Genomic DNA, 57,671 nt, shown 5'->3' with positions numbered 1-57,671 from the left:
TTACCATCAAGTAGTTGGCATCAACAGCCGCCTCGATTCGCTGCAGGCGGCGGTGCTCAACGTCAAGCTGCCACATCTCGATGCCTGGACCGAATTGCGCGCCGGGAACGCCCGTCGTTATGAGCAACTGTTCACGGCTCACGGTCTAGAGCGATTTCTCTCACTCCCCACAGTCGCGCCGGCACGGCGTCACGTTTGGAATCAATATGTGGTTCGCGTGGCGGGTGGCAAACGCGACGCGCTCCGCAAGCACCTGACCGATCGCAAGATCGGCACGGAAATCTATTATCCGTTGCCGCTGCATCAGCAGGCCTGCTTCGCCAGCCTGCAAGCAACGACCGGGCCGCTACCAGAAACCGAGCGCGCCGCTCGCGAGACTTTGGCGCTGCCAATCTTTCCCGAGTTGCAATCGGTCGAGCAGGACGCGGTGGTCGTCGCCATCGCCGATTTCTTCGGCGCTGCCCGACCCGCCGGCGGCCACTCGATCCCCCGGCCCAAGCATCTCGCGCCCTCGCCGGTGCGGCAGAATCATCCGGAACGCCGCTAAGAACAGTGGTATTTAGCAGCGGTGTCAGGCAATAGTGGGCGCACCAAGAAGTTGCGCCGCGGTTCGAAGGATCGCTTGGTGCGTGAGTGCGTTCATTTCTAGTTCAGCAGAATACGTAGCAAGGGCGATTCTTGTTGCGTCCGTTCGGCGCAGATCGGGAATTGGTCGCCAGCTAAACTAGCGCTTGGTGGCGGGAACTCGTCGCTGACCGACTGGCGCCAGCGCCTGAACACGGCGCACGCCCGATTCTTGCCGCGCGGAACGTTGCTGCTGCGCCACGTTGGGCCCCGCGGCCTGCGCGTCGCGGATGCAGTACACCGCCTGATCGGTGCGTAGATAAATGGCCCCCTCCGCCACCGCTGGGGAAGCCAACGAACGTCCTTCCAAGTCGCTGACAGCGAGTTCTTGATACTTGGGGCCAGCGGCCAGCACCGTCGTTGTTCCCTCTTCGTTCAACAGATAAATCCGTCCAGCAACTTGGATCGGCGATGCCGAGTATTCCCCCATCAGGCGATGTCGCCACACCTCGCGGCCAGTTTTCGCCTGAATGCAGGTGGCAATGCCGCGGTCGCTCACCAGCAAAAGCATGTCGTCGAATAGCAGCGGCGAAGGCGTGAAGGGCACGCCGCGCCGAAAGGTGCTCGCCACGTGTGTGTCGGTCACGTCGCCAGCGCCGTCGATGCGGATGGAATACAATGTTGGATTCCAGTAGCCCGAACAGATATGGACCAGGCCATCGGCGAATACGGGACGCGGGATGACCGAATGTCCCTCGTATCGGCAGCGCCACAGTTCAGCGCCCGTCCGAGGGTCATAGGCAAAAACACCGTCGCCACCGCTGGAGATGATCTGCTCGCCTGCCTCCCAGCGCACCGCAAGGGGCGTGGAATAAGCGTTCTTGCCTTGTCGCGGTGAACGCCACACCTCGCGACCGGTGCGCTTGTCTAGCGCCACTACGGCCTGTGTATCGAGTCCGTCGCAATTCAGAATCAGCAAATCGCGCCACACGATCGGCGATCCGCCGGGACCGTGATGCTGGTCGTAGTTGAGTTGCGTGCGCCAAACCACTTCGCCCGACCGGTTGAGGCACGCCGTGCCTTGCGCCCCAAAATGAACGTACACCTGATCGCCGTCGATCACCGGCGTCGGCGAGGCATGGCTGTTCTTGGCGTTGATCCGCCCCAGGTCGGGCTTGTGAAACACCTCCACGTCGCGCAAAAGTTCGCCGTTTCGCGCATCGAGCGCGATCGCCCGCAACGAACCCTCGTCTTCAATCGCCGTAGTGATCCACACCATCCCGCGCGAGACCACGGGCGACGACCAGCCGAGACCGGCAATTTCGGCCCGCCAGGCAATGTTTTGCGATTCGCTCCACTGCACCGGCGCTTGCGGCCCGGCGGAATGTCCTTGCCCATCCGGTCCGCGAAATTGAGTCCAATCATCCGCCACTGCTGGCGCTGGCCAACCAACGGCCGCCGCGCAGAGCCAGCAAAACACAGGCGCCGCAATCGATCGCATTCGCGAAGTCGTCTTCACCGCATAATCTCCATTTCAGGCCGGGCCGACGCCAACCGCCCGACTGCCTCGGGTGTGGTATGCGTGCCGCGTAGATCAAGCACCGCCAGGTGGCGAACATTTGCCAGTTCGCCGAGCGCGGCGTCGGTGATCTCGGTTTCCTTGAGCGACAACCGCGACAACCTTGGCATCCGCGCGATTTGTCGCACGCCTGCGTCGCTAATTCTTGTGCCGCGCAGACTCAATGCCATGAGTTGTGGCGCACGGGCTAGATATTCCATGCTTTCATCCGTCACATCGGTGCCATCGAGCACCAGCCATGCCAGCCGTCGACAGGTCGCCAATCGGGCCGCTCCGGCATCGGTCACACGCAAATTCGTCAGGTCTAGCCGATCGAGCAGCGGCATGCGGCAGAGGATTTCGACGCCAGCATCGGTCACTTGCGTATCGGAGATCTTGAGGCCCGCCAACCTCGGCAAACGAGCCAGTTGCGCCATGCCGGCATCGCTCAGATCGGTCTGCTCGATTTGCAACTCGTTCAGTTCCTTCAGTGAGGCAAGCGCCCCAAGGCCGGCATCGCTGATCGCGTTGTAACCAAGTCGCAGATTCTGTAACTCGCGCAGTGACGACAAGGCTGCAAGTCCTTCGTCAGTCAGGCCGGCGTCGCTGGCGTGCAGCACCTCAAGATGCGGCAGCGCGGAGAGCCTTGCCAGCCCCTCGTTTCCGATCGTGGTCCAAGACACGTTCAGATATCGCAAATCGGATAGTCGCGCCAGCGCGTTCATGCCTTCGGCCGTTACCCGAGTGTCGTGCAGCGTTAGCGCCGTGAGACCAGGCAACTTGAGCAGCGACAGCAGGCCGGCGTCGCCGATTCGCGTTTGCTGGAGTTTGAGGACTTCCAGTTCGTTCAGCCCGGCAAGTTGCTCCAGTCCGACGTCGGTGACGTTGGTCAGTCCCAATTCGAGCCATCGCAAGCGTGGAATTCGGCGTAATTCGGCCAGTCCTTCGTCGCCGCCGTTCCAATGCGCCACGCTGAACTTTCGCCCCAACGCGTCGCGCTGGGTCGATAGGTCCGCCGGCGCGGCGAGTGGACCTTTCGTCCCATCTGCGGGGCCAAGTCCTTCACGCTCGGTCGCCCAAAATTCCAGTGCGGTTTGCCCCCCGCCATTGCCAGGACGCAGTAGCGCCGAGGCCCCTTCCAAAGCGTCCTTCCAGCCTGCGGAAACTCGCATCAGAGCGGATGGCCGCTGCTCGACCGTCGCTGGCCGCTCAAAGGTTGCTCGCCGCCCAGGATAAGCGCGCGGCGCGTTGTGCGCCGCGGCGCGCTGCGAGGCGCCTTGCGCTCGGCAATCGCTGCCACCAATGCACGTCAGCGTAAATAGCGCCGCCGCGGCGGCGATTCTGTGGAACCAGCGTCCTTGCATGGTCTTGGCCCTCCATCAGTCGGTCTGGGCCTCGGCGGCGAAGCCGCCGGGGGCGGCCCAGAGTAGCCAATGCTCGGCGCCAAAGTCCAGGCGAGTACGATGGCGCGCGGCGTGCTAGCGCGCGCTTGCTGGCTGACGTCGCTTTGCTCGAAAACGCGCCGCGATCAGCAGCGCGGCCAGCGTGCCCAGCACGCCACAGCTCGGCTCAGGCACAGGCAGCGCGCCGGCCGCCGCCGAGTTGAAGTGATCTGCCCACAAAGTATAGTCGGCGCCGTCGACGATGCCGTCGCAATTGAAGTCGCCATCGCGAAACTTGCCCGCCTGCTGTAAGTGGTCGGCCCACGCGGTGTAGTCGGCGCCATCGACGACGCCATCCAGATTGGCATCGCCTACATAAGCCTGTGCAACGCCGCGCGCCATTCGCTCGGCTAGCCAATCGTAGCCCGGCCGACTCCCATCAGGCGCTCGCCAATACAGATGCACATATCCCGGCGTTTGGCCATTGTCGCTATACCAAGATTGCCAATTAGCCTGTTGCTGAATGGCCGAGTAGTTGTCCAGATAGACATAGCCGCGCTGCGCCGCCTGCGCCTGAAGCCACGGATGGTAGAGCGTGCGCAGCCGTTCGTCCCCTACGGCGTAGCGCGGATAACCATCGTAAGGCAGGATCGGCAAGTTGGAACCAATCACCACTCGCACTCCCGCTGCGTCCAGGCGATCAAAAGCTCCGGAGATCAAAGTTTGATATTGCGGAAACCAATCGTCCGATTGCAAAGCGTCGTTCGTCCCGAGCATGAACAACACCAAATCGGCCTGCAGTTCAATCGCGTCGGTGGCAAAGTCGTGTGCCCGCGGTGGAGTCGTCGCAAGATCAACATCGACGCCTGCGTATACTTTGCTCGTCGCGCCGCCGCTGGCTAACTTCAATGCCGAGGCATCGACACCTAACCGAGTCAACATCGCCTGCAAGCGGTCGCCATAGGCCGCTGATTGCGAATCACCGGTGGCGACCACGGTCGCCGCGCGCGCGGAGGCGGCCATAGCGCAATACGCGATCACAGTGAACCATCTGTTCCGACAAGACATTACTTCATCGTAACAACTGCGATGCAGTAAAGTGCCGAATGAATAGCACCCAGTTTGGCGAACTGGTTTTGCCATTTTGGTCGCGTGAATCACCCACAAAACCGCTTGAAATCACCGCAAAAATGCCCTGCAAGTTCGATTTGTGGATTTTATCAAAAAAGTGCTTGCATTCTGGAACGACCGATTTACTCTGTTACCAGTGCCCCCCAATTTGCGGGGGCGCCCGACAGGCCCTGGTAACGCTAATGACGGTGAGTTGAGAGCCGAAATTCGAATGGATAGGTCGTACTGTTGGCGACCTGACCGCCTGTCCTGATCCATTCGCTTCTTCATCGGCTCGGTCCGGCAACTATTGCTCGGGCATTGACCTCACCCCCCGCAGTTCGCGCAACGATGAGTTGCTGTGACATAGCGGTTCGGTCATGGCGCCTGCGATCTTGTTGATTGCACAGTTCCTGCTTGGGCAATTCGTTTCGGTCACGCAACTCTCCGTCTGCACGTGAACAGGTCACTGCCAGACTCGACTGGAAGCGGTCGAGGGGTCAGTCAACCAAATTTTGCCGCGATCGACATGCGATCGCGGTTCACGCACAGAAGGGAGAGATGCCAGTGATGACGAACAAGTTGAATGCTCTTGCAGGTCGCTGCGCGACCGTTGCTCTATCCGCGATTGCGCTGCTTGCGCTCGCGCAACCGACTCAAGCCGCCCGCATGGCGCTGGGAGTCGACTCCGCTCAAAGCAACTTCACCGCGAAGCTGACTTTCTTTGCGGACATTCCTTTGCTCGGTCACTACGATCTGAGCACTCCGGCGGTAAACGCCACACCTCAGGGCGCGGCGCCGGCGATCAACGCGGTTCCGCCCGCAACCCTTGGCTTCTTGGGCGACTTGCTCACCAGCGGCCCGCAACCCGGCACGCCAGGGCAACTCACCAGCCTCGGCGGCGGATTCACGTTTATCGACATTGTGCAGACCCTCAATGGTCCCAACATTCCGTTTGTCGGCGGCGGCAGCGTCACCCTCGGATTGGTGGCCCCACATATCACCATTGCCGATGGCGACAGCTACCTGCCCGTCGCCGCGGGAGTTGGCACGGGCACATATGATTTCAGTGGACTCGACCTGACGCTCAGCGGCGGCAATTTCAGCTACAGCTCGTCGGGCTACCTGAACTTCATTGGCAGTGACTCGATTAACTTTTTGACAAACGCGGCCACGGTTACGTTGCCCAACGGGTCGCTCGGCTCGATCGCGCTTGGCAATGGCCCGCCGGGCGCTCAACCAGTCACCCTCACGCTGCCGCTCAATGTGACGGTGCCGCTCTTTAGCGTAGGCGACACCACCCTCGGCGCCGGCATCAACGCTGTGTTTGGCGGCACTGTGGTCTTCACCGGCATTTTGGTCCCCGAGCCGGGATCGATCGTACTGCTCGGCGTCGGCCTGTTTGCGGCATTGCCCTTGGTACGCCGTATGAAGCGCCGCTCCGCCTAGCGCCGCTTACTGCTTCGCTGGAATCTCTGGCACTGGTTCAAGAATCTCAAGGTTCTTGAACCAGTGCTTTTTTGTTGCGTGGGCGTCGGCACTTGCGGCCATTGCGCATACGGCCGATACGCGCGAATGCTTGTTACTGAGGTTGTCAGCCGAGTATCCTGACGGTTTCGGTCCGACAGATACGAATCGTGACTGCGACGATGAATATTCGCGCCATGGCGATGTTGACGCTAGTCGTACTCGTCGCGCCGCGCGCTGGGGCCGTAGGCGCCGACTCAGTCGATTTTGTGCGCGATGTGCGCCCCATCCTGGCGCGGAACTGCCTACAGTGCCACGGTCAGGACGAAACCACTCGCCAGGCTGGGCTGCGACTCGATACCGCCGCCAGCGCCACGCTCGAGCTGGAAAGCGGGCAACGCGCGATTGTGCCCGGCAAGCCGGACGAAAGCGAGCTTTTGGCCCGTGTGTCGGCGAGCGATACATCGCTGGTCATGCCCCCCGCCGATCTTGGCAAGCGGCTCACGGCGGCCGAGATCGAAACTTTGCGCGCCTGGATCGCCAGCGGCGCGCCGTTCACCAAGCACTGGGCCTACGTCAAACCAGAGCGACCACCACTACCGGTGGTGCGCGACACCCAATGGCCGGGTAACCCAATCGACCAATTAGTGCTTGCCAGATTGGAACGCGATGGACTAGCGCCATCGCCCCCCGCCGATCGGGCGACGCTGCTCCGACGCTTGTCGCTCGATCTGACCGGCTTGCCGCCATCGCCAGAGGAGACCGAGACCTTCGTCAACGATACCCGCCCAGCAGCCTATGCCGAGCAGGTCGATCGTTTGCTCGCAAGCCCTGCCTTCGGCGAGCGCTGGGCGGCGGTGTGGCTCGATTTGGCGCGCTACGCCGATTCGCAGGGATACGCGCCCGACGGACCGCGCACGATCTGGCGCTGGCGCGATTGGGTCATTGGCGCCTTGAACGAAAACATGCCGTACGACGACTTCACCATTGCCCAATTGGCGGGCGACCTGCTGCCAGATGCCACGCCCCAACAAATATTGGCCACCGGCTTTCATCGCAACACGCAGGTTAATACCGAAGGGGGAGTTAATCCCGAGGAGTTCCGCCACGCCGCCGTCGTCGATCGCGTGAACACCACCTTCGCTGTTTGGATGGGAACAACTTTTGCTTGTGCCCAATGCCATTCGCACAAGTACGATCCCTTCACGCAGCGCGAATATTACCAGATTTTTTCGATCTTCAACCAAACCGACGACTTCAAGACCGACGATCCCGTGATGGAACTGGCCCATGTCGGTCGCGAGGCCGACTATGCGCGATTGAAGGCGGAAGTGGCTGCGGCGCAGGCCCTGTGGGACGAAGCGACCGGCCAGCGCGACGCCAAACAAGCCGAATGGGAAGAAACGATCCAGCCGGCGACGCTCCCCCCCGAAATTGTCGCGTTGTTCGCCATGCCCGCGGAAAAGCGCGACCAAAAGCAGCAAGATCAACTGCGCGACTTCCATCGCGCTCTTTCTAGCGAGTGGAAAGCGCTCGATCAGCGATTGAAATCGCGCCAGGCCGAGTTGGCGCCAATCAGCACCACCGTGCCGATCCTGCGCGACGGCACTCCCCGCGACACCTTTGTTTACATCCGCGGAGAGTTTCAAAGTCCCGGTGAGCCGGTCGTGCCAGGCGTACCCGCCGCCCTCCATCCCGCGCCCTCCGGCGTCAAGCTCGACCGGTTGGGCCTAGCCCGCTGGATAGTCGACGCCGAAAATCCGCTCACCTCTCGCGTGGCCGTGAATCGACTCTGGCAAGAGTTGTTTGGCATCGGGCTGGTGGAAACCGCCGAGGAGTTTGGCACGCAAGGCGATCCGCCGTCGCACCCCGACTTGCTGGATTGGCTGGCTGTGGAGTATCGCGAGAGCGGCTGGGACACCAAGCAGATGCTCAAGCTGCTGGTCACCTCCGCGACCTATCGCCAGTCTTCGCGAGCAAACCATGATGCGATCCAGCGCGACCCGCACAATCGACTGCTGTCGCGCGGTCCGCGCGTGCGCCTCTCCGCCGAGATGATTCGCGATCAAGCGCTTGCCGCAAGTGGCTTGCTCAGCGCCAAAATGTACGGACCACCGGTCCAGCCGCCGCAGCCATCGCTTGGATTGGCGGCTGCCTTCGGCGCCAGCACCGATTGGCAAACCAGCGCGGGCGACGAGCGCCACCGCCGCGCCATTTACACTCGGTGGCGGCGCAACCTGCCGTATCCGTCGATGGTGGCCTTCGACGCGCCGGAGCGCAACGTGTGCTCCCTGCGGCGGATTCCCACCAATACCCCACTGCAAGCGCTCGTCACGCTCAATGACCCGGTATTTGTTGAATGCGCGCAAGCGCTGGCGCGCCGCGTGATGGCCGAGGCTGATGTCCCTGCGGCCCGTGCTCGCCGCGCTTTTGCCCTGGCGGTTGGCCGCCCGGCGACTCCCCAAGAGGCCGCGCAACTGGTCGCGCTTTACGAGCGATCGCATACTCAACTCGCCAACGAACCCGCCAAGGCAAATGCGCTAGCGACCGATCCATTAGGGCCACTGCCTGCCGAGATTGCCCCAGCGGAGGCGGCGTCGTGGACCGTGGTGTCGAATGTGGTGTTGAATCTCGACGAGACCTTAACCAAGCCGTAATGCGATGGAACTAGCGTCTGCGGAAAACGTGTTGCTGCATCGAACCCGGCGCCACTTTTTGCGCGACTCGGCGCTGGGTCTAGGGAGCGTGGCGCTCGCCTTGATGGACGGTGTGCCAGCGCCAGCGGCCTCGCCGTCCGCGGCGCACGATAACAATCCCTTTCTTCCCAAGCCGGGACATTTTCCGGCCCGCGCCAAGAGCGTCATCTTCTTGTCCATGTCGGGCGGCCCGCCGCATCTGGATCTCTTCGACTACAAGCCCGAACTGGTCAAACGCGACGGCCAGGATTGCCCCGAGTCGCTCACCAAAGGCAAACAGTTCGCGTTCACCAGCGGCACTCCAAAACTCTTGGGCACGCGGCAGAAGTTTGCGCAGCATGGCGATAGCGGCGCGTGGCTGTCGCAAGCATTGCCTCGGCTGGCCAGTGTCGTGGATGAATTGACGATTGTCCGTTCGGTGTGGACCGAACAATTCAATCATGGTCCGGCCGAGTTGCTCTTCTACACCGGCTTCCCTCGCGCGCAAAACCGCGCGTCGATCGGTTCGTGGGTCACCTACGGACTTGGTTCCGAAAGTCGCGACCTGCCGGGTTACATCGTCTTTGTCTCCGGCAATTCGCTGCCCAGCGCCGGTAAGGCTGCCTGGGGAAGCGGCTTTCTGCCATCGGTGCATCAAGGCGTGCAATGCCGCACCGGCGGCGATCCCGTGTTGTATCTTTCCGATCCGCCCGGCATGGATCGCGCGCTCCGCCGCGCGAGTCTCGATACGCTGCGCGATCTCAACACCATCGCCGCAGAAGAGACGGGGCACCCCGAAACCGCCACGCGCATCGCGCAATATGAGTTGGCGTTTCGCATGCAGTCGGTCGTGCCCGAAACAATGGACATCGCTCAAGAATCGGCTCAGGTGCTCGCGGCGTACGGCGCGCAGCCGGGCGCGGCCAGCTTCGCCAACAATTGCCTGCTAGCGCGGCGACTTGTCGAGCGCGGCGTTCGCTTCGTGCAACTGTTCGATTGGGGCTGGGACTTCCATGGCACCAATCGAGAGCAGGAAATTGAAGCCGGTCTCATTGAACGCTGTAAATCGATGGAGCAAGCCGTCGCCGCGTTGATCCTAGACCTCAAGCAGCGCGGGCTATTGGACGAGACGTTGGTGGTATGGACTGGCGAGTTTGGACGCACTCCATTTCGCGAGGGACGCACCAAAGACGGCAAGCTGCTGGGCCGCGATCATCATCCGTACTCGAACAGCATGTTCATGGCCGGGGGCGGTTTGCGACGCGGAATCACGTATGGCGCGACCGATGAACTGGGTTGGGCGCCGGTGGAGAATCCGGTCCATCCGCACGACCTGCAAGCGACGATGCTCCATCTGCTCGGACTCGATCACACCCGGCTAACCTATCGCTTTCAGGGTCGCGACTACCGCTTGACCGACGTTCGTGGCGAGGTAATTCACGACCTCATCGCTTAAGCTGCGGGTAATGATTTGTGCGACAACTGCGACAAGATCGTCAGTGCGGAAATAGAAAAGGCCGAATTCTCTGCGAATTTGCGCCGGATGCTGTTTCCCCCGGCGCTGCGGACGTCTTAAAATCTCGGTGCGATGGCATTCCGTAACCGTGGATTTTCGTTGATCGAATTGCTGGTGGTGCTTGCTATCATCGGCGTTTTGATCGCATTGCTGTTGCCAGCGGTTCAGGCGGCGCGCGAATCGGCCCGATTAACAGAGTGTCGCAACCATCTCAGGCAGTTGGCGCTCGGAATGCTTAACCATCACCAGCGACAAGGGCATTTTCCCACCGGCGGGTGGGGAATGGCGTGGCCGGGCATGCCCGAGCGAGGGTTTGACCAGCGCCAACCCGGCGGCTGGGTCTACAACCTGCTACCCGATATCGAAGCGCAAGACCTGCACGACCTGGGGCGTGGCGCGAATGCCGGCGAGCAATGCCAGCTTAGCGCCAAGCGATTGGCCACGCCGCACGGTCTGTTGAACTGCCCCTCGCGACGCTCCGCAGAAACGTGGCCCACCACCGAAAGACGCGCCCACTTGCGCCAACCCCGTGGAACCGACCCGGTGTTCGAAGTCGCCCGAGCCGACTATGCGGGCAATGGCGGCGACGTGTATCCGTCGGCGATTGATGGCCCGCTGACGCTTGAGGAGGGAGACAGCGCTTTCCACTGGCCCAACACGCGCGCCATCACGGGGTTGTTTTGCGTGCGCAGCCAATACAGCCTGAACCACGTCGCCGATGGCGCGTCGACGACTTACCTGCTCGGCGAGAAGTACTTGCCGCCAGACGAGTACTTCACCGGCGCCGATCCCGGCGACGACGAAAGCATGTACAACGGGTTTTGCGTCGACACGAATCGCTTTGGATTCGAACCTCCGCTGCAAGACACGTTGGCGTTGCGAAAACCTCAGGCGTTCGGCAGCGCGCATCCGGCCACGTGCAACTTCGCCTTGTGCGACGGCTCGGTTCAGGCCGTCGACTATCAAATTGACGCTGACATTCATCGCGCCTTCTGCAACCGCACCGATTCGGACCCGCTGGAACCTTAGTTTCCGCTGCGCCCTTCCGCTAGCCTAATGAGCAATCATGCCGACACCGTCGCCCGCCGCCGAATTCATTGAACACGACGAGTTCCGCGAACTCCTGGAGCAAGTCCGCGCCGGTTCGCAGGAAGCGGGCTGGACCATTGTCGAGCTTTACGGGCATCACATTTTGCGCGTCGTGCGCCGCACAATGACCCGCGAAATGCGCGTGGCGTTCGATTCTGGCGATTTCGTGCAAGCCGTTTGGGCGTCGTTCTTCGAGGCGGCCCCGCGTCTGGAAAGTTTTCAATCGCCGGAGAACTTCATTTCGTTCCTCACCACCATCGCCAAACGGCGCGTGATCGACGCCTTCCGCCGCCGACATGTGTACCAAAAACAAGCGGCGAAAAATGAGGTGCGCATCGATTCGGCGGAAGACCTGGTCATCGCCCGCGCCGTGCGGCGTCAGCCCACGCCCAGCGACTTCGCTATTGCCCGCGAGCGATGGACGCAATTGCTGTCGAGCCATCCGCCGCAATATCAAGCCATGTTGCAGATGAAATATCAGGGCGCCTCCTACGAGGAAATTGGCGAGCAACTCGGAGTGAGTTCGCGCACGGTGCGCCGCGCAATCGATAAAATGTTATGGCTGCAGCCGATCGGCAGCGCCGATTGAATTTCGCCTGTCTTTGTTTGATCACACCGTTTCAAGTACCCACTGTCGCGCCATGGCCATCGTCGCTTCTGACACGCAGGCCGAGTTCGATACTCAGGTGTCGAGATCGCTGCGCCGGAAATCGGAGGCGCTCGATCGGGCCTATGACGAATACTGCGACCTGATCGACGCCGGCAATCGCGTCGATCCGGCGGAGTTTTGTGCGCGGTTTCCCAGTGTCCGCGCGTCGCTGCGGCGATTACTGCAAGTTCACTCGTACCTGCATAGCGCCGCGCATGACACAGCGGCGGAAATCTGGCATGGCGTTGCGCCCGGTCAAGAGTTTCACGGGTTTGAGTTGCTGGAGGAATTGGGGCGAGGGCGCTTCGGACGCGTGTTTCTCGCCCGCGAAAATCGACTGGGCGACCGGCAAGTGGTGGTCAAGCTGACCACCGGGGCGGAGCAGGAGGCGAAGATCCTCGGCGCCCTCGCGCATCCCAACATTGTGCCAGTGCATGCGGTGTATGCCGATGTCGAGCATGGGCTGTCGCTCATTTGCATGCCGTTTCTGGGACGGTTGACGCTCTGCGATGTGATCGACGCAGTGGCCGACCATGCATTGGGCGCCCCCGCGGAAGACAGCGCGTCGATTCAACGGTTGCTGGGGCTTCGATCGATTGGCGGTTCTTATGAATTTCACGAGCGAATTGCGCTCCTCGGCGCCGCGATGGCCGAAGGATTGGGCCATGCCCATGCGCAGGGGGTGCTGCATCTCGACCTCAAGCCCTCGAATGTGCTGTTGACGAGCGATGGCGTGCCGATGCTGCTCGATTTCAACTTGGCGCATCAGACCGACCACGTAGACCTGCCCCTTGGCGGCACATTGCCGTACATGTCGCCCGAACAACTTCAAGCATTCGCCGAGCGTGGGTCGCGCGGAGCGGCGAGCATTGGCCCAAGTTGCGACATCTTCGCGCTGGGCGTTGTGTTGTATGAACTGCTTACCGGAGACTTGCCATTCTCCTGCGAAGCCGCGACGGTCGACGCCGATGCGGTCGCCGCGCAGTTGTCGCAGCAGATTCAAGGACGAACCTCCGCATTGGAGCGGCTGCGCCGTGCCACCGATCGCGGATTGATGGAGATCGTCGCCAAGTGCTTGGAACTAGATCCCGCGGCGCGATTTGCGTCGGCCGCGGAGGTTGCGGCGGCACTCCGGCGGTATTTGGCGCCGCCGCAGCGCCTGCGCCGCCGCGTGATCGCCCACAAATGGCGCTATGGCGGTTTCGCTGCCCTGGCGGTGTGCGCTGTCACACTCGTTGCATTGTTGTTGGCTTTGCGTCCATCGTTCGCCGAACGTCAGTTCGTGCGCGGAACGGCCGCTTATCGCGCCGGCGAGTTTCGAGAGGCGATTCGCTGCTTCTCCCGGGTGCTGGACGATGATCCTCGTTCGGCGGATACGCTCTTGGCGAGAGGGCATGCGTTTCAAGGTCTGGGTGACTTCTCGCTGGCGGCGCTCGACTTTTATTCAGCGCGGCAGCTTATGACAGGTGGCTTCCCGCTCGCCTGCGAGGCCTACTGCAAAGGCAAGTTGGCGCAGCATGAGACGGCGATCGATTTCTACCAGAAGGCGATTGCGAGCGGATTTGACACAGCCGTGGTTTACAACAATCTCGGCTACGAACAGATCGCGGTGAACCAATACGACGAGGCAGAGCAATCGCTGGAACGAGCAATTCAACTCGATCCGCGACTCGCCGCGGCCTATGTGAATCGCGTACGCTTGGCGATCCGCCGATACGTGCGCGACGCCGATCCCGTGTCTCAAACTGAAATCGACGATCTGGATCGCGCGATCGCTCTGTGTCCAGACTCAGCGGAAGTCTATTGGCACGGCGCCACATTGTTGATTTACGCGGGCTGGGCGGAGGATCACCTGGACCGATCGGCGCGCTTGCTCGCCCGCGCTATTGAGCTAGGAATGCCAGCGCCACCCTTGGAATCCAACGCGCATCTCACGCCAATACTGACGCATGCGGCGGTATTGAAAGCCAGCGCGACGGCGAAGCCAAGTTCGCAAGGCTGGCGAATGGCGACTTTGATTGACCCATTCGCCGTCCATCATCTGGCCAGGCATTAGCTTCTTGAGCGAACAGCCACGTTGAGTCCGAACGATCGGCACGTTCGTTTCGATTGACACACATGCTGTCAATTCTTGGCCGCTCTGCTCGACATTGTCCTTGGTGAGCGGCGCATTGTGGTCATCGTGGATCCAGCAGCCCTCGCACCCCGATCATTGAGGGCATTCACAGAGGGACTATTCATGCGCCGGCCACGTCATTTTTCGTTTCAACAACTGGAAGAGCGATATGCGGCCACCAATGCGCCCCAGGTGGTTGGCGTGCTGCTTTCCAGCACCTCCTGGTCGAGTGGGTTCACATCGTATTTGCAATCGGCCGGCCTGGGCTCCGGTGGCTACCAGATTCCCACGGGTTCGGCCGCGCAAACCGACGAGCAGCCCTGGACCAACATCAATCAGGTCAAAATCCGCTTTGACCGCGATGTGGTGATCGACCAGTACGATCTATCGCTCACCGGGGTGAATGTGTCGCAATACAGCTTCGCCAATTTCTCCTATGACGCGGCGACTTACACCGCCACCTGGACGTTGTCGTCGGCGATCGCCAAAGACCGTTTGTTGATCGACCTGGCGGGAGATGGCTACGACCCGGTGCGCGACACCGCAGGCAATGCGCTCGACGGCGAATGGACCAACAACGTCAGCACCACCAGCGGCAATGGTGTCGCGGGCGGTGATTTTCAGTTCGCGTTCAATGTGCTGCCCGGCGATGTCAACCGTTCGGGTATGGTGCTCGGCAACGACGCGGTCGTTGTGCAGAACGCGCAGTTCCTCAACACCAACAGTCCTGGTTATTCGCCGTTACTCGATGTCAACGGTAGCGGCGTCATTCTCGGCAACGACGCTGTGCTGGTGCAGAATCGCCAGTTCAACAGCTTGCCGGCCGGTCAGCCCGCGGGCACCAACAACGACCAGCCACTGGTATTTCAACTGCAAGGCCTGCAGCTAAGCCCCACCGACTGGCGATTTACCGGCTTTGTCCAAGATGAATCACCAAGCGGATTAACCGTGACCTTTGGCGGCTTGGTACAAGGCTCGACAACCACCAATTCCAATGGCGAGTTCGCGTTCGTAACCAGTATTCCGACCGGATCGACCGGTCTCGTGACCGCCAGCACGGTCGACGCGCAGGGCCTGGCATCGAATGTCGCCCAGTGCATCGTGGATATCGGCTAGTGCGGTCGCGAGATGCTTCGCGTCCGGCAGGCCGAGGCCATCGCCAACAGCAAGGCGCCCCCCATGCCCAAGGTCACCGCGGTCGCGGGCTCTGGGACAATAGTGACGCTGCCGCCAACCAGCCCATCGATCGGAATCTCCGTGCCGTCGCGGGTCACCAACATCGTCTCGTCCGGCGTGAACGAGAATTGAAAGACGCCGCGCGTCGACAACGAATCAACCTGCAATCGCACGCGCGTTAGGTTCATTCCGCTGGAGATTGGCGCTTGATCGCCGACATCGAGAATGTCGAAGATCAGCAGCCCTTCGCCGGCCTCGAAAACCAATGGTGTCTTCCCTGAAAACACCGCATTGGGCGCCTCGATCGCGCCGGTGAGTTGTACGCCGGGCGAGGGGGCGACCTTCAAGCCGACGTTGTACGACGCCAAGTCCGGGACTTGCCCCACGACCTCAAGGCCCACATCCAAGTACAAGGGATCGGCCAGTTCGTCTGGTCCAGCCACGATATTCGGCAACGAAAGGATCACGCCGGCTTCGGCGCGACGACCTGCCCACAGCAGAGAGATTAAAATCAAACCAACAAGCGATAGCAGAATGGAGCGCATGGTAAATCCGCGGAAGTGAGGGACAAAATGACAGTGAGCTGCCCGCGAAGACAATGACCGCGCTCAGGTGGAAAACTTCCACGCTGTACTGGAGGCGGCGGACACTGATTACAAGATCAAGCTCACTAGCACGCACCGCGGAACACGAAGGCGGAGAGAGGCGCGTCAACTCACAAAGTGATGACCCCGTTGAATTGAGCCGTCTAGGGCTATTTTCAACTGGCCGCTAAGTTCGCACGGCGATGCGCCCGTGTCAACGCGCTGCTGTCAACTTGCCTGTCGCGCGTGCGGCGGGCCATTGGCGAGCGAGGGGCGCAATCCGCAACGAGTCGCTGCGATCGGTTCGTCCATCGGCTGGATATCGTCGAACGCGAAAAAGTGCTGGCGACGGTGAAAGGAAGACTCGGCCGATACCCCCCAGTGAGAATGCCGTTTTTCGATCTCCAGGTCGCGCAAATACGTCCGCAGGGCAATGCCTCGGCCGGGTTCCTTCCAGCGGATTGCGATAGAAGTGCCTTCCACCGCAGCACTTAGGATACTCGGGATGACGCTCAAGTTGAATTCATTGGCCGCATCACCGAGCGCGCACTCGCGCAGGCCGAGCAAGAAATCGCGCTCGGCTCGGGGCAGAAGCGACAACAGGGACATTTCCAGGTCAGCCCACATGGTTCGGCTGGTTTGAAACAACGGCGAAGTGTAGGCGCAAACCAATAAGTGGATCAGAGCCTCGCCATGCCCCTCGAAAAGATCGCGAAATTGGTGGTTTTTTGCCCGCAGAACGCCATCTAGCGGATCATACGAAACCTCCATGCCCATCTGCCGTAGCAGCGCAATATCGCGGAAAATCGTTCGCTGGCTAACATGAAAGGCGTCGGCTAGTTCGAACGTCGATTGTGGTTCGCGAACGAGCAACGTCGAAATCCGCAATAACCGCTCGTACTGGTGCATGGCATTCGTCCATCAACCGAGATCCCCAATGGATCGTCGAGAATGCCATGACATTTTTGACACGAAGAATTTTTCGCGCCCCCCTGACATCTGGTGTCAGGGGGGCGCGCTCGCGCGGAGGTAAGTTACAGAAAAGGCGGGGCCGGACCTTTCGAGGGCTCTCGACGCCCTTGGCAGGAGCGGTGGGAAAGCGACGGATGCCGTCAGGCACACGCCGCATTCGCCCAACGAGGCAGCCGCTCCTGTTTTTTTCTGACGGTGCCCGTCGCTGGACATTTACCTCGAAATGGAAGCGGCCGAGTGGCAAAAACCACCCGGCCGCTCAAGCAAACGATCGTGCGGAAGCAGCGATCGATGCGCGGCGCGAGCTGCAATAGCAACGCCGCTTGGGTCAAAGCGATTATCGTCGACATTAAGCCGTCGCCACTGACATGAGATGTCAGTGCCAGCAAAATTTTTCAGAGATTTCGCTCGCTAGCGCCGTTCAAAAACCGCCAACAGCGGACGGTGGTCCGAGGCCACGCTTTCGTCGAGCACCTTCGTCTCAATCACCCGCCAAGTTCCACCCGGACGGTAAAGCACAAAATCGATCTGCCTTCGCGGTTTTGAAGCGGGACTGGTGAATAAGACGTCTGCATTGGCTACGCGCCATTCCAGCCCTAGTTGCTTGAGCACGGCGCTACTGGGGGTCGCGTTGAGGTCGCCCGCCAAAATGGCTGCCCGGTCGGCTACATTTGCGACAAGTTCACAAACTGCCTGCGCCGATTTCAACCGTATTTCGTCGCTCTGATGATCAAAATGCGTGCAATAGAACAAGAGTGGCTCATCCGCCTGTGGCGTTTGAATGGCCGCTTCCAGCACACCACGTGGCTCGACGCCAGCCACACCGGGCAAGCGATGATTCGTTTGTCGCAAGATCGGCAATCGAGAAAGGATCGCGTTGCCGTAGTCGCCACCTTGCAAAGCCAGATTGCCGCCGAAGGCCACGCGTAGATTGGTCAGCCGGGCCAGCTCGGCCGGCTGATCCACACGACCAGTTCGGCCCACTTCTCGATCGACCTCTTGCAGCGCGACGAGGTCAGGATCGGCCGCGCTAATCACTTTGGCGATGCGTTCCAAATCGAGCTTGCGATCCAGGCCTTCACCGTGATGGATGTTATAGGTCAGCACGCGCAATTGCCTTGGCGTGTTCTCGGCTTGCGCCTGCGGCGCTGCAGCAAACACCACCTGCCGCTGACCGCGATCGATTCCCACCAATCCGCCCGTCTGTGGATCGACGGCGATTCCCTGCCCGGCGAATGGCGCGGGCTCGGTTGCAACCAGTTCAAGCAGTTTCTCTTTCTGCGGCACGCGCAAGCGAAACAACACCGGATCGTCGTGACCGGTGACGAGCAGTGTATCGCCATTCCAAATGCCACCAGAGACGCTGCGCTGTCCCAACCGGCGAATGACCTCCATCGGGTAGGTCCAGCGCCCGCGTTCATTCCAATCGGCGTCAAATTGAACCAAAAACGTCTCGCAGTTCTCCTTGCCGTAACGCGCGAAGTTGCACCACCAATGCCCCTCTTTACGAACAGCCCAGGTGAGGCTGCCGCCAAAGGCGCCAAAATCCTTAAAAGTCGATAGTTGCATGTTGGCCGGATCGAGTGCGACGATCTGGCTCAACTCCGGCGTTTGCGGATGATTGGAATGCGCGCAGTACAACAATCCTTGATCGAGGAACGCGCTGTTCAAATGAATCGCCGCGCCTTGGCTCAACCCGATCCGCTGACCCGTGGTGCGGTCATAGCGAGCGACATGAGTGCTGTTGACCGCGTAGACGTACTGACCATCTGCCGCAACTGCCTGATGCGCCTCGGCGGCGGCCATGCTGGCGATCGGCGTCCAGGTCCTTTGTTCAACTGCTACGGAGCATGTCGCGGCCAGCATGAACAGCGCGGCGCATCCTGTACGCAGAACAACAATCCAGGAAACTTTCATCGAGCGCTCGATTCCGGGGCCGAGAGGTTGGCGAGTTTGCGGCGCAGCGTGCGCACGTTGTCTTGCACGATCAGCGGTAGTTTGGATCGTAAGAGATTCTTGCCGTCGAACCAACCGTGCGGTTCATCGAAGACCGAGTGGCATTCGACAAACAGCGCTCCGGCCGGCTCAATCAGGCGCGTGATTTTCAGGTAGCCCCCGGCGCCCGCATACGGTTGCGGCGGTCCCAACACGTCGCGGCCCACGGCGTCGCGAACGATTGGCCGCCATTGATTGGCGAATTGCGGGTCATTGGCGAACCGCTCATCCAACTTCCAAGCCGCGATAATCGACTCCTCCGTATTTCGCCGCGCGCCAAAGCCAATGCCCGATAAACGCACGCGCTCCAAAATCGGCACGTCGATCACGCCGTACGACTCCAACAGATCCGCTTGGTTGCGGGGCGACAGATTCCGCGCCCGCAGCTCTTCGGCAGTGAGGGCTCGTATCGTCTGTCGGGTCGCGAGGTTCGAATCCGATTCGTTCATGCCGAACAAATCACGCAGCGCCGCTTCGTCGAGCAGCGCGTCGAGCGAGGCATATGCCACAAAGTAAAAATCGACTCGTTGGCCTGTCCGCTGCCCGGCGTCCTCCACTGAGTTCACGTCCAGCACGAACGGGGCCACAATCGCGTCGCGCAGGAATCGATCGAGCGGATACTTGCCTGCCACGCGCTTCACAATTGTCGATTGTTCAGTGGCGTCAATACCGTCGGCCAGCGCCGGCTCTGGCAGCCGTACCACCGTTCCCCCGTGTAGCCTCACCCCTTGGTGCGTCAACTCGGCCAACAGCGTGGGCGATGACGATGTGAGCGCCAAGTGCATCAACAAACAAGTGGAAATGAGCGACATATTTCGCGACTCAGCTTGCCCTATGGTCGCTCGCCAGAGGGCCAACCCACCGCCGCGCGCAGTGCGTCCTCCAACTCAACAACCTGATCGCTCGACTCGTATGCGGCGGCGGCAAGCCGCTTGAGTCCGCCGGACATCTTTATGTCTTTGCCAGTCGGCAGTTTTACCAGCGCGAACGATTCTTGAGTTGGTATGCCAAACAAAAACTCGTCCGCGTCCACATGCAACGCGCGATCCTCACGGCAGGCGTCGGGCAACCACTGCAGCGCGTCGCCCCGCAACTGCCACCCGCCGCGCGGCACAGGCTCCAATAGCCAAACCAGTGTGGCAACCTGACCATCGCTCGGTTCGACCAGCACCGCATGTCGTTGGATTGCCTTTCGATGCTCGCCGTCGAGCCACATAATCGCTTCCGCATCGAAGACCAGCATGGTCGGCGTACGCGCCACTTGCCGCGCCGCGTCGAGCGATACCTCGCTCTGCGAAAGTGTCGTCCGTTCCACAAAATCGAGCTTGCGTCCCGCCGCCCCCTGCGCATCGCTGGCGACGATCACGCTGCCGTCCGCGGCTTCGATGGCCAAACCAGTCGCCACGCTGCGCAGCGTGTAGGTTGTGGAGTTCTCCGCCGAATGTTTCGATACGTCCGCCAGCACGGTTAGCCGCAACAACGAAGCCAATCGTCCTGCCAAGGCGGGCACACTGGCCACGTCTCCCTCAGCCAGTCGCGGCGTGGCATACAGAATCAGATGCGACCAACCTGCGGGCGCACCGTCAACAATCTTGACGCCTGGTTTGATCCGCGCCATTGCACGGGGATGAATATCGATGCCGGTGGGCAAGGCGGCTCGCCTCTCCCCCTCGTCTGCAACCACCGCAAGGCTCAGCACGACAATGACGCCAGTAGCGAGTATGCTAATCCAACTGGCGTAGCCTTTTGACATAATAGGCGTCCTGCGACGTTTCTTTATCGCGCGGATGCTTCCAATCCGCGGGCAAGCAAGGCCGCGAACGCTCCGCGCCGCCGATATCTTACCGCAGCCGCGCCGCATTCGCACAGCGAGAACATGGTTGCATGCAACTGACGCCAATTGGTTGCTAGCGATTTGGCTCGTCCGACACAATCCGTCCGTCGCGTAAGCCGATCTCCCGATCAGCCCGCGCCGCAACTAGGTTGTCATGTGTGATCATGACCAGAGTGCGATCGGCGTCGCCGCGAAATCGGGCGAACAAATCCAGAATCTCGGCGCCGCTCTGGCTATCGAGATTGCCCGTTGGCTCATCCGCCAACAGCAGCACCGGATCGTTGGCCAGCGCGCGGGCAATTGCCACGCGCTGGCGCTCCCCCGCGCTCAGTCGTAGCGGCAGATAGTGAGCGCGATTTGCCAGTCCTACCTGCTCAAGCAGTCGCGCTGCCTTGGCTGCGCGTTCGCGCGGCCCCAGCGGACCCTCGAACATCGGCGTCTGCACGTTTTCGCTCGCCGTTAACGCCGAGATCAAATGAAACGCTTGAAAGACAAAGCCAATGCGCGTTGCGCGTACGCGATCCAGCCGTCGCATTTGGGAAACAGGCTGTCCCTCGAAGAACAGCTCTCCCGTTGTCGGTTCGTCCAGTAGCCCCAGCAAATGGAGCAAGGTCGACTTGCCGCTGCCGCTCGGTCCAGTAATGGCAACATACTCGCCCTGCGCGATGCGAAGGCTCACTTCTGCGACGGCGGTAACATTGCCATCAGGGTAGGTCTTGCCGAGACGCTCGGTGCGGATAATGGCTTCAGCGGTCATGGAGCGTTGCTCGTCAATCAGGTGGCGATTCAAAATGGCCGTAGCGCCCCGCTGTCTTAACTGGTACGTCTATCGGTCTGGCGGCGCCGTCGCGGGGAAGTGGGCTGCGCCCCATTCCACAGCCTTCCTCCGACTGTTGCAATCCGCTTAAGCGGCACGATCGACACATTCGTTGGCAGGGGCCAATGCGAGTGGCCATCGACCAAGGGTTATTAGGCGGCGCAGCGCTTTCCTTGGGACTCTGCCGCGGCTGTTACCGACACATAGAGATAGCTGCGCGGTAGATCGGTAGGCAACTGAAGGGCCCTGGCCGTCCCACGTCAGCAATTCGGAGACGGCTCTCCGGATTTTCGGCAACGCAGGGAGGCGGTCGTGCTGCGCAGCGGCTACATGATATGGAGCATCGCGCTGCTCCTGCTGGCCGCTGGCTGCCATCATCCCATTCGCGTCGTCACCGATAGCCGCGTGAACGTCTTTGGCCCGTCGCCGCAGAATCTTGGGCCGCTGATGCCGATGCCGGTGGCGGGCAGTTCCGCCACCACCACGCGGCGCATCGCGTTGATCGACGTCGATGGCCTGCTACTCAATCAAGACATGACGGGACTATACAGCGACGGCGAAAACCCGGTTGCGCTGTTTCGAGAAAAGCTGGACGCCGTTAGCAAAGACCCCTGTTACGCCGCGGTTGTGCTGCGCATCAATAGCCCTGGCGGTGGTGTGACGGCATCGGACATGCTGCGCCATGATCTGCAAGGCTTTAAGGCGCGAACTGGACTGCCGGTTGTCGCCTGCCTGCTCGATGTGGGGGCGGGTGGGGCGTACTACCTGGCCACCGCCGCCGATCACGTGATGGTGCATCCCACGTCGATCACCGGCGGCATTGGCGTCATCTTGAATCTTTACAATCTCGAAGACGCCATGGCTCAATACAATGTGGCCGGTGTGCCCGTCAAAGCGGGGGAATTCATCGATCTCGGCACACCCATCAAGGCGCAGACCGAGGATGGTCGCGCCATCCTGCAGCGCATGGCCGAAGAGTATCACGCTCGTTTCCGCGAAATGGTGCTGGCTTCCCGACCACAGTTACGTGCGGCGCCACCCATCGTGTTCGACGGCCGTGTCTTCACGGCGCAGCAGGCTCTGTCACTGAAGCTGGTCGACTCCATGGGCTATCTCGACGATGCGGTGCAGATCGCTGGGCAAATGGGTGGCGCGCCGGGCGCACAGGTGATCGTCTTACATCGGCGTCACGACCGCGCACGCACTCCCTATGACACCACTCCCAACTTTCCGGTGCAGGGCGGCATCTTGCCCCTCAGTATGCCCGGGCTGGAACGCTCACGGCTGCCAACATTCCTCTATCTCTGGCAGCCAGAACCCACCTTGGAGCGAGCGGCCGTCGGCCGTTAGGGCGGGCACGCTCCGCCCTCATCGGCATTGGCCGCGATTCACTCGGCACGTGTATAATGTCGCCAGCGGCCGTCGTGGCTCGATACAATTGTCGCTTTCGTGCCAAACTAAACACCCGCGCTGGGCATCAAATAGGAAACCCGCCCTCCGCTTCCGAATCGTACAACCTCGCCCCGCTGGCTTACCGACTTTGATTCTTGGGAAACCCGGTGAACCGTCGTAAATGAGGCGACCTGTTCGATATGTGGCGGCATTCACGCGTCGGGCGTCAGAAATGCCTGTTGCGAAGCCATGTCCTGAAACCAATGCCGCAAAGCGCGATGGCCTCTGACGCATGCGATTCTTGACCTTTGTCTACAGGAACATCGCGAGGCGCCCCATTCGATCGGCGCTCACGGTGAGCGGCATGGCCATCGCAGTGGCCGCCGTTGTGGCGCTGGTCGGCATCGCCGAAGGATTTCGTCGTTCCTTCCTCGAACTCTACCAAGGGCAAGGAATCGACATTATCGTTGTCAGATCACGCACTACCGACCGTATGACCAGTGAATTGGATCAATCGTTGGGCGAACGCATCGCCAAGATTCCGAACTTGGCCACGGTTGAACCCGTCTTGCTCGACTCGATTTCGCTGGAGGATTTAGGCGTGTATGGCGTTGTGCTGCAAGGCCTGCAAGCCGCCGCGGCTAGCTCACCCGAGCAAAATATGATCACCGGCCGCGTGTTCCAACCAGAGGAAAGCCGCGTGGTGATGTTGGGACAAATCCTGGCTCGCAACCTCGACAAGCAGGTTGGAGACACGATCGAGATTTACGAGGGCGAGAAGTTTCAGGTGGTCGGCATCTATGATCGTCACAACATCTTTGAAAACGGCGCCATCATCATTCCGCTCGCCGACCTGCAATCCTTGTTAGGGCAAACGGGCCGCGTGACCGCGTTCAATCTGACAGTGCAAAAGCCCACCAGCGCCGCAGAGATCCGTGACGCCGTGCGACAAATCGAAGCTTTAGGACTTGGCGTTAGCGCCTTGCCGACAGAAGAATATGTTGCCACCGACGCCAAAATTCGCATCGCTTCGGCAATGGCCTGGAGCACCTCGGCCATTGCGCTGATCGTGGGCGGCATCGGCATGCTCAACACCATGATCGTCTCCGTATTCGAACGGACGCACGAAATCGGCGTGCTCCGAGCGATCGGCTGGCGCACCAGTCGCATTGTGCGGATGATCCTCCTGGAATCCGGACTATTGAGCGTGGTCGGCGCCGTCATTGGTGTGGGTCTGGCCTTGTTGTTTACCTACGCCCTCAGTCGCGCCCCCGCGACTAGTGGTATGGTTGACGCGCGTTTGTCGCCAACGGTTATGCTGCAAGGCCTTGTGCTCGCGCTGTTGATCGGTATGGTCGGCGCGGTGTACCCCGCATTCCGTGCGGCCCGACTATTGCCCACCGTTGCGCTACGAGGCGAAGGCTGACATCTCAAGTACGACATCATGTATGCGAAACTCTCGAAAACAGCAGATATGACCGCTGCCGGTAAATTCCCTGCTCAGGGCGCCGGCGAGGTTGGGCGTCGCGCGGCTAGCCTGGTCGAGGTGTTTCGCGCGCGCGCTGCGCAACAACCCGATCACATCGCCTTCACTTTCCTGGTCGACGACGAGCAACCGGCGCGAGACATGACGTACGGCGAACTGGATCGCCGCGCGCTTGCGATCGCCGCGCGCTTGAGCCAGCTAGCGCCCCCCGGCGCGCGGGCCCTGCTCGCCTATGACGCCGGATTGGAATACATTGCCGCGCTCGCTGGTTGCCTTTATGCGGGCATGGTGGCGGTTCCCGTTTATCCGCCCGATCCGATGCGCGTACAGCGAACATTGCCGCGCCTCGAGCGCATCGTCGCCGACTCGCAGGCCACGCTACTGCTCGGTTCCTCAATCGACCTGGCGTGGGCCAGCGCGATGCTGGGCGCGATCCCGGGCGTCGAGTCGCTGGTCGCCACCAACGAGATCGCGGATGTCGGCAACGTCGGCTGGTCGCCGCCGGCGCTCAGTCGCGACACTCTGGCCATTTTGCAATACACATCGGGTTCGACGGGCGATCCCAAAGGCGCGATGCTGCAACATGGCAATATACTGCACAACCTGGCGCAGATCGAGGCGGTGATCGACATCGACGACGCGATCGTCGCCTCTTGGCTGCCCGCGTATCACGATATGGGATTGATCGGCGGAATCTTGCAATGCTGGTATAGCGGCCGGCGCAACATCATGCTGTCGCCGGTGTCGTTCTGTCAGCGGCCATTGCGCTGGCTGCGCGCAATTTCTGAATATCGTGTGACCACCTCCGCCTCTCCCGACTTTGGCTATGATTTGTGCGTGCGCAAGTCGACGCCGGATGAACGGCTTGGATTGGATCTGAGTTGCTGGCGCCTGGCGCTTTCTGGCGCCGAACCGGTTCGCCCGCGCTCGATCGAGCGCTTCTGCGAGGCATTCGCTCCGTTCGGCGCACGGCGCGAGATGTTTCGTCCCAGCTACGGTCTGGCTGAGGCGACGCTGATGGTCGCCTGCTCTCCGAAAGACTCCTCACTGGCTGTGCGTTCGTTCGACGCGCATCAACTCGAACGCAATCGCCTTGTGCCGGTCGCAGAGGACCACCTGGGCGCAAGGCAAATTGTCAGTTGCGGGGCCGTCGTGCCAGAACTTCAGCTTGCGATTGTCGACCCGCAGTCGCGCCGCCGGTTGCCAGCGAATGTTGTGGGCGAGGTCTGGGTCGCTGGACAGAACGTGGCTTCCGGATATTGGAACTCGCCGGCGGAGACGGCCGCCACCTTTGGCGCCCACGATGCCGATGGCGCCGGGCCATTCCTGCGGACAGGGGACGCCGGGTTTCTGCGCGACGGCGAGCTGTACATCAGCGGCCGACTCAAAGATTTGATGATCGTCGGCGGGCGCAATTATTTTCCGCAGGACGTCGAGCGCGCTGTGGAGGCTAGTCACGAGGCGTTCAAGTCGTATGGAGGGGCTGCATTCTCGATCGAAGGCGCCGCCGGCGAAGCAGTAGTCGTCGTGCAAGAAGTGGCGCGTCCGAAACGTTGCGACCTGGACGAGCTTTCCCGCATCGCGCGTTGGGCAGTACTCGAAGCGCACGACTTGGCGATCGAGTCGGTGGTGCTCGTTCAACAAGGAGCCATCCCCAAGACCACCAGCGGCAAGGTGCAACGACGCGCCTGTCGCGATCTATTCGCGCGTGGCGAGTTACCAGTGCTGCACGTCTGGCAAGCGCCCCCGCGCGGACGCAGCGAGCATTCGGCCCCTCTGGCGCCGCCGCGCAACGCTACCGAGCAGGCGTTGGTCGATGCCTGGCGCGACGTGCTGGGCATCTCGCAAGTCGGCGTCGACGATCATTTTCTCGATCTCGGCGGACATAGTCTCATGGCCGCGCGGCTGGCCAATCGGCTGGCGGTCGAGTTTGGCGTGCAAGTTCAGCTGAGTGAGTTGTTCGAGCGACCCACCGTGGCCGCAATGGCGGAGTGGATCGACGCGCGTCGAGCAGCGCAAATCGACGCCGGGCGGCAATTGCTCGACGAACTCGAGTCGATCTCGGAGGAAGAGGCTCTACAGCGCCTGGAGCAAGGCGGCGCGGCGGCGCAGACCACGGCGGACCATCCGCGCGCCGCGGCATCGCGACGGCATGAACCCAATAGCAATGGCAACGGTCATGCCGGCAATGGCTTTGGCGCTTCGCCAGACAGGCGCGAATTGGCCGCAGATCGCCCACCGGCGGCGGTCCGTCATCCGTCTCGCTGAGCGAAGGAGGCACGTTGTGACGGCCCCCACTCCCGCGGATCGGATTGAACAACTCTCGCCCGCCAAGCGTGCCCTGTTCGAACGGCTGCGCGGCGCGGCCGCGAATGTTCACGCCCTCGGCGCAGCGGTCATTCCCAAGCGTTCCCCGTTACTGCCGACTCCGCTTTCCTTCGCCCAGCAGCGGTTGTGGATTCTCGATCAACTCGAACCGCAGAACCCGTTTTACAATGTCGCCGTCGCCATGCGGCTGACCGGGCCGTTGCAGCCAGCGGCATTGGAACGGGCTATCCAGGCCGTTATCCAGCGCCACGAGGTGCTCCGCTCCACCTTTCGCGGCTTGGATGGCCGTCCCGAACAAATCGTCTCCAATCAGCTTGTCTGGTCGCTCCAGTGTGTTGATCTAGCAGCGCAATCGTCTCATGAACGGGAGTCTGCCTGGCGACGAATGGCCGAGCAGGAAGCCCTCACGCCATTCGATCTTCAACGAGGCCCGCTGATTCGTGGGAAGCTGATTGCGCTCGCGCCGGTCGAACATGTGCTGCTGTTGACGTTACATCATATTGTGTGCGACGGCTGGTCGATGAAGATTCTCCAGCGCGAAGCCGCCGAAAATTATGCGGCGTTGGTTTCGGGCAGAGCGCTCGATGTCGAACCGCTCGAGATTCAATACGCCGACTTCGCCGCCTGGCAGCAGACGGCGAGTACCACGCGGCCCCAACCGCTCGACTATTGGCTGAAGCGGTTGACAGGATTCGGCGGCGTGCTCGATTTGCCGCTCGACCATCCCCGGCCCGCCGCGCAAACATTTCGCGGCGCCGCCGTTCGTCGCAGGCTCGACGCCACACGCCTCGACGCGCTGCGTCGGGCCGCGCGTGAACAGAATACCAGTTTGTTCATGCTGCTGTTGGCGGCCTATTTCGCGCTGCTTGCGCGGTACAGCGGCGCCCGCGATCTGTGTGTCGGCACGCCAGTCGCCAATCGCAATCACGCGCAGTTAGAAGGCTTGATCGGGTTCTTCGTCAACACGCTGCCGATCCGAGTGGGATTGTCCGGCCAGCCAACACTGCGCGACTTGTTGGCGCAAGTGCGCGGTGTGACACTCGACGCTTATGCGCATCAAGAACTCTCCTTCGAGCAGTTGATCGATCACCTCAAGGTGCCGCGCGATCCTAGTCGAACGCCCGTTTTTCAAACGCTGTTCGTCTTGCAAGACAACGCGGCCGGCGGTCAGCACGTTGCCGATCTGACCGTCAGCGAGATCACCTTCGATCACGCCCCGATCTCGAATTACGACTTGACACTCAATGCGGACCAGCAAGACGATCGATTGCAGCTTTCACTGGTTTACAACCCCGATCTCTTCGAAGGCGCCACGGTCGAGCAAATGCTCGACTCGTATTTGATGCTGCTCGAATCGTTTTGCGGCGATCTCGACTGCCCGGCGCTCGAAGCGCCGCTGGTCCCTGTGGCAACGCGGCTATCGCTCGAACGCTGGAACAACACGCGTCAGTCGTTTCGCGACGAGGCGTGTTTGCATCAACTGTTCAGCGAACAGGCTCGTCGCAGTCCGCAGGCGCTTGCCGTCATTTCGGACGACGATTGCTTGACCTATGAGCAACTCGATAAGTTGAGCGATCGACTCGCCAGTCGGTTGCTGGAGCGCGGCATTGTCCTGGAGACTCCGATTGGCTTTTGCCTACCGCGCTCGCCTGAGTTGATAGTCGCTCTTTTGGGCATCTTGAAGGCCGGCGGCGCGTATGTGCCGCTTGACGCCAGTTATCCGGCCGCGCGCCTCGCGCACATGATCGGCGATTCTGGGCTCAGTCTGATTGTCACTTGCGCCGAATTTGCTTCGCGGTTGCCGCTGGGCAGTGTCACTGCCTTGTTCCTGGATGAGCTTACTGTCGCGCAGGGCGAGCCGGCGCATTCAAGTAACATCTCGCAACCGCGGCAACTCGCCTACATTCTTTACACGTCTGGTTCCACCGGAGATCCCAAGGGAGTCGCCGTCGAACACCGTGGTCTAGTCAATCACGCGCTGCAGATCGCGACGCGACTGAACATCGGGCCCGGCGATCAAGTGCTGCAGTATCTTTCTCCCAGCTTTGACGCGGCCGCCGAAGAGATCTTTCCCACCTTGCTCAGCGGTGCGACCCTGCGAATGCACGCCGCGCCAGCCGAACTGTCGGGAAAGACACTGCTCGATTGGTCGCGCGAGCAGCGAGTGAATATCTTGCACTTCACGCCACCGATCTGGCTTTCGCTGGTCGACGAACTGGAATTGTCCGGCGCGGAAGTTGGGTGGCATCTCAAGGCGGTTGTCGCGGGCGGCGACAGCATTCATCGTTCGGACGTCGCGCGCTGGCGTCGCGCAACTGGCGGCAAGATTCCCCTGATATTCGCGTATGGCGTCACCGAGGCCAGCATCACCACCACGCTGTTCGACGCTCAGGACGACGCCTGGCCCAGTTCTACCGGCCTACTGCCGATTGGCCGCCCTCTCGCCAACACACGCGTCTATGTGCTAGACGAGTTCCGCCGGCCAACACCGATCGGCGTTGCCGGTGAGATTTATATCGCGGGAGTTGGCGTGGCGCGTGGCTATTGGCGCCAAGTTGAACTGACAGCCGAACGCTTCATGGCCGATTCCATCGGCGCCGCTGGCGAGCGAATGTATCGCACCGGCGACCTGGGACGCTGGCTCCACGATGGAACGCTCGAGTTTCTCGGGCGCCGCGATCAACAAATCAAGTGGCGCGGCTATCGCATTGAGCCGGGCGAGATCGAGGCCGCATTGCGGCGCCAACTGCCAATTCGCGACGTCGTCGTGGTCGCGGCGCCCGACCCGAGCGGCGAAAAGCAGTTGATCGCCTATGTGGAAACCGACGATGGCGCCGCGCTCGAGTCGCAGTGGCGCAGTGCGCTCGCCCAGCAACTACCGCGTCATGTTCTGCCAACGACATTAGTCGCGGTCGACCATTTGGCGCGCCTGCCCAACGGCAAGATCGACCGTCAACGTTTACCGGCCACGAGCCTTCGCCAAGTGTCGAAGCGAGTCGTCGATGGCGAGCCGCACACCGGCGTCGAGCGGTCGCTCGTTCAAATCTGGAGTCAGGTGCTCGGCCTGCCAATGGTCGGCGTTCACGACAACTTCTTTGAATTGGGTGGCGATTCTATTCGCGGGATTCAAATGATCTCGCGGGCTGGCGCCCTGGGATTGCGGTTCACGCCAAAACAACTTTTTCAATTTCAGACGATAGCGGAGCTCGCCTCGCAGGCGACGCATGTCGACGCCGCGCACGCTCGCCAGGGGCCGATCACCGGTCCCATGCCGCTGACGCCCATTCAACACGAGTTCTTTTCCCTTGGTTTGATCGAACCTGGTCGATTCAATCAAGCGGTGCTGCTGATCGCGCCGCCGTACGCCACCCCGGACGTTCTCGATCGCGCCGCACAGAAGTTGCTGGCACATCACGACGCGCTGCGAGTGCGATTTGAGCAAACCGACCAAGACGAATGGCGGCCGAACGGTATTCCGATCGACGATCGGCCACTGCTGGAAATGATCAACTTGGCATCGGTTAGCGAAGATCAGATCGACGCGGCCATCGAGCAGGCCAGCGCCGATATCCACACCGGTCTCAATCTTTCAGTCGGGCCGCTGATTCGGTTCGTGCGCTTCGATCTGGGGCCAGCGCGTCCTAGTCGCCTGCTGATTGTCGCCCATCATTTGGTGATCGACGCCGTTTCATGGCGCATACTGCTCGACGACTTGCAAAACCTCTGCCGACAACTCTCCCAGGACGCAGCGCCTCAATTGCCCGCCAAGACGACCGCCCTAGCCGATTGGGCCGACGCATTGACCGCCTATGCGAACTCGGCGCCGATAAAAGACGAGTTTGATTTCTGGATTCAGCAGGTGGCGGACGCTCGAATGTCGCGCGACCTGCCGCCAGGCGGCAATCACGTCGCCAGCGAAGCCTGCGCGACTACGGCGCTCTCCCCCGACGAGACAGCACAATGGTTGTATGACTCGCACACCGCCTATCGCACTCGACCGTATGAACTCCTGATCGCGGCGCTCGCCGTCACGTTGTGCGATTACGCCAATGCGGAGTCAGTAGGCATCGATCTCGAAGGACATGGACGCGATGCCGGACTCGACAACGTCGACCTGTCTCGTACGGTCGGTTGGCTAACGGTTCTCTATCCCGTGCGACTTGAACGCCCACGCGACCGAACCGACGCCTCGTGGATCAAGTCGATCAAAGAGTCGCTGCGTGCCGTCCCGCATGGTGGTGTCGGCTACGGACTATTGCGCTGGCTAACCGACGCTCCTGCCACGCGCGCCCGATTGGCCGCGCTACCTGGCCGAGAGGTGAGCTTCAACTACCTCGGCCAGTTCGATTCGGAAGTTGCCGCCAGCGACTTTGTTATGGTAGAGCCGGATATGGCCGTCCATCGCGCGCCGCGCGAGCCTCGCGAGCATCTCTGGGAAATTGTCGCCTTTGTTCGCGGAAAGCAGTTGCACATCGTATGGCGTTATGCGAGCGACGTGCATCACGCCGCGACGATCGAAGGCTTGCTCGCACGGCTTCTGGATCGGTTGCGAAGCATGATCGCGCATGGCGCCAGTTCGCAGGAAGGGAGCGCCACTCCATCCGATTTTCCCTTGGCCGGCGCCGATCAGGACGATCTCGATCAGCTCGCGCGTCTGCTGGATGCCGCGGACAATAGCGCCCCAGCCAGCGATGCCCCATGAAGAACGTGGCCGATATCTACGCGCTCGCTCCCTTGCAGCAGTTCATGCTGGCGCACTCGCTTTCGGGCGGAAATCATGAGTTGTTGATCGAACAATTCCACTGTGCAATTCATGGTCCGCTCCAGCCAGTGCTCTTGAGAGACGCGTGCGCGCTGGCCATCGAGCGGCATCCGGCGCTGCGCACCTGCTTCGCCTGGCAAGGTCTGAAGCAACCGGTGCAGGTGGTGCGCGAGCGAGTCGCCTTGAGTTGGTCGCCGCTCGATTGGCAAGACGAGTCGCCGGATTCGCAGACTCACCGCCGAGATGAATTGTTGGCGGCTGACCGCGAGCGCGGCTTCGACCTGGCGCAAGCGCCGCTGGCGCGCTTTCACTTGGTCCAGCTTGGCGCCGAGCGCTGGTGGTTTCTATGGACCTGCCATCATCTCATCGCCGATGGCTGGAGCCTGCCACTGGTGCTTCAAGACGTCTTACAAGGTTATGAGAGTCTACGGCAAAACGAACGGCCGCGCTTGCCCGAAGTAGGCAATCTGGGTCACTACCTGACTTGGATCGCCAAACAGGACACGACTGAGGCCGATCGCTACTGGCGCATGCGACTTGAGCACTTGGGACCGGCCGCGCGCATCCCGATGGACCAGAACCGTCACGAGACCAGTTCGCTGTCGGGACATGATCTGTGCGAACAAGGCTTCTCGGCGCAAGAGACGAACGACTGGAAGCAGCTCGCCGCACGCGAGCGAGTGGGCCAAAATGCCATCGTGCAATCGGCCTGGGCGCTGCTGCTTGCGCACCACAGCGGCCTGCGCGACATCGTTTTTGGCGCTGCTGTTTCGGGGAGGTCGGCCGCCGCGCCGCGGATCGAATCGATTGTCGGGCCGCTGATGAACAATGTGCCACTACGAGTGGCCATCGATTGGAATCAACCCTGGCGCGGGCTGCTGCGGCAGTTGCAGTCGCAACAGTCGGAGATGCACCCCTTTGAGTACTATTCACTGGACCGCATTGCCCTTGCCGCCGGGCTGCCATTGGGTCGGCGGCTGTTCGACTCCTTGGTGGTGTACGAAAACCTTCCGCTCGCCGATGTCGCGCGGCTCAGCATTGGCGGCCTGGAAATCACGGAGCTGACGGGCACAACCAGCTCGAACTATGCCATCACCCTGGTGGTTCAACCCGGCGCCGAATTGAAGTTGCGATTGATGTACGACCGACAGCGCTTTACTTGCTCGGAGGCTGCGCGGCTGTTGGGGCAAATCACGGTGCTGCTGCGTCACATGCGCGGCGCCCCCGATGCTCGGCTAGCTGACCTGGCGCTGTTGGACGCCGCTGGAGAGCGGCAAATGCGCCAGCGCTTCGCGTCAACAAACACTGCGCGGGTGATCGATACCGGACGTCGTGCGGCTCCGATCGGACTGTGCGGCGAAATTTGGGAAGCCGCCTCGACGGAGTCAGCCGATGCCGAGTCGATTGCCGATCCCTGGAATCCAGCGGTTCGATTGTGTCCGACCGGCATGCGCGGGGTATTGCGCGAGGACGGCACGATCGAGCCTCGCGGCAGTATGGCCGCCGAAACCGTGATCGACGGCTATGGCGTTGAGCCGCGCGACATGACTGCCGAGCTATTGCAGCATCCGCTTGTGGCCGATGCGGCTGTCGTGTCACGAGTCGATCAACAAGGAGACGCGCAACTGGCGGCGTTCGTTGTGCCGAGCGCCGATGCGACAACGGCGATTGTTTCCGGCCGGCACGAGTTGTTGCTCGATCAATTGCGCCGGACACTGGCCGAGCATTGGTCAGAGCCATGCGTGCCGCGGATCTGGCGCGCGCTCGACGTCTTGCCGCGCGACGGCCGTGGCCAGGTGATGGAGCATCGGCTGCCGGCGGCGTATCGCCCTCGTGGCGATGCTTCGACCGCCTATGTCGCGCCAGACGATTATTTGGAGGCGCGGCTCTGCGCCATCTGGTCCGATCTGCTCGGCGTCCAACCTGTGGGCAAAGACGACGATTTTCTTGACCTCGGCGGCAACTCGGGCCTAGCGGTCGCGCTGGCCGCGCGGCTCGAAGAAGAGTTCGGCCGCCGCTTGCCCCTAGCGCTATTGTTCGAGCGACCTACTGTGTCCTTGCTGGCCAATTCGCTCCGCCGTCCTCTCATAGCTCCAGAAGACGCCGTGTTGGTGCCGATTCGTCCCACAGGCAGGCAGACGCCTTTATATTGCGTGCATCCAGCGGGCGGCGCCGTGTTCTGCTATCTCGAGCTGGCCCGTTATCTCGATGCCGACATCCCGCTCTATGGTTTGCAGGCGCTCGGAATCGACGGCCAATCGGCGCCGCACGATTCGATCGCGGCGATGGCCGAATGTTACGCTCGCGCGATTCAAGGTGTCCGACCGTCCGGGCCGTATCGCATTTGTGGCTGGTCGACCGGCGGAATCATCGCATTTGAGCTGTCGCGACAACTTGTCGAAGACGGTCACGATGTCGAGTTCACTGCGCTTTTCGACGCCGCCATCCCGCGATCGGGCGAGGAGTTTGGCGAAGATGATCTGCTCGCGCTCTTGGGCCTCTTGTTCCCAAACGAGCGGCCAGATCAGTTTCAAACTCTCAAGGAGCGCGGCCTCGAAGCGCAGCTTGCCGATTTTCAATTGCGTGCCCAACGCGCCCAGTTGTTGCTGTCGGGCGCGACCACCGCTCAGACTCGCCGCATCTACGATGTGTTTCAGACCAATATGAATGCCGTGGTCGGCTATCGCCCACAACCCCTACACCGTCGCCTCACCTTGCTGCGCGCCAGTCAACCGGCAACGCCCATGCACGCCGATCCTCTACTTGGCTGGGGACCGTGGGCCGCCGGCGGTGTCGATCTGCACCAAGTCGCCTGCGCCCATCTCGACATGTTTCGCGAGCCGGCAGTGCGCGAAGTGGCCGACATTCTCAATCAGTTGCTGGTCGCTCCGCCAATGCAGTCCGCTCCGGACATCGGTTAGACCGCTCGCTCATCGCTAGTTCGTATCGAATTCGCGCACGCGACCGCGTAGGCGCCGACGATTCCCCCCACGGTAGCGCCAGCGATCACATCTCCCACAAAGTGATAGTTCATGGCCACCAGGCTCAGGAGCATTGGCAACGAAATCGCGCAACAGATCCAGCGACTGCGCGGCATCATCAGCCACCACACCGCGGCAATGCCCAGAATCCGCGCTGCGTGTCCAGAGGGAAAACTGCCCAGGTCGTCGCCCGCCACGAAGGGATGAAAACCATAGCTGCCATTGCCAATCAGCGAGGGATTATGGTCGAACCAGGTTTCTGGCCAATAGCGGCCGCACACATCGCCAAGTGACGAGCGAAACTGATCGGCGACCAACAAGCTTACGCAAGCCGCTGCGAGTGTAAGCTCCCATCGGCTCAGTGGTCCCATGGCGCGCCGGATCATCAACAGCGCCAGCGCCAGCGGCGACCAGGCCTGTGTCACTGGTGGCGGGTAGGTCAGCCATTTGAATAGGCGGACCTGATTGATTCCGTGATCGTGGACAAAATACGCGACCGGACGATCCACCCAAACGTAACAGATCAACGCGGCGGCTATCCCCGCCGCTAGCGAGATAAACGACCGCCGCAACAATCTCCGAAAGTCGTATGAGTCGTAATCGAAAATCATCTGCGATTCCACAAGTTCAATCTGCCAGGGCAGCATCATACCGCAGTCGGCGCGATTGCATGACGCCAGCCAACCGATGAACTACAATCCAGCTCATGCATGGCACACGCCGCGAATTCCTCCGCATTGGCCTCACCGGGTTAACGACACTCACTTTGCCCGGCCTGCTGCGCTGCCGCGCGCAGGAGCCATCGAACCGCTCATCAACGGCGGTGCTTTTAGTGTGGCTGCGTGGCGGGTGCAGCCATTTGGACACCTACGATCCCAAACCGGAGGCCGAGGCCGAATTTCGCGGCCCTTTCGCCACCATTCCAACGAGCGTGCCCGGTCTGCGTTTTTCGGAGTTGTTGCCACGCCAAGCGCGCATCGCCGATCGGCTGGCCGTGCTGCGCTCGGTGGCGCACACTGGCGGCGGCCATCCGGCCGGTTCTTTGCAAATGCTCTCTGGCGATCCCGACGCGCAGGACAAACTGAAGCCGGCGCTGCCAGACTTCATGAGTGTGGCGTCGCACCTGCGCGCTGGCGCGCGTCGCGGCTTGCCCAACTACGTTGGCGTGAATCCGATCGCGCGTTACGACAGCTTCACAATCGCCGGTCCTGCCTACTTGGGTCCGCAGTACGAACCGTTCGCTGTACAGGGCGATCTGAATCGGCCCAATTTCTCAGTGCCCAACGTAGGACTAGCCAACCCACACGATTCGGCTCGATACGCTTCGCGCATTGAATTGCGCCAATCGCTCGATCGGCTGCGGCGCCTGCTGAATCACGAGGCGCCCGCCCGCGCGCTGGACGAATTCGAGTCGCAGGCCTACTCGTTGCTCGCCGGCGCCGACGCGGCCAGCGCCTTCGATCTGTCCCAGGAAGACGCCGCCACGCGCGATCGTTACGGGCGAAATCAGTGGGGGCAACAATTGCTGATGGCCCGCCGACTCGTGGAGGCGGGCGTCGACATCGTCACCACCATGCTCGATGGCTCGCTCTGCGGGCGCGTCGCCAATTGGGACGATCATGCCGTCAACCATCATGTCTTTGACGCGCTCAAGTTTCGCGCGCCCTGTTTCGATCAGGCCGTCGCCGCATTGATCGAAGACATTTATCAACGCGGCCTTGATCGGCGCGTGCTGGTGGTTGTGGCTGGAGATTTTGGTCGCACGCCGCGTATTTCGTACGCCGCCAGCAGCGGCGCCGGCGTCGCCAGCGCCCCGGCCGGAGTCTCGCAGCCAGGCCGAGATCATTGGCCGTTGGCCAATTCGATTCTCTTCGCTGGCGGCGGCATCCGCACCGGCCAGATCATCGGGGCCACCGACGCACGTGGCGAAGAGGTCGTCGAACGACGTGTGGGGCCGCATGATTTTCTCGCGACCATCTATCGGCATCTCGGCATCGACTACAAAACCGTCGCCCTCCCCGACTTCTCGGGTCGGCCACGCCCCATCGTGACCGATGGCGACGCGATCCCCGAACTGGCGCGCTCATCGTAGCCTCCCGAGCAGCGACCAGCGGACCGCGCAATTGCTTGTATCGCCGGAGGTCGGCATTGATAATGTGCCCGGCGCGTAGCATTTTTCGCAACGGCCTGGAGGTCATTGATCGATGTCTCGCCGAGCGAACCCTTTCCAGCGCGGATTAGGCACGGCAGGCCATGCGCTGCCGAGTTTCTGCGCGCTGTGGTTGAGTATCGTCTGCAGCACCGCTCCGGCGAAAGCCGAGCCGCCACCCACTGCCGCCGCGATTGACTTCGATCATCAAATCGCCCCCATCTTGGTCCGGCGCTGCCTGGGGTGCCACAACGCCAGCGAGCGGAGCGGTGGGCTGCTGCTCGAAACTCGTGGCGGCTTGATGCAAGGTGGCGATAGCGGCCCAGCGTTTGACGATTCGCAGCCCGGCGCGAGCCTGCTTTTGGCGCGGGTTGAAGCGGGAGAAATGCCGCCGCCAGTAGAAGATAAGCCGACGCCAATGCCCACCAGTGAGATCGAACTGATACGCGCTTGGGTCAAGGGGGGCGCTGTCTGGTCCGCAGCGCGCGCGCTCAGTCCCTATGAGTTCGGCACCGAAAAGCGCGCCGGTCTCGATTGGTGGTCGCTGCAACCGGTCAATAGAGTCGATCCTCCCAGCGTGTCGACGACAGATCGCGTGACCAACCCGGTCGACCGCTTTGTATTGGCGCGGCTCGAAGCCGCTGGGCTTTCGTTGGCGCCGCGCGCCGAGCGCCGGACCATCATTCGGCGACTCTACGAGGACCTGATCGGGCTGCCGCCAACTTACGAAGAGATCGAAGCGTTCGCCGCCGACGAATCGCCGGGCGCGTATGACGCGCTGGTCGATCGCCTGTTGGCCTCTCCTCATTTTGGTGAGCGCTGGGGGCGCTTTTGGCTCGACTTGGCGCGGTTCGCCGACACCTGTGGCTACGAGCGCGATCAAGAAAAGCCGCATGCTTGGCGCTATCGCGATTGGGTGATCGACGCCATCAACCGCGATCTGCCTTTCGACGATTTCGTGCGTCAACAACTCGCCGGCGACGAATTGCCAGACGCCTCGGAGCAGACCGTCATCGCCACGGGCTTTTTGCGATTGGGCGCGTGGAACGACGAGCCCAACGACCCCTTGGAATACAAATACGAACGACTCGATGACCTGATTCACACTACCACCACGGCCTTCCTCGGCCTGACGGTGCGGTGCGCCCGCTGCCACGACCACAAGTTCGATCCCATTCGCCAGACCGACTACTACCGCATAGCCGCCGTGTTTTGGGCCGGCCATGTCGAGCCGCGCGAAGCCGCGCTGCTGGGCGGACCCAACCGCGACGAATTAGGGTACGACGTATTGGGCTATACCGATCGGTCGCCCGCGCCTCCTCCGCTGCAACTGTTGCGAAAAGGTGATCCGGCGCGGCCTGAGCAGGAAGTGGCGCCTGGTTATTTATCGTGTGTGGGGGCGCTTGATCGCGCGATGTCCCCTCCGCCAGATGACGCCAAAACCTCGCACCGACGGCGGCAATTGGCCGAGTGGATTGTCGATCCTCAAAATCCACTCACCGCGCGCGTCGCAGTCAATCGACTTTGGCAGCATCATTTTGGCGCCGGACTGGTTCGCACGCCCGACAACGTAGGCTTCGCGGGTGACCGACCCACGCATCCTCAGTTGCTCGACTGGTTGGCCCACGAACTGGTGGCCGGCGGTTGGCGCATGAAGCGGATGCACAAGCTGCTGGTGATGAGCGAAACCTATCGGCAATCGTCGATTCATCCACGGCACGCGGATCTCGCGGTGCAGGATGCGGATAATCAACTTTGGTGGCACGCGCGCCGCCGGCGTCTGGACGCCGAGGCGCTGCGCGACGCATTGTTGTCAGTGGCCGGCCAACTCGATCCAGCGGTCGGCGGCCCCAGCTTTCGCCCAGACATCAGCCCCGAGGCGTTAGAGGGCCTTTCACGCAAGAACGCCGCCGGGCAGCCTTCGCCGCCGGAGCAGCAGCGCCGCCGCAGCGTCTATATGTTCAGCCAACGATCGCTGCTCGCGCCGCTGATGACGGTGTTCGACTTTTGTGACACCACGCAACCCTGCGCGCAGCGCGACGTGACCATCGTGGCGCCGCAGGCGCTGGCGCTTTTGAACAACGCCTTTGCCCACCAAATGAGCGCTGCGCTGGCCGAACGCGCGATGTCCACGGACGACAATGCCGCCATCGTGCGTCTCTGGCAACTGGCGCTCGGCCGGCGCCCAAGCGACACCGAACGCGCCGCGGCGCATGAGCACCTGTTGACTCAGACTCGCCATTACCAAACCGCGACTTCCAGCGAGCAATCCAACAACTCGCGGCGCTTGGCGCTCTTGTCGTTGAGCCATGTGCTCCTCAACTGCAATGAGTTTCTTTATGTCGATTAGCAATCGCCGGAGCGCGTGACCATGCCGCCAGCCCCCTCGACGCGATCGATGTTTCCGTGCGGACTCACGCGGCGCGAACTGCTCTGGCAGATGGGGAGCGGATTCGCCGGTTTGGCCCTGACCAGTTTGCTGGAAGGAGACGGCTTCTTTGCCCGTCAGGCCATTGCCGCCACTTCGGCGCCGGTCAATCCGCTGGCGCCCAAGCCGCCCCACTTCGCCACTCCCGCGAAGAGCGTGATCTTTTTGATGATGAACGGCGGCCCAAGCCAGGTCGATACCTTCGATCCTAAGCCCGAACTCGAGCGATATGCCGGACAGCCACTGCCGAGTGGAAAAAAGTTCATCAATTCGGGCGGCCGCGCCATCGGTTATTTGACCCCTGCGCAGCGGCCCTTCCGCCCCGGCGGCCAAAGCGGCCTGCCGATCTCCGACTACTTTCCAAATCTGCGCGAGCATGCCGATCGGCTGGCGATCGTTCGATCGTGTCATGCCGATAGTCACGCTCACGGATCGGCGCTGGTGCAAATGAACACCGGCAAGCCGCTCATCGGCAAACCCTCGCTTGGCAGTTGGTGTGTCTATGGATTAGGCAGCGAAAATCAGGATCTGCCGGCCTATGTCGTCATGCTCGACAAACGCGGCGGTCCGATCAGCGGCCAACCCAATTGGTCGAGCGGATACATGCCCGCCACCTTTCAAGGCACGCTCTTCCGGCCCGTGGGCAACCCGATTCTCGACCTTGCCGGTCCACCCTATCTCGATCGAACGGCGCAGCGCGAGCAACTCGATCTGTTGGCGCAACTCAATGCCGAGCATTTGGCCGCGCGGCCCGACGGCGAGGAACTGGTCGCCCGCGCCCATAGCTACGAACTCGCGTATCGCATGCAAACAGCGACGCCGGAAGCAGTCGATCTGAAGCAGGAGACGCAAGCCACGCTCGACATGTATGGCGTCGGCCGGAAGCCGACCGACGAGTTTGGCCGCAACTGCCTGATTGCCCGACGATTGGTCGAACGTGGAGTGCGATTCGTGCAACTCTACTCCGGCGGCGGGCATCTGGAAGACACCTGGGACGCGCATGAAAGCGTGGAAAAGAACCACGGTCAGCATGCGGCCGAGGTCGATCAGCCGATCGCGGGGTTGCTGACCGACCTGATGCAGCGGGGCCTATTGGATTCGACCCTCATCGTGTGGGGCGGCGAATTTGGTCGCATGCCATTTGCCGAAGGGGTTGGCAAACCGGGCAGAAACCATAATCCTTATGGCTTCAGCATGTGGCTGGCAGGCGCCGGCGTGCGGGGCGGAGTCGCCTACGGGGCCACGGACGATTTTGGTTTTGAGGCGGTGGTCGACAAGGTGCATGTCCACGATTTGCACGCCACCATTCTGCACCTGATGGGGATCGACCATACACGACTCACCTATTTTCATCAGGGCCGTGACGAGCGATTGACCGACGTGTACGGCAACATTGTTCGCGGTATCCTGGCCTAGCCGAAGCAAACAACAAACTTGGAAGGAGCGACGGATGACTTCTCAATTGATTCTCTTGACGGTGGTTGGATTGGCGCTGGGGGCCTCGGCCGCCCGCGCCGCCGACGAGAACGCGCTGCCCCGCTGCTTTATGGACATCACCGCCGATGGCCAGGAGCTAGGCCGGATCGTCATCGAATTGCGTAGCGACGTCGTGCCCAAGACCGCCGAGAATTTTCGCGCCTTATGCACCGACGAGAAAGGCTTTGGCTACAAGGGAAGCGCGTTCCACCGCGTCATTCCCGAGTTCATGTGCCAAGGGGGCGATTTCACCCGCGGCAACGGTACGGGCGGCAAGTCGATCTACGGCGAAAAGTTCGCCGACGAAAACTTCAAGCTCAAGCACACCGGTCCTGGCGTGCTTAGCATGGCCAACGCCGGACCCAATACGAACGGTTCGCAGTTTTTCCTCTGCACCATCAAGACCGACTGGCTCGACGGCAAGCATGTCGTCTTCGGTCAGGTGGTCGAGGGCATGGATGTGGTGAAGAAGATCGAAGGCCTCGGTTCTCGCTCGGGCGCGACCCAAGCCAAGATCGTGATCGCCGATTGCGGTCAACTCTAATTCGTTGCTCACAGCGCCGGAGCGCGATCGGCCGATCGCGCTCCGGCTAGCTGCGCGCTAGTCGCGGCAATATCCGCTAGGCCAACAATCGTGCGGCCTCGGAGACTCCCGGCGCGGGGTAGCCGTATTGACTGGCGCTCACGCGGGCCAAGCCGACCAATTGTCCCCAGCGTAGCGCCGGACGGATGTTGGCGAATTCCTCCATCGCGGTTTGATAGTACTTCTCCGCGTGCAGCGCGCCGTCTTCGCTAATCGCAAATTGGCGCAACAGGTCGCACAGCGCTGGCGCGGCCAATCCCGCGTCGCCATAGCGCTGCGCCAGCGCCGCCGCGCGACGTTGATCCTTGTTCTGGATCGCCGCACCAATTTCCGCCAACAACTTCTCCGGCGCCACGTCGCGAATCGATTCCAAATCGGCCGCCGCCGGGTACAGATCGCTCGGCGTCCGCTTTTGACCGCCGGTGTGAAACGCGCCCACGATCAGGCTGGTCACGGCTGTATGCGGGTTGCCGGCGAGCGCGATGTTGCGCCAGGCGTTTGCCGCATCCGAGGCGTGCACCCCCACCGAATCGCCATGCACGCTGCCGGCTGGCTTGTTCGCGCTGGCGTACTGTTCTGGTCGGCCCGGATCGGTGAGCAGCAGCCGATTGGCGGCCAAAGACAACGCCTCGGCGATGTCGGGCGGAGCAAAGCCTTCTGCCAGCGCCGCCGCCACCGCTTCCGCCGCCTCTTCGCGGCTGCCGTGGTGAATCGCCCCCGCCAACTGGTCCACCCAGTCGTCGCCGGCCCTCCGCGCGCCTGGCGCGGCGTCGTGCAACTTGTACTGGTCGAGCAGCTTTGGCAGCACCTGACGCACTGCCGGCTCTGGACCTCCCTTGGCCATTCGCTCTTGCTCAAAATCGACGCAATACCGCACCGACTGACGAAGCAGGGTATGCGAATGCTCGGCCCCCGCTAGCGGCAATAGCGACCAAGATCGCCACACCAACACCACGCGATGCACGTTCACATCGTCCTGAATGGTGGGCTGCAAATCGTTGAACGCTTCTTCGCGATCGTCGGCGACCATTCGCGCCAACAGCGCCTCGGCCGCCGGCAAGTCGGCCTGCCGCACCAAAGTTCGCAGTTCGTCGGCGCTGCCGGTGTGCGCCGCCGACGCTTCGACCGGGTGCATCGCGTCGTCGTCTTCTTTTTGATCTTGAATCTGCTTGATGTTGCGATATAGCACCTTCATAATCGGCAGCAATTGCCTGCCGCGCGGTTCATTGCCGGCCATCGCAAAGGCGGGCGCCAGCGCCATCAGCGCGTGATAGCCAATGTAGTCGTGCCCCCCCAGGGCGCGCGCGTTGGCCAACGCCGCCGCGGCGACAAGTTGCTTGGCCGTGGCGCCCCCCTGGGCCGCCGCCACCACACGCGGCAGAAACTGGTCGATCGGCGTGTCGGCCATCAGGCCTACCAGTGAATCCAGCTCGCCGAATTGCAGTCGTGACACGGATTCGGCGGCTAGGCAACGGCCAAAGCCAAGATCAGTCGCAAGTCCAGTGCCCAAACTGGCAATCAGCGCCCCGTGTCCCACATCGGCCAGAAACCGGCGGCGTGTCGTGCTTTGCATGGCGGGGCTCCTTGCGTGAGGAAACGCTTTCGAGAGTGAGCGGCAGCCAACGTACGGGCCACTGACTCGCGCGCGATGAGCGACGCCAAAACGAATTGCGACAGATTCCAGCGGCGCGCGGCCAGCGGAACGCCGTTTATTGAATCACCGCCAACGCCAACCGGCAAACATTTTTCGCATACCGGCCGGCGACTGGTGCGCTTTTGTACGAGGCGCCATTCGGGTCCCGCCCGCCCTGCATGGATCAAATGCCTCGCTCGTAGATGCGGAATCGCTTGTAACGCCGCGCTCCCACGCTTTCCACGGTGCGATTGATCATCTCGTTGTCCTCCAGGGTCCAACCGAGCTCCGCGCCCTGGTAACCCAACTGATGCTTGCCGTATTGAAAGATGCGCAAGATCATCAGCTCCGCAATGCCGCGCTTGCGGAACGCGGGCAGCACTCCCAACACCGCCATCCGCGCGGTTTGAATGCGTTTCATGCCACGCAGCAGGCGGAACAGGCCAATCGGCAGTCCCCAAGTCGTCAGTTTGCCGCCCATCGGCCGGATCGCCTCGTTCACGTCAGGCAGCGTCACGCAGAATCCCACGGGCTGACCTGCCACTTCGGCCAGTAGCAGCAACTCGGGCACAGCCGTTTTTTTGAGTTGATGCGCCAGATGATGGAACTCGTCGGGCGTCATCTGCACAAAGCCCCACGACTTCTCCCAGGCCTGGTTATACACCTGCATGCAGAGGTCGATCTCCGCCTCAAAGTCGTCGACCCGCACCGGGCGGATCGTCACGCCTCCGCGCTTGGCGATGCGTTCGGCGCGGCGCACCCATTCTTCGAGCTTGGGCGCTTCACCGTCAAACCACCAGGCATAAGTATCCTTGGCCTTTTCCAGCCCCCATGCTTCCAGGCGTTCGGTGTAGTACGCCGGATTGTGGTTCATCATCACGCGCTGCGGCGTGTCAAAACCTTCCACCAACAGACCGGCGGGATAGTTAGTTGAATAGTCGATCGGCCCCATGATGGATGTCCGGCCGCGCGCTCGCAGCCAGCGCGCCGCGGCGTCGAGCAACGCGCGGGCCACCTCGGGGTCGTCGATCGTTTCGAACATGCCAAAGCAGCCAACGTTGGCGGCATGTTCGGCGTTGTAGTGAGGGTCGTCGCTGACATTGATGCGCCCCACCACTTGCCCCTGCCGGCGCGCCAAGAACTGCACCGCGGCGCCATGCTTGTAGAACGGGTGCTTAGCCGGGTCGATCGACGCATGCGCCTCCAATTTGAGCTGCGGACACCAGTTGGAATCGCCTTGATAGATCGTATACGGGAAGTCGACAAATTCCTGGCGCTCGCGCCGCGTGCGAACTTGTTCAATGGTCACATTCGATCGGTTCATCTTGACGGTGACATCTCGCGGAACCGAAGTGGCCATGCGTTGGGGCGATTGAGTGAGGGTAGTCACGGCATTAACCCTTGCGATAAGTGATCTTTGCAGACGAATTAGCACGACGCTAGTTCCAGCGCAGACTGCGCTCCGGTTGTTACGCCTCCTCTCCTGGCCGATCGCCGGATGAAGACGTTTGTGCGGATTTCACCGGTCTATTTTGCGGGTGTAACGCCGATCGGCCGTCTGCGCTTGGCTTGATAGAAGCGGAACCGCGGTCAGCGGATTCCAAAGCGAACTTCGACCTTCAGAACCGGCCGGGAGCCTGCCATGACCACCACGCTGCAAATCGCCCACGCTCAACAACCTTCGCCAGAAACCAACGAAGAATACTCGCTTGTCGAGGTGCTCCGCGCCCGAGAAAACGGCGTCGATTTTCGCACCGCCGCCGCCATGTTCGCCAGCGCCGTCGAGCACTTCGAGGCGAAAGGGCACAACCTATATCGCCGGATGCTGCTCGAACCGAACGACGCCGAGGCGCTGGTCGACTATCCGCGCGAGTCGTTCGAACGCCGTATGATCATGCTTGCCAGCAATAATTATCTCGGACTTGCCAATCACCCGCGGGTGATCGAGGCCGCCTGCGAGGCCGCTCACCTGTACGGCGCCGGCGCCGGCAGCTCGCCGCTGTTGGTCGGCACCTTCCCCACCACCCGCCGCCTGGAAACCAAGCTGGCGAGCTTCAAGGGCGCCGAAGAAGCGTGCGTCTTCGCCACCGGGTACTCGGCCAACGTCGGCGTCATCTCCGCCGTTTGCGGCAAGAACGATGTGGTCATTCTCGATCGCCTCTCGCATGCCAGCATGGTCGACGGCGCCAATCTCTCGGGAGCGCAAATCAAAGTCTTTCGGCACAACGATGTGGATCATCTCGATCGCGTCTTGCGCCGAAACCGCGACGCCAAGACGCGTCTGGTCGCCGTCGAGGGCATCTACAGCATGGATGGCGACGCCGCGCCGCTCGACGAAATCCTCAAGGTCGTTCGCCGGCACGATGCGTTGCTCTTGGTCGACGAAGCGCACTCCACCGGCGTGCTCGGCGAGGGCGGCCGTGGCGCCACTGCGCATTTTGGCGTGGAGGGACAGATCGATCTCCATGTCGGCACCCTCAGCAAGGCCCTCGGCGCTTGCGGCGGGTTTGTCGCCGGCAACTACGACCTGGTGAACTACATCCGCTACTTCGCTCGCTCGGGCATGTTCTCCACGGCCCCTTCGCCCATGGTCACCGCCGCCGCCGCCGCGCTAGATGTGATTCAATCCGAACCGTGGCGCGTCGATCAACTGTGGGACAACTGCCGGTTCATGCACAGCGAGTTGAAGCGGCTGGGCTTCACGATCAGCGGGGCGCCTAGCCCGATCATTCCGGTGATCGTCGGCTCGATGCCGATCTTGCGGCAGATGACGCTTGAACTGCATCAGGCGAACATCTGCGTCAATTCGGTCCCCTTTCCAGCGGTGCCGCACGGCAGCGAGCGCTTGCGAATCAGCCTCACGGCCAATCACACCCGCGAGCAACTGGTCGAGGCGCTGCGATGTCTGGAGCGAGCGGCCTACAACGCCGGCTTGTTCCAATCCAAGGCGGTTGCCTGACACGAGTTTCCCCATCGCTCCGATCGATCGCGCGGCCGCGCCGAAACCGGACCGCAGCCGCGCGACGTCGATCGTTCCGCGCGATGAATTGAAGAAGATGGCTGATTCGCTGTAACGAATCGTTGCAAATTGCGCGAGAGAAAGTGGGCAACAGGAGATACACTCATGGCCGCGCTCACTGGATCGTTTCGACTCGCCGATGTCGCTTCATCGGCCCTCGCGCCCCGCAAATCGGCTGCTACCCGCAGTTCTGTGTCCCCTGCCCAAAGTGCTGCCGCACTCGTCCGGGCTGCTGCCTCCGCCGCGCCACCGATCGAATCGAATCTGTGGTCACAGCTTGCGACCGCCACGGCTCACTTGGCTCAGGCCCTCCAGCGTCCAGCCGATCACGCTCGTAGCGCCGCGGAATCGGTGGCCGAGGAGCGGCTGAACACCTGGACGCACGGCCTGGGGTTGGCGCTGAGTGTGATCGGCGTTGCTTACCTCGCCACCTGGTCGCTGATGATGGGGGGCGCCGCGCGCGTGACTGCGTGCGGATTTTATGGCGCCACGCTGTTGCTCATGTACGCTGCATCCACTTTGTACCACAAGGCGCAATGCCCACGACGGAAGCTGCGACTGCAGCTTTGCGATCATGCGGCGATCTACCTGTTCATCGCCGGCACGTACACGCCTTTTCTCGTCATCCTGATGCGCAATCCCATGGGTTATGGGTTGCTCGCGGCTGTCTGGTCGCTCGCCGCCGTTGGCGTCTATAACAAGGTGCGCCACGCCAACTGCCTGGAACAGACCTCGCCCCTGCCGTGCCTCTGCTTGGGCTGGCTTGTGATTATCGCCTTCAAGCCCCTGCTCGCAGTGTTGCCACTTGGCGGATTGCTGCTGTTGTTCGCGGGCGGCGTCAGCTATTCCGCTGGCGTGGTCTTCTTTTGCCGCGACGACAAGCCTGGCTTCCACGCCATTTGGCATCTGTTCGTGATGGGGGGCTCCGCGCTGCACTTTGGCGCCATCGCCATCTATGTGGCGGCCTGAGCGTCGTTGTCCATCGTGCGCCTCCTTAGCGCGGTCTTAGCGCGCCGACGGCCATTCTTAGCAGCAATTTGGCGCGCATGTCGCCAGAATTGGGCGAAAGAGAAATCTATGTGATTTCTCCAGATCGAGTGGGAGACTCGCGTCATGGATTTGCTGTATCTAGGCGTCACGCTGGTGTTCTTCGCCGCCACCGCCGCGCTCCTTTGGCTTTGTGGGGCGGTAGGAGAACAACGATGAGCGCCATTTATGTTTTCGGGGCAGTTGTCAGCCTGCTGCTGCTTGTTTACCTGATCATTGCGTTGCTCAAGCCGGAGTGGTTTTCATGACTGCGGTCGCGATCGGACAGTTGCTGTTGTTTGTCATCGTGCTAACCCTGATCGTCAAACCGCTTGGTAGCTACATGGCTCGTGTCTATCAAGGAGAGCCCTGCGGACTCGATCGCGGAATCGGTTGGATCGAACGCGGCTGCTATCGGCTCGCCGGTGTTGACCCCAATGAAGAGATGGGTTGGAAAAAGTACGCCGCCGCGATGCTGGTGTTTAACCTGCTGGGGCTCTTGGCGGTATATGGCCTGCAGCGAGCCCAGCATCGATTGCCGCTGAATCCCGAGGCCATCGCTGCAGTGTCGCCCGATCTGGCGTTCAACACGGCCGTTAGCTACGCCACCAACACCAACTGGCAGGCATACAGTGGCGAGTCGACCCTCAGCTATCTCAGCCAAATGTTGGGACTCACGGTGCAAAACTTTGTTTCCGCCGCGACGGGCATGGCGATGTTGGTGGCGCTCATTCGCGGCATCACTCACCGCTCGGCGACAACCCTGGGCAGTTTCTGGGTCGATCTCACACGCAGCACCCTATATATACTCATGCCGCTCTCGATCGCGCTGGCGCTCGCGCAGGTGTCTCAAGGGGTTGTGCAGACGCTCCGGCCGTATGAAACGGTGACTCTCGTCGAGCCAACGACTGACGCTAATGGACAGGTCGTCACGACACAGCGATTGGCGCTCGGGCCGGCCGCATCGCAAATCGCCATCAAGCAGCTCGGCACCAATGGAGGTGGTTTCTTCGGCGTCAATTCGGCTCATCCGTTTGAGAACTCCACTCCGCTTTGCAACTTTCTGGAGTGTCTTGCAATTCTGATTCTGCCCGCAGCCCTGTGTTACACCTTCGGGCTGATGGTCGGCGATGCGCGCCAAGGTTGGGCGATCTACACCGCGATGCTGTTGATTTTTGTGGGCCTGCTTGGCGTGTGCTATTGGGCCGAACAGACAGGTAACCCCCTGTTCGGCGAGCTTGGCGTCGATGAACGAGCCAGCGCGGGGCAAGGAGGCGGAAACATGGAAGGCAAGGAGGTCCGGTTCGGAGTTGCGGCGTCCGCGCTCTGGGCAACCGTCACCACTGCCGCGTCCAATGGAGCAGTGAACTCCATGCACGATTCGTATACGCCGCTTGGCGGACTCGTCCCGATGTGGCTGATGCAGTTGGGCGAGGTCGTCTTTGGTGGTGCTGGCAGCGGCCTCTATGGCATGTTGATGTTCGCCATCATCGCCGTCTTCATCGCGGGTCTCATGGTGGGTCGGACTCCTGAATACCTCGGTAAGAAGATCGAGGCCTATGAGATGAAGATGGCCTCGCTGGTGATACTTTTTCCCCCATTGGTTGTATTGGGATTCACAGCGCTCGCCATTGTCACAACGGCCGGCACGGCAACCATCTCCAATCCCGGCGCTCACGGCCTGAGCCAGGTGCTTTACGCCTTTTCTTCCGCCGGCAACAACAACGGCAGCGCGTTCGCTGGACTCGGCGCGAACAACGTCTTTTACAATCTCACTACCGGAATCGCGATGCTCGTCTCTCGGTACTGGCTGGCCGTGCCCGTGTTGGCCATTGCCGGTTCACTGGCGCAGAAAAAGTACACTCCACCCGGCGCTGGCACGCTACCCACGCACACGCCGCTGTTTGTGGTCATGCTGATCGGCGTGGTGATCGTAGTTGGCGCCCTCACGTTCATCCCCGCGCTGGCGCTCGGACCGATTGTTGAGCATCTGCTGATGCTCGGCTACTGATTGATTCATTGCTTGTTGAACAACTTGTAAAGAGAACAAAAATAGAATGACCACGCAGGCCAAAGCTCGACCGCTCTGGGATCCCCCGATCGTTCAGCGCGCGATGATGGATTCGCTGAAAAAGCTCGATCCGCGACGCCAAGTTCGCAATCCCGTGATGTTCACCGTGTACGTCGGTAGCGCCATCACGACGGTGCTGCTGGCGCAAGCGCTGGCTGGACAGGGCGAGGCGAGCGCCGGCTTTATCGGCGCCATCGCCGCCTGGCTGTGGTTCACCGTGCTGTTCGCCAACTTTGCCGAGGCAATGGCTGAAGGCCGTGGCAAGGCCCAGGCCGACACCATGCGGCAATCTCGCCGCGACACGTTTGCGAAGCGTTTGGTCGAGCCAAGGCGCGACGCCACAGCGTTGCAAGTCGCTTCCAGCGCTTTGCGCACCGGCGACATTGTGCTGGTCGAAGCCGGCGACTACATCCCGGGCGATGGCGAGGTGATCGAGGGTGTGGCCTCGGTGGACGAAAGCGCCATCACTGGCGAAAGCGCGCCAGTGATCCGCGAGAGCGGCGGCGATCGCAGCAGCGTCACGGGCGGTACACGTGTCCTTTCGGATTGGATCATCGTCCGCATCACCGCCAATCCGGGCGAAACCTTTCTCGACCGCATGATCGGCTTGGTCGAAGGCGCCAAGCGCCAAAAGACGCCCAACGAAATCGCGCTGGATATTCTGCTCGCGGCAATGACCATCATCTTCCTGCTGGCTTGCGTCACCTTACTGCCGCTCTCGATATATAGCGCGAAAGCCGCGGGCCAAGGGCAACCAGTTACGGTCACAGTCTTGATTGCGTTGCTTGTGTGCTTGATACCCACCACCATTGGTGGATTGCTGTCCGCGATCGGCATCGCTGGCATGGATCGCATGATCCAGGCTAATGTCATCGCCATGTCGGGCCGCGCGGTCGAGGCCGCCGGCGACGTCGATGTGTTGCTGCTGGATAAGACCGGCACCATCACCCTTGGCAACCGGCAAGCGGTCGAGTTCTTGCCTGCGGATCAAGTGGGTGTGCAGCAGTTAGCCGATGCCGCACAACTGGCATCGCTCGCCGACGAAACGCCGGAAGGGCGGAGCATCGTTGTGCTGGCCAAGGAAAAGCACGGCTTGCGCGGCCGGGAACTACACGATCACGCGGCGCACTTCATCCCTTTTTCGGCACAGACACGGATCAGCGGCGTCGATATTGATGGTCGCCAAATTCGCAAAGGGGCAGCCAGCGCCATCGAAACGTTCGTCGCGGCGTCTGGCGGCCAGATCAATTCCAACGTGATGCTCGATGTGCAGCGCGTCTCCAAGGCGGGAGGCACGCCACTCGTAGTTGCCGATGGGGCGAAGGCCCTTGGCGTCGTCCATCTCAAAGACATTGTCAAAGGTGGGATCAAAGAGCGATTCGCCGAGTTGCGGCAGATGGGCATCAAAACCATCATGATCACCGGCGACAACCCGCTCACTGCCGCGGCGATCGCCGCTGAGGCCGGAGTCGATGACTTTCTAGCGCAGGCCACGCCAGAGGCCAAGCTCAAGCTCATTCGAGAGTATCAAGCCGGCGGGCGACTAGTCGCCATGACTGGCGACGGTACGAACGATTCTCCAGCGCTGGCTCAGGCCGATGTGGCCGTCGCCATGAACAGCGGCACCCAAGCCGCCAAAGAGGCCGGCAACATGGTCGATCTCGATAGCAACCCCACCAAGCTCATTGAAATCGTCGGCATTGGCAAACAACTGCTCATGACTCGCGGCGCGCTGACGACTTTCAGCATCGCCAACGACGTGGCCAAATACTTTGCCATTATCCCAGCGACGTTCGCCGCCACCTATCCCGCGCTCAATGCGTTGAACGTCATGAATCTGGCGCCAGGCACCGCAATCCTGGCGGCGGTCATCTTCAACGCGCTAATCATAGTCTGCTTGATTCCTCTGGCGCTGCGCGGTGTTGGCTACCGTGCCTTGCCCGCGGCAGAACTGCTGCGTCGAAACCTGCTCGTCTATGGGCTGGGGGGGCTCATCGTCCCGTTCTTCGGAATCAAGCTCATTGACCTTGTTCTGGGCGCGCTGGGGGCGGCCTGATCGGTCATGTGTCCATCCCGCCCAACGACTATTTATTCGACTTGAGGAGACAGTCCGTCATGTTGAAGATTGTCCGCTCCGCATTACTTCTACTCGCGCTATTGTCTTTACTCACTGGACTAGCCTATCCGTTGCTAGTCACCGGCATCGCGGCGCAGGTGTTTCCGCACCAGGCCAACGGCAGTCTGGTGACGCGCAATGACAACGTCGTAGGGTCGGAGTTGATTGGACAATCGTTCACCGCGCAGGGTTATTTTTGGGGACGGCCGTCGGCCACTGCGCCCATGGCTTACAATGGCGCGGCCGGTGCTGGCACAAACGCCGGCCCCACGAATCCCGCCTTGCGGCAGTCAGTTGTCGATCGCTTGGCAGCGATCAAGAAGTCCCATCCAGATCAAGCCGGCGTCGTGCCAATCGACATGGTCACCTCGTCGGCTAGCGGACTCGATCCCCATATCACGCCCGCCGCGGCGCTATATCAAGCTGCGCGAGTTGCCCACGCCCGCGGACTACCCGAGCAGTCAGTCCGCGACTTGATTTCGCAGCACACGCAGACTCGTACTTTCGGTGTGTTGGGAGAGCGCCGCGTGAATGTGCTCTTGCTGAATCTCGCTCTCGATGGGCAAGCGAAATAGTAGAATAATCGATATGTCCAGCGATGGCCGTCCCAATCCCGATCAACTGCTTGCTCGCGTTGAAGCCGAAGAGGCAAAGAATCGGCGCGGAAAGCTGAAGATTTTTTTTGGCGCGGCGCCTGGCGTGGGTAAGACGTTCGCCATGTTGGAGGCAGGCCGCAAGGCGGCCAAAGAAGGCGTTGATGTCGTTGTGGGCTATCTAGAGCCCCACGCTCGCCCCGAGACTCAAGCTCTCGCACTGGGCTTGGATGCCCTCCCTCGCAAGGAAGTTCCTTATCGTGGCCAGACGTTGTTGGAGCTCGATCTCGCGACAGCGCTCGCTCGCCGGCCGGCGCTGCTGCTGGTAGACGAGCTGGCGCACACGAACGCGCCAGGGCTATTGCACGCCAAACGCTACCAGGATGTATTAGACCTGTTGGAAGCGGGCATCGACGTCTATTCCACCGTTAACGTCCAGCATCTCGAAAGCCTGAATGATCTGGTCGCGAGAATCACGGGCATTGTCGTCCGCGAAACGATTCCCGACTCGATTTTCGACCAGGCCGACGAGATCGCGCTGGTGGATATCGCTCCGGATGATCTCATCGAGCGTCTGCGCGATGGCAAGGTGTACATTGCGCAACAGGCGCAACGCGCGATCAAGAACTACTTCACCAAGGGCAATCTCATTGCGCTGCGCGAGCTGGCGTTGCGCCGCTCTGCGGAGCGCGTCGAAGCCCAGATGGACGACTTTCGCAAGGCGCATTCGATCTCGCGCATCATGCCGGCGTCGGAGAGGTTATTGGTATGTGTGACCGCCAGCCCCTCAGCGCCGCGCCTGGTCCGAGCCACCAAACGCATGGCGACCGCGTTACGGGCGCAATGGCACGCCGTGTACGTCGAGACACCCGCTCATGCCCAACCATCGGGTGAGGACCGCGACCGCCTTGCGCAAACGCTTCATTTGGCCGAACAGCTCGGCGGTGAGCCCGCTACGCTCTTTGGCGCGGATGTGGTAACGGAGCTACTGCGGTTCGCGAGTGAGAGCAACGCCACCAAGATTATTGTCGGCAAGCCGCATCAACCGCGATGGAAAGAGCTGCTGCGCGGATCATTTGTCAACGAGTTGGCCCGACGACTGGGAGACATCGACCTCTACGTCATCAGCGGCGACGCCGACGCGCGGCTGCGCGCCATGCGCGGCAGCTCGCAGCCACGCGCCTCTTGGCGCGCGTATCTGCTGGCTGCGGCGTTGCTGGCTGCGGTGACTGGGATTGGATTTGAATTGAGCGGCCGACTGCAGCCGATCAATTTGGTAATGCTGTACTTGTTGGCGCTGGTCCTTGTCGCCGCTCGCTGGGGACGTGGTCCTGCGATCTTTGCCACGATCGCCAGTGTGGCAGCGTTCGATTTCTTCTTCATCGCGCCGTATTGGAACTTCGCGGTATCCGACACCGAGTACTTGATCACTTTTGGCGTGATGCTCGTCACCGGGCTGACAATCAGCACGTTGACCAACCGAGTGCGAATGCAGGCCCAGGCCGCCGGCCAGCGCGAACGGCGCACCGCAGCCCTTTTCTCCATGAGCCGTGACTTGCTCAATGCCAGCAGCGCATTGCAAACGGCGGCTACGGCGGCGCGCCACATTAGTGTCACGTTCGACGGCGAAGTGTTTCTGCTGATTCCCAAACCGCGCAAGCCAATGCGCCCCGTCGAACTGGAAGTCATGCTGCCAATCGGGACGCCGCCGCAACCGCTGGCGGATCACGACCTGGCGGTCGCGTCTTGGGCATTCGAGAACGGCGAGGTCGCTGGCCGTGGCACCGACACTTTGCCATCCGCCGATACGACATTCTTTCCGCTCCGCGCCAACGACCAATGCGTTGGTTTGCTCGGAGTGCGCCCCGCGAAGCTAGGCGCGTTCATGGGCGCCGATCAACGACAATTGCTCGAAACGTTTGCCGGTCAACTCGCCTTGAATCTCGAACGGATCCAAGCGGCCGAGGCCGCCGATCGCGCACAGGTCGCCATCGCCACCGAACGCCTGCGCAACTCGTTGCTCAGCGCTGTCTCGCACGATTTGCGCACGCCACTCGCGACGATCATGGGCGCCAGCAGCGCGCTGGTCGACCGTGGCGACACAATGGAACTCGCGAATCGCCGCGAATTGGCGACATCTATCTACAGCGAGACCGAGCGGCTCAACTCCTTTATCGCCAATCTGTTGGAGATGACACGCCTCGAAGCCGGCGCCATGGCCCCGCGCCGAGAATGGCACTCGATCGAAGAAAGCATTGGCGTCGTGCTATCGCGATTCACGCGGCAGCTCGCCGACCGACTTGTCACGACGCATGTCGATCCTGAAATGCCGCTGGCGTCGTTCGACGAACTGTTGATCCAACAAGTGCTTGCGAATCTGGTCGAAAACGCCATCAAGTACTCGCCAAACTTGACACCCATCGATATTTCCGCCTCCACCACCGAGAGCGATTTAGTGGTCGAAGTCGCGGATCGTGGCAAAGGCATCACGACCGAGGAGGCGGCGAAGATCTTCGATAAGTTCTATCGCGCTCCTTCCGTGGCCCGTCGCGCCGGCGCCGGCTTAGGACTGGCCGTGTGCCGTGGCATCGTCGAACTGCATGGCGGCCGTATCTGGGCGGAGAACCGAGTCGGGAATGGCGCCGCAATTCGTTTTTCAATACCTCGCGGCAAGGCGCCGACCACGTCCCGTGCTGGCGCGGCCAACGACCTGTTGAGTCAATCTTAGGAGTACGAAGTAGTGTCGAGCGACCGTGCGCGCGTGCTCCTGATCGAGGACGAACAAGAGATTCGTCGGTTTCTGCGCGTGTCGCTAACGAGCGCGGGATTCGATTTGACGGAGGCGGAGGACGGTCAAGACGGCCTGCGGCAGGCCGCCATGTCGCCCCCCGACATCGTGGTGCTCGATTTGGGGCTGCCGGACATCGACGGAATGGCGGTGCTGTCGCAACTTCGCGAATGGTCGCACGTGCCCGTCATCGTGCTCTCCGCGCGCGGACGGGAATTCGAGAAAGTTCAAGCGCTTGACGCCGGCGCCGACGACTATCTTACGAAGCCATTTGGCCTGGATGAGTTGCTGGCGAGGTTGCGTGTCAGTCTGCGACACGTCAACAAGCGCGCTGGGTCCGTAACGCCCCAATTGCGCGTGCGAGACTTGGAGATCGACCTCGATGCGCGACGCACGACGATGCGCGGCCAAGAGTTGCGACTCACACCCATCGAATATCGACTACTCGCGTTTCTCGCGAGGCATGCGGGCAAGGTGCTCACGCATCGTCAATTGCTCAAGGAAGTCTGGGGACCAGATAGCGTGCACGAGACGCATTACTTGCGCGTGTACATGACCGGCCTGCGCCGCAAGATCGAGGACGAGCCCGCCCGGCCAAAATACTTGTTGACCGAGCCGGGGGTCGGCTATCGGCTGGCCGCGGAGTAAGGCTTGATCGTGCGTAGTCGAATTTCAGTCGGCGTTTACTAGGCCGGCAGATGCCCCATTTGTCCGCTCTGATAATCTCGAATGGCCTGCCGGATCTCGTTCTGGCTGTTCATCACAAACGGGCCGTGACCAACCACCGGCTCGTCGATCGGCTCGCCGGTCAACAGCAGCGCCATCGCGTCCTCGGCGCAGCTTACGGAAACATCTTGCTCTGTTCGCGACAGCATCGCCAGCTCGCCCGCGGCCACCGATTGGCCGTTGATTTCCAGCCGGCCATGCTGCACCAGCAGTATCGTGGTGTGTCCGGCTGGCGCCGGCAGCACCGCATCGTGACCAGCCTGCAATCGCAGGTCGAACACGCACAGCGGCGTCACCGTTTGCGCGGGGCCAGTCACCTCGTCCCAGGCTCCGGCGATGATACGCGCCGATCCGGCGTCATTCGCCAGTAGTTTTCGCGGAATGTGCCGGTCAAGAATCTCCTGGTAGCGCGGCGCTGACATTTTTTCTCGGGCCGGCAGATTGACCCACAATTGCGCCATTTCAAACCGGCCACCAGTGCGCGCAAACTCACGGCTGTGAAATTCGGCATGCACCACTCCAGATGCCGCCGTCATCCACTGCACGTCGCCGGGTCCGATCGTGCCGTGACTGCCCGTTGAGTCGCGATGCTCCAAGCTGCCGGCGTAAACGATCGTCACCGTCTCGAAACCGCGATGCGGATGTTCGCCCACGCCCAGTTGGCGATCTGTCGGCGCGAACTCGTGCGGGCCGCCGTAGTCCAAAAGCAAGAACGGACTCGTCTCGGCCGCGCGGTCGGCATAGGAGAACAGCGACCGCACAGGAAAACCATCTCCGACCCAGTGTTGCGCCACGTTGCGTACGACGCGTTGGACTTGTTTCATTGCGCCTTTCCTCCGGAACAACTCGCCGGTTCATTTCTTGGCAGCAGCAGTCAGCTTTTCCAGCTTTGTTTCGTGTCCCACTCGCTGCACGTTCTGCGCCTTGTCGTAACTCTCCATCAGCGCGCGATACGGCGGCACAATGTGGTCGACCATCACTTGCGCAAAGTCCATCGCGTCGGCCCGATTCCAAGTGCTCATCAGTTCGGCTAGCACCGCATAGGTATCAGTCGGCATGGCGCCGGCCTGGACGATGCGGGCCGTTGTGATGTCCGTCGCCATTGGCGACCAGTTGCCCGAGGCGTCGATGATGCAAAATACTTTGTATCCCGCGGCCAGGGCGCTCAGCGTGGGAAACGCCATGCAGACGCTCGTCAGCGTGCCGGCGATCAGCAATGTCCTTCGTCCGGTCTTTTCAATGGCCTCGACCCACTTGGGATTGTCCCAGGCATTAATTTGACCAGTCCGCGGAATGTAAATCGCCTCGGGACAGTATTCATGAATCTCGGGAATCAGCGGACCATTCGGGCCGTCCGGAACCGAGGCCGTAGTGAATGTGGGAATCTTGGCCATGTGCGCGACCTTCGCTAGCGCGCAGACATGATTTCGCAAGGTTGGCTGGTCGATGTCGCGCACCAGTTGGAACAGTCCGCTCTGATGGTCGATCAGCAGCATCACGGCGTCGTTTGGGTCGATCATCCAACGATTGGCGTCTGGCATGGAATTCTCCTATCGGATGGCTCGGCTGTACGAGGAGTCTGCACCTGTTGACAATTATTGCTGAACGATCAAAAACTCAAGTATGGGTGACTTTGTAACCAAGTATCCTAATGGATAGTAAAGGCGCTCATGGCGAACCGCGTAACGCGAAAAAACGACAAAAAGAAGGTGCGCTGTCCCGTTGAAACCACGATCGAAGCCATTGGCGGTCGCTGGAAGGTGCTGATCATCCACCATCTCTTGAACGGCACGAAGCGATTTGGCGAATTGACCCGCTTGCTCGACGGAGTCTCGGCGCGCACGCTCACACGGCAGCTTCGCGAATTGGAGAAGTCGGGCATCATCGACCGCTGCGTTCATCAGCAGATTCCGCCCAGGGTCGATTACTCGCTCACTGCCTTGGGGAGCAGGCTGCAACCGGTCCTCTACGCGATGCACGAATGGGCCGAAGCGGCCCAACGCTGCCGCACGCGGCCCAAATCGACAGGCTAACTGGCTTGCTGCGCGACCCATTGCCAAAAAAGTTGCAATGAGATTTTGAGCGCAGTCCAATACGGCCTGCTGTCATCGGCCATTGTCCGTCTCGCACCACGGTCAACAGCGATGAATGGTCTATTGCGCCACGCCGCATTTGTGCCGGAGACCGCCCTCTTGGGGCCGTCGTATAGCGTGATCAAGTATCTGATCCGCTCGCCGCGACCACTCGACGCCGAATGGACCTGGCGCTTCATCACCCGCAAGCTGTCGCCGTTCGAGGATTGGGTGCGACTCTCGTTTCCGCCGCGCTTGTTCCGCGGCGCGCTGCTCAAGCACTTCCTGCGGCCGCCGCACGAACGCGGAATCGCCGAACACTACGATGTGTCCAACGATTTTTATCAGCTCTTCCTCGATCAGAAGTACATGCTCTACTCGTGCGCCGATTACATTACCGGCCACGAAACGCTAGAAGAAGCGCAAACCAACAAGGCGCGCTTCATCATGAACCTCGTCGATCCTCAGCCGGGCGAGCAAATCTTGGAACTTGGCTGCGGCTGGGGCGGAATGTTGCAAGAGGTGTTCGATCGCACCG

Annotated in this window: 41 protein-coding genes (1 of these 41 running past the window's edge); 27 read left to right on the top strand and 14 right to left on the bottom strand. The window is 61.4% G+C overall.

From position 1 onward, the window contains the following. On the top strand, nucleotides 1-547 hold the end of the coding sequence (locus K1X71_07455; protein MBX7072970.1) for a DegT/DnrJ/EryC1/StrS family aminotransferase. 689 nt of this gene lie to the left of the window's left edge; the window shows 547 of its 1,236 coding nt (coding positions 690-1,236); its start codon lies beyond the left edge, outside the window; the stop codon is at nucleotides 545-547. 177 nt (nucleotides 548-724) lie between these two features. On the opposite strand, the gene K1X71_07450 is transcribed toward K1X71_07455, so the two are convergent. The 3 genes from K1X71_07450 to K1X71_07440 all read right to left on the bottom strand — a co-directional run bounded on the left by K1X71_07450 (nucleotide 725) and on the right by K1X71_07440 (nucleotide 4,527). Further along, entirely contained in the window at nucleotides 725-2,065 is a 1,341-nt protein-coding gene (locus tag K1X71_07450) for a PQQ-binding-like beta-propeller repeat protein (GenBank protein ID MBX7072969.1), read from the bottom strand. A 14-nt stretch (nucleotides 2,066-2,079) separates the two neighbouring features. After that, a complete protein-coding gene (locus K1X71_07445) occupies nucleotides 2,080-3,486 on the bottom strand; it encodes a hypothetical protein (protein ID MBX7072968.1) in 1,407 nt (468 codons plus the stop codon). A gap of 114 nt (nucleotides 3,487-3,600) precedes the next feature. After that, nucleotides 3,601-4,527, bottom strand: a complete 927-nt coding sequence (locus tag K1X71_07440) for a hypothetical protein (GenBank protein ID MBX7072967.1) — start codon at nucleotides 4,525-4,527, stop codon at nucleotides 3,601-3,603. Between the two features lie 756 nt (nucleotides 4,528-5,283). Here K1X71_07440 and K1X71_07435 point away from each other — a divergent pair. From K1X71_07435 to K1X71_07405, 7 genes are all read left to right on the top strand, one after another. Continuing rightward, nucleotides 5,284-6,063, top strand: a complete 780-nt coding sequence (locus K1X71_07435; GenBank protein MBX7072966.1) for a PEP-CTERM sorting domain-containing protein — start codon at nucleotides 5,284-5,286, stop codon at nucleotides 6,061-6,063. A gap of 215 nt (nucleotides 6,064-6,278) precedes the next feature. Continuing rightward, nucleotides 6,279-8,738, top strand: a complete 2,460-nt coding sequence (locus tag K1X71_07430; GenBank protein ID MBX7072965.1) for a PSD1 and planctomycete cytochrome C domain-containing protein — start codon at nucleotides 6,279-6,281, stop codon at nucleotides 8,736-8,738. Between the two features lie 4 nt (nucleotides 8,739-8,742). Beyond that, nucleotides 8,743-10,212, top strand: a complete 1,470-nt coding sequence (locus K1X71_07425) for a DUF1501 domain-containing protein (protein MBX7072964.1) — start codon at nucleotides 8,743-8,745, stop codon at nucleotides 10,210-10,212. A gap of 159 nt (nucleotides 10,213-10,371) precedes the next feature. Continuing rightward, the gene (locus K1X71_07420) at nucleotides 10,372-11,301 is read left to right on the top strand and encodes a DUF1559 domain-containing protein (GenBank protein MBX7072963.1); all 930 of its coding nucleotides are present in this window, start codon (nucleotides 10,372-10,374) and stop codon (nucleotides 11,299-11,301) included. A 37-nt stretch (nucleotides 11,302-11,338) separates the two neighbouring features. Then, nucleotides 11,339-11,950, top strand: coding sequence for a sigma-70 family RNA polymerase sigma factor (locus K1X71_07415; GenBank protein ID MBX7072962.1), 612 nt, complete (start codon nucleotides 11,339-11,341; stop codon nucleotides 11,948-11,950). Between the two features lie 52 nt (nucleotides 11,951-12,002). Then, entirely contained in the window at nucleotides 12,003-14,066 is a 2,064-nt protein-coding gene (locus K1X71_07410) for a protein kinase (GenBank protein ID MBX7072961.1), read from the top strand. 183 nt (nucleotides 14,067-14,249) lie between these two features. Then, nucleotides 14,250-15,242, top strand: a complete 993-nt coding sequence (locus K1X71_07405) for a hypothetical protein (GenBank protein MBX7072960.1) — start codon at nucleotides 14,250-14,252, stop codon at nucleotides 15,240-15,242. On the opposite strand, the gene K1X71_07400 is transcribed toward K1X71_07405, so the two are convergent. The 6 genes from K1X71_07400 to K1X71_07375 all read right to left on the bottom strand — a co-directional run bounded on the left by K1X71_07400 (nucleotide 15,239) and on the right by K1X71_07375 (nucleotide 21,444). After that, nucleotides 15,239-15,847, bottom strand: coding sequence for a hypothetical protein (locus K1X71_07400; GenBank protein MBX7072959.1), 609 nt, complete (start codon nucleotides 15,845-15,847; stop codon nucleotides 15,239-15,241). The genes K1X71_07405 and K1X71_07400 overlap by 4 nt on opposite strands. A gap of 267 nt (nucleotides 15,848-16,114) precedes the next feature. Then, nucleotides 16,115-16,795 (bottom strand): HTH domain-containing protein, encoded by a 681-nt coding sequence (locus tag K1X71_07395; protein ID MBX7072958.1) that lies wholly within the window; start codon nucleotides 16,793-16,795, stop codon nucleotides 16,115-16,117. Between the two features lie 474 nt (nucleotides 16,796-17,269). Then, nucleotides 17,270-18,253, bottom strand: a complete 984-nt coding sequence (locus tag K1X71_07390) for an endonuclease/exonuclease/phosphatase family protein (protein MBX7072957.1) — start codon at nucleotides 18,251-18,253, stop codon at nucleotides 17,270-17,272. A gap of 518 nt (nucleotides 18,254-18,771) precedes the next feature. Further along, nucleotides 18,772-19,665, bottom strand: a complete 894-nt coding sequence (locus K1X71_07385; protein MBX7072956.1) for a hypothetical protein — start codon at nucleotides 19,663-19,665, stop codon at nucleotides 18,772-18,774. Nucleotides 19,666-19,685: 20 nt separating this feature from the next. After that, entirely contained in the window at nucleotides 19,686-20,606 is a 921-nt protein-coding gene (locus K1X71_07380) for a hypothetical protein (protein MBX7072955.1), read from the bottom strand. A 154-nt stretch (nucleotides 20,607-20,760) separates the two neighbouring features. Then, nucleotides 20,761-21,444 carry an ABC transporter ATP-binding protein gene (locus K1X71_07375; protein ID MBX7072954.1) on the bottom strand — a complete coding sequence of 228 codons (684 nt, stop codon included), beginning with the start codon at nucleotides 21,442-21,444 and terminating at the stop codon, nucleotides 20,761-20,763. Nucleotides 21,445-21,846: 402 nt separating this feature from the next. On the opposite strand from K1X71_07375, the gene K1X71_07370 reads away from it, so the two are divergent. The 5 genes from K1X71_07370 (at nucleotide 21,847) to K1X71_07350 (ending at nucleotide 34,393) form a co-directional block, all read left to right on the top strand. Further along, nucleotides 21,847-22,854 (top strand): S49 family peptidase, encoded by a 1,008-nt coding sequence (locus K1X71_07370; GenBank protein ID MBX7072953.1) that lies wholly within the window; start codon nucleotides 21,847-21,849, stop codon nucleotides 22,852-22,854. Nucleotides 22,855-23,260: 406 nt separating this feature from the next. After that, nucleotides 23,261-24,322 (top strand): ABC transporter permease, encoded by a 1,062-nt coding sequence (locus tag K1X71_07365; protein MBX7072952.1) that lies wholly within the window; start codon nucleotides 23,261-23,263, stop codon nucleotides 24,320-24,322. Between the two features lie 18 nt (nucleotides 24,323-24,340). Then, nucleotides 24,341-26,650, top strand: a complete 2,310-nt coding sequence (locus tag K1X71_07360; protein ID MBX7072951.1) for an AMP-binding protein — start codon at nucleotides 24,341-24,343, stop codon at nucleotides 26,648-26,650. 16 nt (nucleotides 26,651-26,666) lie between these two features. Then, on the top strand, nucleotides 26,667-31,412 hold the full coding sequence (locus K1X71_07355) for an amino acid adenylation domain-containing protein (GenBank protein ID MBX7072950.1): 4,746 nt from the start codon (nucleotides 26,667-26,669) through the stop codon (nucleotides 31,410-31,412). Continuing rightward, a complete protein-coding gene (locus K1X71_07350; protein ID MBX7072949.1) occupies nucleotides 31,409-34,393 on the top strand; it encodes a hypothetical protein in 2,985 nt (994 codons plus the stop codon). Before K1X71_07355 ends, K1X71_07350 begins: the two co-directional genes overlap by 4 nt. Here the strand turns inward: K1X71_07350 and K1X71_07345 are convergent. Next, complete coding sequence (locus tag K1X71_07345; protein ID MBX7072948.1) at nucleotides 34,390-35,064, bottom strand: phosphatase PAP2 family protein; 675 nt, start codon at nucleotides 35,062-35,064, stop codon at nucleotides 34,390-34,392. The genes K1X71_07350 and K1X71_07345 overlap by 4 nt on opposite strands. 125 nt (nucleotides 35,065-35,189) lie before the next feature. On the opposite strand from K1X71_07345, the gene K1X71_07340 reads away from it, so the two are divergent. The 4 genes from K1X71_07340 to K1X71_07325 all read left to right on the top strand — a co-directional run bounded on the left by K1X71_07340 (nucleotide 35,190) and on the right by K1X71_07325 (nucleotide 41,050). After that, the gene (locus K1X71_07340; GenBank protein ID MBX7072947.1) at nucleotides 35,190-36,545 is read left to right on the top strand and encodes a DUF1501 domain-containing protein; all 1,356 of its coding nucleotides are present in this window, start codon (nucleotides 35,190-35,192) and stop codon (nucleotides 36,543-36,545) included. A 112-nt stretch (nucleotides 36,546-36,657) separates the two neighbouring features. After that, on the top strand, nucleotides 36,658-38,952 hold the full coding sequence (locus K1X71_07335) for a PSD1 and planctomycete cytochrome C domain-containing protein (protein ID MBX7072946.1): 2,295 nt from the start codon (nucleotides 36,658-36,660) through the stop codon (nucleotides 38,950-38,952). A 48-nt stretch (nucleotides 38,953-39,000) separates the two neighbouring features. Further along, complete coding sequence (locus K1X71_07330) at nucleotides 39,001-40,446, top strand: DUF1501 domain-containing protein (protein MBX7072945.1); 1,446 nt, start codon at nucleotides 39,001-39,003, stop codon at nucleotides 40,444-40,446. 34 nt (nucleotides 40,447-40,480) lie between these two features. Beyond that, nucleotides 40,481-41,050, top strand: a complete 570-nt coding sequence (locus K1X71_07325) for a peptidylprolyl isomerase (protein MBX7072944.1) — start codon at nucleotides 40,481-40,483, stop codon at nucleotides 41,048-41,050. Nucleotides 41,051-41,126: 76 nt separating this feature from the next. Here K1X71_07325 and K1X71_07320 read toward each other — a convergent pair whose 3' ends face one another. Further along, nucleotides 41,127-42,662 carry a hypothetical protein gene (locus K1X71_07320; GenBank protein MBX7072943.1) on the bottom strand — a complete coding sequence of 512 codons (1,536 nt, stop codon included), beginning with the start codon at nucleotides 42,660-42,662 and terminating at the stop codon, nucleotides 41,127-41,129. A 244-nt stretch (nucleotides 42,663-42,906) separates the two neighbouring features. Beyond that, complete coding sequence (locus K1X71_07315; protein ID MBX7072942.1) at nucleotides 42,907-44,112, bottom strand: GNAT family N-acetyltransferase; 1,206 nt, start codon at nucleotides 44,110-44,112, stop codon at nucleotides 42,907-42,909. 252 nt (nucleotides 44,113-44,364) lie between these two features. Between K1X71_07315 and K1X71_07310 the strand changes: the two genes are divergently transcribed. The 8 genes from K1X71_07310 (at nucleotide 44,365) to K1X71_07275 (ending at nucleotide 54,983) form a co-directional block, all read left to right on the top strand. Continuing rightward, nucleotides 44,365-45,681, top strand: coding sequence for an aminotransferase class I/II-fold pyridoxal phosphate-dependent enzyme (locus K1X71_07310; protein ID MBX7072941.1), 1,317 nt, complete (start codon nucleotides 44,365-44,367; stop codon nucleotides 45,679-45,681). A gap of 165 nt (nucleotides 45,682-45,846) precedes the next feature. After that, nucleotides 45,847-46,710 (top strand): hemolysin III family protein, encoded by an 864-nt coding sequence (locus K1X71_07305; protein ID MBX7072940.1) that lies wholly within the window; start codon nucleotides 45,847-45,849, stop codon nucleotides 46,708-46,710. A 233-nt stretch (nucleotides 46,711-46,943) separates the two neighbouring features. After that, entirely contained in the window at nucleotides 46,944-47,036 is a 93-nt protein-coding gene (kdpF, locus tag K1X71_07300; GenBank protein ID MBX7072939.1) for a K(+)-transporting ATPase subunit F, read from the top strand. Continuing rightward, nucleotides 47,033-48,778, top strand: a complete 1,746-nt coding sequence (gene kdpA / locus K1X71_07295) for a potassium-transporting ATPase subunit KdpA (GenBank protein ID MBX7072938.1) — start codon at nucleotides 47,033-47,035, stop codon at nucleotides 48,776-48,778. Before kdpF ends, kdpA begins: the two co-directional genes overlap by 4 nt. A 46-nt stretch (nucleotides 48,779-48,824) precedes the next feature. Continuing rightward, entirely contained in the window at nucleotides 48,825-50,894 is a 2,070-nt protein-coding gene (gene kdpB / locus K1X71_07290) for a potassium-transporting ATPase subunit KdpB (GenBank protein MBX7072937.1), read from the top strand. Nucleotides 50,895-50,953: 59 nt separating this feature from the next. Next, nucleotides 50,954-51,529, top strand: coding sequence for a potassium-transporting ATPase subunit KdpC (kdpC, locus tag K1X71_07285; GenBank protein MBX7072936.1), 576 nt, complete (start codon nucleotides 50,954-50,956; stop codon nucleotides 51,527-51,529). Nucleotides 51,530-51,542: 13 nt separating this feature from the next. Then, nucleotides 51,543-54,275: a sensor histidine kinase KdpD gene (locus K1X71_07280; GenBank protein ID MBX7072935.1), complete on the top strand. Its 2,733-nt coding sequence runs from the start codon at nucleotides 51,543-51,545 to the stop codon at nucleotides 54,273-54,275. Between the two features lie 33 nt (nucleotides 54,276-54,308). Then, a complete protein-coding gene (locus tag K1X71_07275) occupies nucleotides 54,309-54,983 on the top strand; it encodes a response regulator (protein MBX7072934.1) in 675 nt (224 codons plus the stop codon). A 38-nt stretch (nucleotides 54,984-55,021) separates the two neighbouring features. On the opposite strand, the gene K1X71_07270 is transcribed toward K1X71_07275, so the two are convergent. After that, nucleotides 55,022-55,885, bottom strand: coding sequence for a pirin family protein (locus K1X71_07270; GenBank protein ID MBX7072933.1), 864 nt, complete (start codon nucleotides 55,883-55,885; stop codon nucleotides 55,022-55,024). A gap of 30 nt (nucleotides 55,886-55,915) precedes the next feature. Next, complete coding sequence (locus K1X71_07265; protein ID MBX7072932.1) at nucleotides 55,916-56,602, bottom strand: isochorismatase family protein; 687 nt, start codon at nucleotides 56,600-56,602, stop codon at nucleotides 55,916-55,918. 129 nt (nucleotides 56,603-56,731) lie between these two features. Between K1X71_07265 and K1X71_07260 the strand changes: the two genes are divergently transcribed. Next, a complete protein-coding gene (locus K1X71_07260; protein ID MBX7072931.1) occupies nucleotides 56,732-57,094 on the top strand; it encodes a helix-turn-helix transcriptional regulator in 363 nt (120 codons plus the stop codon). Between the two features lie 111 nt (nucleotides 57,095-57,205). Further along, a partial coding sequence (locus K1X71_07255) for a class I SAM-dependent methyltransferase (protein MBX7072930.1) occupies nucleotides 57,206-57,671 on the top strand: 466 nt, incomplete at its 3' end.

The sequence above is a fragment of the Pirellulales bacterium genome (assembly GCA_019694455.1).
In the GTDB taxonomy this organism is placed as follows: domain Bacteria; phylum Planctomycetota; class Planctomycetia; order Pirellulales; family JAEUIK01; genus JAIBBY01.
Note: the sequence above shows the minus strand (reverse complement) of the source record. Positions and strands in the feature narration are given on the sequence as shown.

Excerpts from the sequence above, each read along its gene's own strand:
- K1X71_07450 (MBX7072969.1), bottom strand. The coding sequence starts at position 2,065 with ATGCGATCGATTGCGGCGCCTGTGTTTTGCTGGCTCTGCGCGGCGGCC.
- K1X71_07445 (MBX7072968.1), bottom strand. The coding sequence starts at position 3,486 with ATGCAAGGACGCTGGTTCCACAGAATCGCCGCCGCGGCGGCGCTATTT.
- K1X71_07440 (MBX7072967.1), bottom strand. The coding sequence starts at position 4,527 with ATGGCCGCCTCCGCGCGCGCGGCGACCGTGGTCGCCACCGGTGATTCG.
- K1X71_07435 (MBX7072966.1), top strand. The coding sequence starts at position 5,284 with ATGGCGCTGGGAGTCGACTCCGCTCAAAGCAACTTCACCGCGAAGCTG.
- K1X71_07430 (MBX7072965.1), top strand. The coding sequence starts at position 6,279 with ATGGCGATGTTGACGCTAGTCGTACTCGTCGCGCCGCGCGCTGGGGCC.
- K1X71_07425 (MBX7072964.1), top strand. The coding sequence starts at position 8,743 with ATGGAACTAGCGTCTGCGGAAAACGTGTTGCTGCATCGAACCCGGCGC.
- K1X71_07415 (MBX7072962.1), top strand. The coding sequence starts at position 11,339 with ATGCCGACACCGTCGCCCGCCGCCGAATTCATTGAACACGACGAGTTC.
- K1X71_07410 (MBX7072961.1), top strand. The coding sequence starts at position 12,003 with ATGGCCATCGTCGCTTCTGACACGCAGGCCGAGTTCGATACTCAGGTG.
- K1X71_07405 (MBX7072960.1), top strand. The coding sequence starts at position 14,250 with ATGCGCCGGCCACGTCATTTTTCGTTTCAACAACTGGAAGAGCGATAT.
- K1X71_07400 (MBX7072959.1), bottom strand. The coding sequence starts at position 15,847 with ATGCGCTCCATTCTGCTATCGCTTGTTGGTTTGATTTTAATCTCTCTG.
- K1X71_07395 (MBX7072958.1), bottom strand. The coding sequence starts at position 16,795 with ATGCACCAGTACGAGCGGTTATTGCGGATTTCGACGTTGCTCGTTCGC.
- K1X71_07390 (MBX7072957.1), bottom strand. The coding sequence starts at position 18,253 with ATGGAGGTCATTCGCCGGTTGGGACAGCGCAGCGTCTCTGGTGGCATT.
- K1X71_07385 (MBX7072956.1), bottom strand. The coding sequence starts at position 19,665 with ATGTCGCTCATTTCCACTTGTTTGTTGATGCACTTGGCGCTCACATCG.
- K1X71_07380 (MBX7072955.1), bottom strand. The coding sequence starts at position 20,606 with ATGTCAAAAGGCTACGCCAGTTGGATTAGCATACTCGCTACTGGCGTC.
- K1X71_07375 (MBX7072954.1), bottom strand. The coding sequence starts at position 21,444 with ATGACCGCTGAAGCCATTATCCGCACCGAGCGTCTCGGCAAGACCTAC.
- K1X71_07365 (MBX7072952.1), top strand. The coding sequence starts at position 23,261 with ATGGCCATCGCAGTGGCCGCCGTTGTGGCGCTGGTCGGCATCGCCGAA.
- K1X71_07360 (MBX7072951.1), top strand. The coding sequence starts at position 24,341 with ATGTATGCGAAACTCTCGAAAACAGCAGATATGACCGCTGCCGGTAAA.
- K1X71_07350 (MBX7072949.1), top strand. The coding sequence starts at position 31,409 with ATGAAGAACGTGGCCGATATCTACGCGCTCGCTCCCTTGCAGCAGTTC.
- K1X71_07345 (MBX7072948.1), bottom strand. The coding sequence starts at position 35,064 with ATGATTTTCGATTACGACTCATACGACTTTCGGAGATTGTTGCGGCGG.
- K1X71_07335 (MBX7072946.1), top strand. The coding sequence starts at position 36,658 with ATGTCTCGCCGAGCGAACCCTTTCCAGCGCGGATTAGGCACGGCAGGC.
- K1X71_07330 (MBX7072945.1), top strand. The coding sequence starts at position 39,001 with ATGTTTCCGTGCGGACTCACGCGGCGCGAACTGCTCTGGCAGATGGGG.
- K1X71_07325 (MBX7072944.1), top strand. The coding sequence starts at position 40,481 with ATGACTTCTCAATTGATTCTCTTGACGGTGGTTGGATTGGCGCTGGGG.
- K1X71_07320 (MBX7072943.1), bottom strand. The coding sequence starts at position 42,662 with ATGCAAAGCACGACACGCCGCCGGTTTCTGGCCGATGTGGGACACGGG.
- K1X71_07310 (MBX7072941.1), top strand. The coding sequence starts at position 44,365 with ATGACCACCACGCTGCAAATCGCCCACGCTCAACAACCTTCGCCAGAA.
- K1X71_07305 (MBX7072940.1), top strand. The coding sequence starts at position 45,847 with ATGGCCGCGCTCACTGGATCGTTTCGACTCGCCGATGTCGCTTCATCG.
- kdpF (MBX7072939.1), top strand. The coding sequence starts at position 46,944 with ATGAGCGCCATTTATGTTTTCGGGGCAGTTGTCAGCCTGCTGCTGCTT.
- kdpA (MBX7072938.1), top strand. The coding sequence starts at position 47,033 with ATGACTGCGGTCGCGATCGGACAGTTGCTGTTGTTTGTCATCGTGCTA.
- kdpB (MBX7072937.1), top strand. The coding sequence starts at position 48,825 with ATGACCACGCAGGCCAAAGCTCGACCGCTCTGGGATCCCCCGATCGTT.
- kdpC (MBX7072936.1), top strand. The coding sequence starts at position 50,954 with ATGTTGAAGATTGTCCGCTCCGCATTACTTCTACTCGCGCTATTGTCT.
- K1X71_07280 (MBX7072935.1), top strand. The coding sequence starts at position 51,543 with ATGTCCAGCGATGGCCGTCCCAATCCCGATCAACTGCTTGCTCGCGTT.
- K1X71_07270 (MBX7072933.1), bottom strand. The coding sequence starts at position 55,885 with ATGAAACAAGTCCAACGCGTCGTACGCAACGTGGCGCAACACTGGGTC.
- K1X71_07265 (MBX7072932.1), bottom strand. The coding sequence starts at position 56,602 with ATGCCAGACGCCAATCGTTGGATGATCGACCCAAACGACGCCGTGATG.
- K1X71_07260 (MBX7072931.1), top strand. The coding sequence starts at position 56,732 with ATGGCGAACCGCGTAACGCGAAAAAACGACAAAAAGAAGGTGCGCTGT.